The organism is Methanobacterium veterum, from assembly GCF_000745485.1.
Taxonomy (GTDB): Archaea; Methanobacteriota; Methanobacteria; order Methanobacteriales; family Methanobacteriaceae; genus Methanobacterium_D; species Methanobacterium_D veterum.
In genome coordinates this window covers 242,916-287,984 of sequence record NZ_KN050693.1, presented here as the reverse complement: position 1 = coordinate 287,984, position 45,069 = coordinate 242,916, and the positions used below count along the sequence as shown (strand labels likewise).

The window sequence follows — 45,069 nt, the reverse complement described above, 5'->3', positions numbered from 1 at the left end:
GGTTCCCCAATTGGACCTGACAAAGAAAAATCCATAAAATTACTTGGAGACGTAATTAGCGCATTCTAAATTCTCCATACTTATTTTATTTTTCATTTTTAAGTCATTAAAGCTATTTTTTAAGTTTGCTATTTTTCAACAAATTAATATTATACTTCGACATATTTAATTCAAGTACAACAAATTCAATGGTATCTACTTATTTTATGATAAGTTACACAACTTCAAAAATTTTTTAAATTTACAAGCGTGAAAATCAACCTTTTTAGAAAAAAACCATTGAAAAATCTTAGATTTTTCGGGGCGCCGAAAATCATAGATTTTCGAGCGCAGTCGAAAATTGGAAATTTTCGTGCTTACAAAATCGAAGCATGCAAAAATCTGTGATTTTTGCTGCGTCAAATCAAAGATTTGACAGATTTTGTAAAGGTTGATAAAAACATACTATAAACCAAATCAAAATATTAAAGATAAACCCGTGAAAATTATGGAAATTCAAAACTTAATGTCAGACATCAGAAAAAATGCCATTAAAAGAATGGATAAGCAATCACCATCTGATCTTGCAGTAACCTGGACCTCAGAAGACCTGCTCTACTCCGGAAAAGGAAATGCTGTTTTTATAATTATACCAACTCCAGGATGTGCCCATGCACTTTCAGGATCTGGCGGATGCACGATGTGCAGTTACATTGCAGATTCACCCTTAGAAGAGGTTTCTTCAGATGAATCAGTTCAAATATTCAAAAATCTTATGGAAAGACATGAAATAAAACCAAAAACTGCTGTTAAAATCTTTGTATCAGGAAGTTTTTTAAATGAAGAGGAATTACCTAAAGAAGCACGTGATGAAATTCTCAAAATCCTGAATAATGAAGAGAATGTAGAAGAAGTTATAGTTGAATCCCGTCCAGAGTATGTAACCGAAGAAGTAATCAGGGAGTGCTGCAGTCTCCTGCCAGATAAAATATTCGAGGTAAGTATGGGGCTTGAAAGCAGCAGCGACTATATCAAAAAATACAGGATAAACAAAGGATTTTCAAATGAAGACTTTGAACAAGCCGTTAATGTTATTAAAAAGATGAAAAATGATTACAAAGTTACATCCAAAGCCTATCTTTTTGTTAAGCCAATTTTAACATCTGAAAAAGAAGCTATTGAAGATGCAGTTGCTTCAGCACAATATGCAGAAAAAGTTGGTGTTGATAGGATATCATTCTGCCCAGCAACAATTCACAAAGGAACTCTTATGGAACTTCTATGGCGCAGAGGTTCATACCAGCCGCCGTGGATCTGGAGTGTACTTGAAATCATAAAAATGGTCAGAAGTTCATCTAAGATTCCGGTGATAATGGATACTTCTGGTTTTGGAACACGGAGAGGGCCTTTTAACTGTAAAAAATGCAATAAGAAACTCAAAAATTTAATAATTGAATCCAATCTTAACCAGAGCATTCCTGAAGAATTTGAATGTGAATGCAAAAATAGATGGGCTGCAAATGTTGAATTTTGTGATGTGACTAGATCAACATGCAATATAACAAACAGATAAATTTAGCCATCTTATTTTTTTAAATATCAACCAGTATTATCCATGCAGTATAAATTCAATTCATTCAAGATTAAATCCTTTCCCTGTATTTTAACTCCTCAAATTCAATTCTAAATTCAGTTCCAGTTTCCGAGTTAAGTTCTATATATCCATCTACTTGATTTATTAAGAGATTAACCAGCTGTAGGCCTAAAGATTCAGTATTTTTAAAACTTAAACCTTCAGGGAATCCGATACCATTATCTTTTATTATAATGCAGAATTTTCCATTATCGGAGTATAATTTTACCCAAATTTTGCTTTTTTCATTTTTTTCTGTGTCAAGAACTGTAAATCCTTCAAATCCATACGTCCTCAAAACCGGAGATTTTGACACTTCAGAAATACAATTTCCCTTTGCCTTGAAGCTGTAATCTTGTTTTTGTTGTAATTGCTGATTTTCATTCTTGGACCACGAATCAGAGATCTGCAGGCCACCATTTCCAGATTCACCTCTTTCAGTTGTTGAAACAGTAGATTCAGAACATGGCCCATAAGCTGTTGGAAATGCGTGTTTAATCGAATTAGTTACAAGTTCTGTTATAATAAGGCCGCAAGGAATGGAAGTTTCAATGTTAAGTTCTATACTATCCAGATCCAAATCATATTCAATTAAATTTTGATTTACATCGTAGGTCTGAAATAAATTAGTTACAATATTAGAAATATAACTACCAAAGTCAATTTTATCAAGATTTTTGGACTGATAAAGTTTCTCATGAACCATTGAAATAGATTTAACCCTGTTTTGGCTTTCTTTAAAAAATTCAATTGATTGTTCATCTTTGATATAAGGAATCTGGAGATTAAGAAGACTGCTTATTATTTGCAGGTTATTTTTAACACGATGATGAATTTCCCTCAGAAGCAGTTCCTTCTCTTGAAGGGTGGCTAAAAGTTCACTGGTCCGTTCCTGAACTTTAACTTCCAGTTCATCGTGTGCATTTCTTAAATATTGTTCAGCTTTTTTCTGTTCTGTAATATCAGTTGTAAGTGTTACATACAAATCACTAGCAGGTGCAAAAGCTGAAAATGAAAAATAACTATCTATAGTTGGAGAATAAGTCTCATACTTTTTAATTTTCCCAGTGGAGACTATTTCATTCACTTCCATTATCAAAGAAGAAACAGCGTTAGATCCATAGAGTTTAGTAATACTTTTACCTCTAAAATTTTTATTAATGAACACTCTACTGGTTGAAGAGGCAGGATTAGCGTACTTAATAATTAAATCAACTACATTTCCATTTCTATCATACACTATCCTGTAAACAGTTATGCCTTCCTGCATATTTTCAAATATTGTATAATAGTCTTCACTGGTAAGTGAAAATATATCTAAACCCGTATTCTTCATAAAAATCATTTTAATTTATTCATATTATTTTCTAAATATGTATTAGAAGAAGGTATAAAAAAAGTTTTCTTTAAGAAGTTTTGGAGACATAAAATATAGCTCAAAATACACTAAAATATTTAATAACAACTCAATTATTTCACTTCAAATTATTATTATAAGATAGATCCGGATTAAAAATTAGATATTTCAGCCAATCTAATTGGTAAAGTGAAATAAAACGTAGACCCCCTACCTAATTCAGATTCAACCCAAATTCTGCCCCCATGACGTTCGATAATTCTTTTACTGATTGCAAGACCTATCCCTGCCCCTTTATATTCATCCATAGTGTGCAGCCTTTTAAATACCTCAAATATTTTATCTTTATACTGAGATTCTAATCCAATCCCATTATCTGAAACTGAAAATATAAATTCCCTTTTTTTTTCGTCTTTTCTTGCAGATATATGAATTTTTGGAGTAACATCCATCTTTTTAAATTTAATGGCATTTGATATCATATTCTGGAATAGCTGAATCAACTGGTTTCTATCAGCAATGACTGTTGGAAGTTTATCATAAGTAATTTTAGCCCCACTTTCAGTAATTGCAGCATGTAGATTAGATAAAACAGTTATTAATACCTCTTCAATATCTGTAAAATTAAATTCACCTCCCCTTGTACCTATTCTAGAATAATCAAGCAACCCTTGGATCATTTCTTTCATTCGTGTTGCAGCATCAACTATAAACTCAATAAATTCATCGGCATCAGTGTCAAGTTTGTTTTTATAGCGCCGTTCTAAAAGCTGTGTGAAACTTGCAATGGTTCTAAGCGGTTCCTGTAAATCATGAGAAGTAATATAAGCAAATTGTTGTAATTCATCATTGGAACGTTTCAATTCATGTATTGTTTCTTTTAATTTTTCCTCGGATTTTTTACGCTCGCTTATATCTCTGGCCATTCCCAGAACTAACCTTTGACCCCTTATTTCTATTGGATATCCAGTTATCTCAGCTGGTACTTTTTTACCGCCTTTTCTAGTGAGAATAAATTCTTCTGGACCAGTAGCACGGCCTTTAATGTTCTTACTCAATAAATCAAATGCTTTAATTATCTGTTCTCCAGTAATTAGACCTAATTCAACAAGATTTTTGCCTATAATTTCTTCCTTTTTAAAATCTATAAGTCTTTCAGCAGCTTTATTGCCGTCCAAAAAGTTTCCTTCCATATCTGTAAGGAAGTATGGATCAGGAGCATATTCAAATAATATTTTAAGCCTCTCTTCGCTCTCTTTTAAGGCCTTTGCAGTTTGTGATGCCGCAAATGCTTCGCGTTTGGCGGCTTCTTCCGCATTTTTACGCTCCGTAATGTCCTCACATACAACATAAACTGTTATATTTCCATCAGGCCCCTTAACAGCGTGTAAAATCTCTTTTACCCACATTAAACTGCCGTCTCTGTGGATTTTACGGATTTCCCAGTAAAACACCTTCCCATAATTTTTTATACTGTACTTTAAATTACGTGCTGCATATTTCCGGTCTTTCTCATAGAATACCATTGATATCAATGATTTACCAATTAATTCATGGACAGTGTAACCAAGTCTTTCAGCTCCAAACGGATTTACAGACAGTATAATACCTTCAGTATCCACTGTAAAATACATAGAAGGGTTATCATCATATAAAGCACGGTAACGCTTTTCGCTTTCTCTTAATGCTTCCTCTGCCTTTTTACTCTCGGTAATATCTCTTGAAATTACAGATATTCCAGTAACTTTTCCCTCAACATTTTTGACAGAGAATAGATTCATAGATACATATATCTCAATACCATCTTTTCTCAGCCTTTTGGCTTCATAATGTATTATATTTTTTCCTTCTTTAAGTTCAGATATATATTCATCTACTTTTTTAAGCTGAGAAGGATCAAACAAAGGAGAATATCCTTTTCCAATCATTTCTTCGGCAGAATATCCATATACTTTTTTAGCTCCCCTATTCCAGCTTGTTATAATCCCATCAAGTGTTAAACCAATTATTGCATCATCTGAAGATTCAACAATATTTGCCAATTTCAGTATATTCTCTTCTGCTTTTTTACTTTCAGTAATATCCTCTCCAGAAATAAGTGCATTTATGAAATTACCATTATCATCTCTAAGTACAGCAATATTCCATGAAATAAGTCTTTCTTCGCCATTTTTTACTAAAATAGGACCTTCATAATGCCCAAATCCTTTTAAATCACCAGATATTATGCGGGTAGCAATATCTGTTAATTCCGCCTTAAATCTTTCTGGAATAAAGTCAATAAAACTCTTTCCAATAATTTCATCAGTACCATATCCCACAGTTTCAATACCCTTCTTATTTATTAAAGATATAGTTAAATCCCTATTTATTGCAACCAGAACAACCCCTGCAATATCAAGGTATGTCTGCGCCCTTATTTTTTCTTCATATAATGCATTTTCTGCATTTTTACGCTCTTCTATCTCCTGTTTCAATTGTTTATTAGACTTTTTAAGTTCTTTTGTTCTTTCCCGAACTTTAAGCTCCAGAGTATCGTGTGCGTCTTTTAACTCACCTTGAGCCTTTTTTTGTTCAGTTATATCCGCTGCAACTGAAAGTACTGATTTTACATTTCCATTTTTATCAAATTCAGGGATATTCCTAGAATCATAATATTTCAACCCTTTATGACCCAGTATTACAAATTCTAGATTTTCAGGCTTTCCAGTTCCAAAAATTCTTTTTAAGAGGGATTCAATGGTATTGGATAGATCTTCAGGTATTCCAATTTCTGCAGGAGTTTTACCAATATAATCTTCCTGTGGTAATCCCATTACTTCAGCCCCAGCAGGATTAATGAAAACATGCCTTAAATTCTGGTCGTACCGTGTTATACCTAAAGGTGAATTTTCAATCAGTGTTTTGAATTCTTCCCGGCTATCTTCAAGAGCTTTTTCAGTTTTTTTACGATCTGTAATATCTAAAAATGATGCTATACTCATTTTAGAGCTAGGAATCATAGATACAGTAACAAGAACATCTCTAGTATTCCCCTCTTTATTAATAGCATGAAATTCATATTCTTTTGGGGCAGATTCAGAATTCTTTCTACGAATTTGGTGGTACATTTTCATTCGTTTTAAGTCATAATCACTGGCTACAAATTCAGTCCATTTCTTTTTACCCTCTACTTCTTCCTTTAAAAAGCCGAAAGTTTTCTCAAATTCCTCATTTATCAAAGATATGGTCATATCTTCTTCAATAAGCATAAAAGCAATTCCAGTATTTTCAAAAATAGTACGATATCTGGCTTCTGACTCCTTCAAAGCCCTTTCAATATTCTTACGATCTGTATTATCTAAAAAAGATGCTATAGTCTTTTTTGTACCTGGGATCATAGAAATTGTGATGATTATATCTTTAATAAGGCCACCTTTAGTAACAGCTTGAAATTCATATTTTTTGGGTGCCGCATCAGGATCATCTCTGCGAAGCCTGTGATATTCCATCATTTTATTTAAATCATCCTTTTTAGCTATAAATTCCGTCCATTGTCTTTTTCTTTCTATTTCATCCCTGGAATATCCCATAATTTTTTCAGCTTCATCATTCATCAAAGATATTGTTGTATCCTCCTCCATCACTGCAAAGGCAATTCCAGTATTTTCAAAAATAGTACGATATTTAGATTCAGATTCCCTTAATGCATTTTCAGCAATTTTACGTTCTGTAATATCTTTGGATATGCCAAAAAGGCCCGCTACATTCCCTTTATGATCCCTGTAAACTCCTTTAGTTGATAAATAAATTGTTTTTTTACCACCAGAAATGGTAAATTCATCATAGGTTTTTGTTTGTCCAGTTTCGATAACTTCATTATCATCTTTAATAATAGCTTCAGCAGTTTCAGGTGAAAATAATGCCCGATCATCCTTACCAAGGATTTCTTCTACAGATTTATCAACAAATTTAGCTCCCGCAGAGTTGATCATCAAATATTTACCATTTAAATCCTTTAAAAAAATAGCATCGTTGGTATTCTCAATAATTGAATTAAAAATGTTATAGCTATCTTTTAATTCTTTTTCAGCTTTTTTACTTTGGGTAATGTCAGTGTTAATTTCCATAAAACCAATTGGAATATTATTTTCATCCTTTTGCAGCGCCCACCTGCTTGAGACTATGATCTTTCCACCACTGCGCTTTGTATGAATTAATTCACCTTCCCAGTAGCCATCCTTAAGGAATTTTTCATAGGTTTCATTTAATGAATCGGGAAATTCAGTTTTAAGTAAATCATGAGTAACTTCCCCTAAAGCCTCTTTTTCACGCCATCCATATCTCTTTTCAGCTCCACGATTCCAAAAAGTAATTTTATCATTCATATCACTGACAATAATTACGTCATTAGTAAGATTAAGCAAATCCGCCTGTTTTCTTAATTGCAGTTCAGCTTCTTTTTTTCGTGTAATATCCACATCTATAGTTACACACATGTTTTTATGTGGAGAAAATGCGTTTATTAAAAAATATTTATTAAATTCCGCAAAATGAAATTCATATTGTATGCTTTTTCCAGCTAAAACTACATCTTCAGCCATTTTTAAATAGGAAACTGCATTATCAATTCCACACAGCTCAGTTAAGGTTTTATTAATAATTTTTTCTCTAGAACTAAATTTATTAAATATAGAACAGAGATTTATGTATACAAAACGCAAATCTGAAATTCCACCTTCCTCGTTTAATATTACTTCAAAAATAGAAACTCCCTCACCTATATTTTCAAATATACTACAGTAATTAGTATTTAAATTACAGATAGGTGGGGCAAACAACCCTTTTTCTTTTTTTTGTTCTTTATCCCCCATGAGATGCTTCCTTTAGTTTTTAAATTCAAAGATAGAAGCTTATAAAGATCGATTATTCTAATAGTGACTATTAATTATTAATTTATTTAATTAATTTATTATAAATTTTGTTTTAAAATTAGTGGTTATTTTTTATCGAAATTTAAGCTCTCAAAAGAGAACAAATATTTAAAATTCAAATTTAAAAACCCTAAATAATTAATAAAATTAGTTATTCCGCGATTTTATAAATACATGCATCACATACTTTAATTAAATATTTCATCTCTACAACCTTTATTTTCAAACTAAAGATTTTATAAACTTACATAATGGAATAGTAAAATAAAATGTTGATCCAACACCTGGCTCTGATTCAACCCATATTCGTCCGCCGTGGCGTTCAACGATCCTTTTAACCACAGATAATCCAATACCCGTTCCTTTATACAGTTCCATTGTATGCAGTCTTTGAAATATTACAAAGATACGTTCCATATACTGCTCTTCAATTCCAATACCATTATCAGCAATAGAAAATACATATTCATTATTTTCTTTATCTTCACGTACTGAAATATCAATTACAGGGAAAATATCATGTTTTCTAAATTTAATGGCATTTCCAACCAGATTCTGGAAAATCCTTCTAAGCTGATCATAATCCCCCATTACAGCGGGAAGAGGGCCGTAATTAATCACAGCTCCATTTTCTTCAATTAAAGATCTTAAGTTTTCAATTACTTGATTTAAAACTATATCCAAATTTACGGGTTGGAATCCCTTTTGATCTGTTTTAACCTTAGAATATTCAAGAAGGCCCTCAATTTGCTTCTTCATTCTAAAAGATGCATCTATAACATAATCCATAAATTCATCTGCATCTTTATCAAATTTACCCTTATAACGACGTTCTAAAAGCTGAGTAAAGCTTGCAATAGTTCTAAGAGGTTCCTGAAGGTCATGAGAAGCCACATAAGCAAATTTTTCTAATTCTTCATTGGAACGCTTCAAATCTTTAACAAGTATTTCAAGTTCTTCTTCGTACTTCTTACGTTCAGTAATATCACGAGAAACTGCAAGAGCTACACGTTTTCCTTTTAACTTGAAGACATGATTAACAACCTCAACAGGTATTCTTTTACCTGTTCTGGTCATATGGACTATTTCAAATCTTACACAGTCATTTTCAATTAGTTTAACAGCATTTTCCGGAATTTCCATTAATTTTTCAGGTGCAACTATATCTGCAGGAGTCATATTCTTAAATTCTTCCCTTGTATAACCTAATCTTTGACTTGCAACATTATTTACCTCAATAAAGTTACCTGGAATTCCTTTTTCATTCAATTCTACCAGAGTAATCATATCATCTGCCCTGTTGAACAATTCACGGAACTTTTCTTCACTCTCAGCCAATGCCTTGTTAACCTCTTCAAGTTCTTCTGTTCTTTTTTCTACAAGTTCTTCAAGATGAGTCCTGTATCTCTCCAATTCTGCTTCATCTTTCTTAAGTTCTGTTATATCCATAAATGACACTATACTTCTATTTTTCTCTGAAATAATCCCAACGGTTAGATAAATGTCCCTTATTTCCCCTTTTTTGTTTAATAAATGTGCTTCATATTTTTTTGGAGCAGCATCTTTGTTTATCCTTCTTAAACGATGATATTCCATCATTTTATATATGTCTTCAGTACATGCCATTTTGGTCCATTTAATACCTTGCACTTCTTCTTTTGTATAGCCCGAAACTTTTTCAAATTCGCTATTTACCATGGATATAGTCATATCTTCCTCAATTATCAGGGTGGGATTTACTGTATTTTCAAAAATAGTCCGGTACTTCTCCTCACTTTCTTTTAAATCATGTTCTAATTTCTTTCTTTCACTAATATCATGGAAATAAACAGATGAACCATCTTCAAAAGGGTGGATATGCATTTCAAACCACTTTTTTGAAATAGGAGAATAAGTCTCAAATTTTATATGTTTTTTTTCCTGTTGGGCCCTGCAAAAATTATCCCAAATTGGCTTGTTTGGAGGAAATTCATTCCAAAAGACTTTTCCAATTAATTTTTCCTTTTTTTTACCAAACTCAATCTCTGCATTATGATTTAAATCTAAGATATGCCATTTATTATCCATTTCAAAATAAGATTCCATGATATTTTCAAGAATCTGCTTAATTCTTCTTTTAGACTCTTTTTCAGTTGTTATATAATACCTGAATTCATTAACTAAAGTTTCATTAACTTCTTCAAGCTTTTCAACTTCGTTAAGTAAATCTTTTTCTTTAATTTCCACCACGCCATATTCTATTTATACAGTTATATTGGCTCTAAAATTCATTAAACTGGATTTATTTCTGTTAATCAATTAGTCTTCAAATTTAACCTGTAATAAAAAATTACATTAATGCATGGGCGGGCGTTGATTTGCAATGCCTACCTTAGTTCCCCACTCTAAAAGTTCACGGCTGCAGTCCTCATGTTCAATCTGGCATTCTATAAGTACAGAGCCGCCTTTATGGGCCTTCGCCTTTTTAATTGCTTCAGCAAGTTCGCCGCCAGTACCGGCAGTTAATCCTAACCCATTGCCGTCATCAGCATTTAATACATCAATTAACCCTGCATAATCCCAATTTTTGAAATAATTGTATGGGCCCTCATGAATTTCAGATTCAACAACGTAACCACGATTATTAACTACAAAAAGAATCACATTGTCAAGTTCATAGCGGATCATATTAGCAACTTCCTGTGCAGTAAACTGGAATGAACCATCCCCAATTAAAGACAACACCTGTTGATCTGGTTCTACTGCTAAAGCATAACCAAATGTAGACGGCACAGACCATCCAATGGACCCCCACTGCATTTCAATTTCAAAGTTTGCCTTTTCTGGTAGCTCCATGAACATTCCGTTGAACCATGAATCTCCGCTTTCAACAAATAATGTTGTTTTTTGGCTGAGTAAATTCTGGATTTGCCTTATCATTTCCATACGTGTCAGAGGTTCCTTTGGATTAGCAGTTTTAATTGGTTTTTGATCACGTCGAGTTTTATTAAATTTTATTAATGAAAAATCGTTTTTCTTAACCTGTTTAGCAAGGGCATAAAGAAAATCATGTAAATTTAGTCCATTATGATCAAAATTAGGAGAACGTACCCTATTTGGTTCAATATTAATTGTTTTTCCATCCGGCGGCTGTGCAGTCCACCCAACGGTAGAGTAATCAGTGTATACTGCACCTGCAGCAATAATCAAATCTGCCCAGTCTAAAATCTCTTCGCAGCCAGGGCTGCTTACTGAACCCCAGTAGATACCAATAAATTGGGGGTGATTTTCAGGGAAAAAACTCTTTGCACTTGGTTGAACCGCAACTGCACAACCCACTGCTTCTGCTAGTTCCCTAAATGCATTGATTGCACTATATGATCTTAGATTTGGCCCCGCAAGAAGAATTGGCTTATTTGCACTATTTATTGCCTCAGCAGCAGAATTAACTGCTGCTTCAAGTACCTTTAGATCACTGGCAGGAGGTTTAAATAGTGTTTCAAATGGTGTTGGATCAGGGCACGGAGCATCTGCTATATTGCATGGGATCTCGATATATCCTGGTAAACGGCTGCTTAATGCATTCAGTATGACCCTATCTATTAAATAAGGAGCATCTTTCTCATGAGTAATTTGTACTGCATCACATGTCACTTTACTGATCATTTCACATTGATAATTCAAATCTTGAATACCTAAACTGTGATGTGGAATGTGACCTGCATTTGGATCATTTGTATTGTAGCTTCCAGAAACAAATATTACAGGTAAGCGCTCGGCATAAGCACCTGCAATACCATTAATAGCAGAAAATGCACCAACATTAAATGTAATAATTACTGCACCTGCACCCTTTGCCCTTGCATATCCTTCAGCGGCATAAGCTGCATCCAACTCATTACAACAACCTACCTGTTCTAAATTCTTATTTTTTAGAAGCTCATCCAGCAGAACAAGATTGAAATCACCCGGAACAATAAAATTATGCTCAATTCCCATTTGTTCAAAACGTTTTGCAAGATAGCTTCCTACGGTATATCCCATTTTATAAACACCTTCCGCAACTAATACATTTGATTATAAATATTGGTTTTTTAAATAATAATATTTTTATATTAAAAATTATTAAGATTGAAAATAATAATTAAACGAGTTTTTAACTGTAAAAAATAGAATTATAACAATATTTTTACTCACACATCACATATGCCAAAAAAGTGTAAACTAGATATACACGCATTAAAATATTTAATTAATGGCGATATTCAATCCGGTTTTTGAAAAATACACAAATATCCAACTGTCACCTGTTTCATTCTTATTCTCATTACTTGGGAGCATAACCAATTTAATTATAAAATTAAAAAATAATCAAATTAAGTTAAACTGAAGTATCTTCATCTTCAGTTAACAATGAACCCGTTGGAGTATTTGCAAACTGTGCTGCAAGAAATGGATCGAGATCTTTAAGTTTTTCGTAGTATTCACGGGCAGTGCCTAAATCCATTACACCAGAATAGGCAATACATAAACCAACATATGCTTTAGCTTCTTCTGGATCTTCTTCAATACATCTTTTAAAAGATTCTATAGCTGGTTGAAAGTTCTGATTTTCCACATACTCCTTACCTTTACCAAAATATTTTTCAACATCTGGATTCTTCTTATTATCCTCTTTAATTTTACCTAGCAGTTTATCTAACATTTCAACACTCCTCATAACAATCATTCATAATATGTTTTTATTACTAATTATTACTTATTAAAATTATCTCCCAATAGCCCCTGTAAATTGCAAATTATTCAAAAATACCCAATTAACATTTAAATTAAAAATAACGAAAATTTATACTCCTATTTTAAAAATAACAAAAAATATTTAATAATTATAAGTAATAGCTTAAATGGATTTAAAGTACCAATTATTTTTGAAATACAGCCTCAGTACTCTTCCCAACAAGCCTTACATTATTTATCTCAAAATCAATTTCATTTAATCCTGCTTTTACCATTAATTCTCTAATTTCAGCGGCGGGCATTCCATGATTATCTGCTAAAGGCTCCCTGATATAAACTTTTCCACCTTTTTTTAATTTCCTGCTTAAAGCCATCACAATTTCTTCTCTTAAATTAGAATCGATATCATGCAGAACATAATGGATTACAACTGCATCATAAGAATTATCCAGAATATCTAAGTCAAAGATTGTTCCTAATTTGAATTCTACATTAGGATACTTATCCATTCTTTTTTGGATAGTGCCCATCCATTTTTGAGATATATCCACACAGGTTAAACTCCCCCCACTTTTTAAGAGAATTGGAGCTATGTGCCTTGAAAGAGCACCCGATCCTGAACCATATTCTAAAATTCTTTCATTTCCATTTAAATTGAGGCTTTTAACGTAATTTTTCCAAAAGAAACTGCCAAAGGTGTGTCCTATTGCAACTGTAAAAAATACCTGGGTTGAAGTCGGTTCTTTAAAACTCATAAACAAGCATCCTCACTATTTAAATGAATTTAATGTGTATATAAACATTACATTCACTATGAATGAAAAATATTTAATTATCTTTATAATGTCGATATAATTATTTCTATTTGATTGTAATAGTAACTGATATTATCGTCCTCTTAAAAACATTTTATTTAATCTGATAAATGAAGATGAATAATTGATAATATAATTCTATCTTCTAAAATATAAGATATTTAAGGGGGGAATCAAATGTCAGATACTCCTAAAGAAGGAGATGAAAAAAAAAGATACTGGAAACGGCAAACTTTAACAGCTAAAATTTTGATAATATTTTTTAGTATCATAGTATTGGGCGTCATAGCAGTTATAGTAATTGGCACATCATTACCAACATATACAGATTTAAATGTTACCCCTAGTAATGCTAGCGGCATATACATGAATACATTAACTTTTAATGGAGTTACAGAGCCAGGAGCCACCGTTACTATTGATAATCATAGTGTTACTCCCAGTAACATGGGCAAATTTTCATATAATCTTACCAATATTGCATTGGGTACCCACAACGTCAGTATTGTAGCCAAAGTTCCAGATAAAGAACCCACAAAAGCAATTTTTGAAATAAATCGATACAAAGATAACAGCGGGTACTATATAGGAGCTAAACTTGTAAACAAAACTAATGTTAACTTAATTGGTTAATTTGAATAATTAACCTTTTTACTTATTAAGTAGTTTCAAGCAAAAACATTGAAAAAATGCTGCAGTATTGAGGTTTAATATAATATCAAAACTAAAGATAGCAATAGTTTATTTAATATGCTCATGCCCCGAAGGTTGTGCAAATAATATTGCTTTTCGTGTGTTACTGGTTAAGCTATATTTTTTAAGGTAAGTCACATTTAATCAATTAAAACTACAATTTAACATGAAGTGTAACTCATGCACAGGATCATGGACATGAGCAATTAATAATTATTTTTAACTGGATTTACATTGGATATCACTATCCAATGGGACTGGTTTCCTTCTTTATTTAGTAATTATATTTCTTATACTTGCCTTTACACCATCTTAAACCTAAAAAAGTTTAGAATTAAATTTTAATTTTGGATTATTCCCACTTTTTACTGGTTATTTTGGATTTAAGATTTATTGAAACATTGAATAACGTAACTATGTGCTAAAATCATCCTTTTAAAGTCAATTACTGTTTTATTTTTAATTAAGTTTCATAAGAAATTATAAAATTAGAGATTACAGTGCATTTTCCCATCATAATTTGAGTTATTGGAATCTAATTTTGAATCTATTAACTAAACATAAAAGTAATTAATATTATAAATCAACTACATATCTCAATATAATTATAATATAAAGTCAAGTTTTAAATCATTCAATAAAGCATTAATTATGAATAAAAAGGAAATAAAACATGATTGGAATAAGCGCTGATTTTGACCCAGTACATAACGGACACGCTAAACTCATAGAAAAAGGAAGAGACATTGCAGAGAAAACAGGAGATGAAGTTGTAATTTATTTAAATAAAGGTTACAGCGCTAACCATGCCCCATTTTTTGCAAGTTACGAAGCAAGACGCGAAATGGCACTTAAAGCAGGTGCTGATAGAGTTGTACCCATTGAAGGGCTTCACCACAGGCTGACTCTTGCATATACCGTTCCAATCAGGATAGCGATGATGATTGAAGATGGTGTTGTGGACTACGTTGATGCAGCCAATGTTTCAACCAGTAAAATCCAGAAATATGCAGCATCATTTGCAAAACGAGGTATATTCAGCGGTATTCCACGGAGCCTCCCAAACCGTAACGTAATAAGATGGTTTGCAGTGAATGATTTCCTCTACAAAAAATACAAACGGAAAATGAAGTTCCACATAATTCCTGAACTGCAGATGGACGGTAAAATATCAGGCAGAGAAATCAGGGCAAAGATAATTGAGAACAACTTCGAAATACCTGAAGATGTAAAAGAAGTCCTCCCTGACTCCACAGTAAAGATCCTTCAAAAAGAGATAAAAAAAGGAAATATTCCCGGAAAACGGGACATTGAAACCATTACAAAACGGCTTAATAAATATTCAAGGTCAAAACTGCTTAATATAGCCCATATAAATGCTGATGCAGCAGAGGCCATCATTAAAGGTAGACAATACCGAAACGAAGATCAGATTTGGGCGGCACTGAGAATGGCAGGATACGGTCCAGTTCTTACAAGGCTTGCAATAAGTTCAGTTGAGCAGGACGTGACACGTGAAGAGGTATTTGATCTTATTAAACATTATGAAGCAGAAGGAATTATTCCTCCAGATCAGACTGTAGAAAGTGTGATTGAAAGGGCATGGTTTGTATCTTCTAATGTTGAAAAAGGAGTTAAATCCTCAGATGCTCATGAAATGTTTAGAAAAGGAAAAAGAGGTCCGAAACCTCAGTATACTGTTGAGGCAGGGCTTCACCTTAGAAGTTTTGAAGTCGAGGATTTAAAAGAGGGGATTGATGCCTCCTTATTTGTTGATAAAAGGGAGAAACTGGCCTGCCAGATACGTACTGAAAACCGTAAAATAAAAAGCCCCCTGAAGTTACCTGCCCAATCTGCTACATACCTGCGGCTTCTTATTGATTCTCATTTTATTCCGCTAAGCGCAAAGTTAGTGCATAAAAAAGAAGGTTGGAGAGTCAGAATATTTATTGGACAATGAAATAATTAATTATAATTTAATTTTCCAGAAGCCAGTTAAAGAACTTCTGTACCTCATCAACTCCATTAACGTAAAAAGATGCATTTTCTTTAACAAATTCAGGGACTTCCTCCGAAACTACGACTATTCCCATACCATGGGCTTTACCATTTTCTTTGAGTTCCTTTAGTTTGTTAAATGCATCGACATCAGTTACATCATCGCCTAAGTAAATGATCTTTTCAACCTCATTTTCAAAAATAAGCTTTTCAAGTATCGTGCCCTTGTCATGACCAATTTTAGGTCTTATCTCCACGACTTTACGTCCTTCTGTAATCTTAAATTTCTCAATACCTTCCATTTCATTAATAGCTTCTAAAATTTTCCTGTGCGTTCCTTCCAGATCTTCACATTTTCTGTAGTGAACTGTAAAACAAAGTCCTTTTTCCTGGAATAAAATATTCTTAATGTTATATAATTCCTCTTCAGTCTGGATATTTTGAGCAATCTTCTGTATAATGGGCAAATACTCTTCTACTTCAGGTTCAATATGAATTTCATCATCCTTTAAATATTCGAGCCCATGGCTTCCAATATAAAGCAATCCATCTACTTCAAGCATCTCTTTAGCGTTTTTAACGTTCCTTCCAGTTATAATACCAACTAACTGGAACTTACCTACAAGTTTTTCAAGTGTAGCCCTCATGATCTGAGTTATAGTGGCTTCATAGGGATCTAAAACTATTTTACTTATAGTACCATCTATATCTGTTATAACCGCTGTTTTCTCATCTTTCTTGAAGTCCTCAAATTCATTTAAGTAATCAAAAAGGTATTTAGGCAAGTTTTTCCTCCATTAAACCTAGTTATATTGCATCCCACATATAGTATTATTATTTGATTAAAAATTATTTACAATTTTTCTTTTTTAAAAATAGAATATATCCCAAAAGATTAAACTAATTTGAAAATTATCGCTAATACGGATAATTAAAAAAATAAATAATATAAAACACGTTTATCCATCAATAAATCAAATATATACTTATTATATAAAAATGAACAATATTACACCTGACAACATAAATATAATAATTTAAAGGTTATCCAGTGCAATTTTGGCAGCGTTTTGCTGGGCTTCTTTTTTACTTCCACCAGTACCTGTTCCATAGTTCTTACCGTTGATAACGGCAGCCATACCAAATGTTTTATCATGAGGTTCCCCTTCCTCCAGTATTAACTCATAAACCACATCTACACCACTTTGATCACATAACTGCTTTAATTTGGATTTATAATCACAAAAAAAGATGTCCTTATTTTTTATATGAGGTATAACTGTTTTGGAAAGGAATTCCTTCACAGTATCCAGGCCTAAATCAAGATATAAAGCCCCTATAAATGATTCAAATACATCGCTGATAATTGAATCGACTTCACGACGGGTTAATTCTTGACCAGCCCCTAATTTTATGTACTGATCCAGGCCCAGTTCCATAGAATAAACATGAAGTGCTTTTTTACATACATAATTTGAACGTAAACTTGTTAATTCACCTTCAGTTAAATTAGAATCCATATTGTATAAAAATTCAGAAACCGCTATCTCAAGAACAGCATCACCTAAAAATTCTAGCCTCTCATAACATTCATCGATGCCGTTTTCATTTGAATAAGACTCATGAAGAAAAGCCAGCTCATAAAGGCTGGTGTTAACAGGTTCAATTGAAAATTTTTCTAGTAATTGCATATTATCTTAATTAATATTAAGACATGATAAAATTTTAGTTATCCATTTTTATAGAAAAAACATTTAGAATTTATCATATGACAATTATTAAAAGTTTTAATATGTTTATTTATAATTAAAATCTTTAAATTTATTATATTATCTTTTTGATATTTTAAATCGGCATTCATACTATTTATTATAATCAGCATCCCTGTATTGAGTAACTGGGCACTTCCAGTCTTTACAAAATGTCATAACAAGCTCATCTTTATCTGTAGTTATAAAAAGTTTCCAGCAGTCATGATCATATGTCTTAAATTTAATTTCAACAATTTTTTTACCGATAAGCTTTTCTAAAGCATTCTGACATTCCTCTACTTGTTCATCTACAACCATAACAACCCTCTTGAAAACTCAAAACATGATAGCATTCTAAGTAATGTTTTATATAAAAAGCAATTCTTTTGTTATTTATATTTAAACGAATTAATAAATTTTTTCAATGTATATTCCACATTATTGGCTGATTCAAAATTAATAAAGCCTAATTTTGTTTTAAAAGATAGCACCAAATGCATTACTTACTTTATCAAATTTAAATAATAAAAAGTAAAAAATAAGGATTTTTAAATTAAACAAGAAAAAATAATTATTAGATGTGCAATTTTCCGCCTCGAGATCCCAAAGCAATGTCCTATCTATATTCTTCCAGTATTTTTTTATAAAGATCAATAATTTCATTTATAGCTGAAGACATGAAATTATCTGAAATTCCACCTACTTCTGCATTTAACTTATCCAGAATTTCATTTGCCTGATCCAAAGATTCATCTGATGGTTTTCCAGTTTTTTTGATATCACTCTCTATTTCTTTTAAGTTACTTTCACTCGCCATTATCACATTTCCAATATTTTCCATTTAATCACCCTTACCTATAATTTAGTATTACTAACTTTTATATTTAGTCATAATAGTGCAACAGGTATGTAATAACATACACCTTTAGAATAAAAAGTACTGACAGTCCAAAAATGGTAATAAATATTATAAAAAAAATTAATAAAGTTTTTATACATTCAAAAAATGAATTCTTGAAGAATATATAGAAAATTAAATATACATAAATCAACAATTCTGAATTAGTTCAATCCTAATTCGCATATTGGGCTCTTTAAAATTTAAAATTGAGATAGGGGATAATATGAATTTATCAAATGAAATCTCAGAAAATGCTTTGATGCTGGAAACTATTTTTGACCACACACATTTTATGATAGCTTATCTGGACAAAAACTTTAATTTTATTGGGGTAAATAAAGCATATGCTAAAAAAAGCAATAAAACTCCAGATTTTTTTGTGGGAAAAAACCATTTTGACCTGTACCCACATAAAGGGAACGAAAAAATATTTAAAAACGTAGTTGAGAGTGGTAAGCCATATTTTGCATATTCCATGCCCCTCGAACACCCAGAATTAGGAATTACTTATTGGGACTGGGTAATTAAACCAGTTGAAGATGACAACGAAGTAACAGGAATATTACTTAGTTTAACAGATGTCACTGATTATAAACGAAATGAAGATACGATTAGCGAAAATCAACGAGATTTCCTGGATAAACTGGTAGAAAATCGAGCACAGGATTTATTATCCAAACAAAAAGAATCCGAAAATTCTATCTTAGAAATTGAAGATCTTACTCAACAAATTAATGAACTCAAAAAAACCAACCAGGAACTTAAAGAAATTATTTCCAAATATGAAACTTCTGAAAGTGAAGAATCTGTTGGAAAACAGGTTAATGAAATCCTGGAAAAGCAAGTAGCAGCAGAAGAGTTGTTAAATATCAAAAATTTGGAAGCTAAAAAGAAGGATCAAAAAATTGCTGAGCTTGAAAAAATCAATGATAAATTCAAAGAAATTATTTCCAAATATGAAGACTCTAAGATAGAAAATGAGAAATTTATTAAGAATTTAATTGAAACTCATGCTAAAGAGCTGGAAACTACCAAAAATGAAAATACGTCGAATCTCAATGATGAGATTATAGATAATGTCAGTGATGCAGTAATTGTGGTTGATGGCAAATTAAGAGTAAAAATGTGGAACGACGCTGCCAAGAATATATACGGCTGGAAAGAAGACGAAGTAATTGGAAAAGTTGTTTATAATGTATTTAAATCTAAAGAAAGCCCTATAGAACGGCTCAAAGATTTAGAGTACTTGAGAACTAACGAATATTTAAATTCTGAGTATATTCATTACAGTAAAGACGGCAGCCCCCTTAATATAAAGAGCACAATTATAGCTAAACGTGATAATAATGGTCCTTCCATAGAATATGTACTCATAAATCGTGATATTAGTGAACTTAAAAACGCTGCAGAAATAGTAGCTACCTCCAATTCAGAAATTGAAAACTTAAATCAAAAAGTTATTGAACTTGAAAAATCCAATGACGAGTCCAAAGAAATCCTTTTAAAGTATGAGAATTCTGAAAAATTATTTGAAAAACGCGTTAACGAAGTTCTAAGAAAGCAAAAAGAATCCAAAGAGCTATTAGATGCTAAAAAATTGAGAGTTGAAGAATTAAATCAAAAGATAATCAACTTAGAAAATACCAATGAAGAATTCAGCATATATATTTCAAAATTAGAAGATTCTGTAGAATCTCAAAAGGATATTTATGAAAAACAGTTGAAAAAACTTACCGCAGATTTAAATCGTTCAAATGAAGAATTTCAACAGTTTGCATATGTAACATCCCACGATCTACAGGAACCGCTTAGAACCATTGCAAGTTTCACACAGCTTTTAGCAAAACGATATAAAAACAAAATCGATGAAGATTCTGATGAGTTCATGGATTACATTGTTGACGCTTCAACCAGGATGCAGGAAATGATTAAGGATTTACTTCAGTATTCAAGGGTAGTATCAAGAGGAAAAGTGTTTAAGCCAACTAACACTGAAGAAATCATTGAGTATACCGCCTCCAGTTTAAAAACCTTAATTGAAGATAATGATGCAGAAATAACCTATGATAAACTTCCAAAGGTAAATGCAGATTCAGGTCAGCTTTTACGGTTATTCCAGAACCTGGTTGAAAACAGCATTAAATTTAGACAGTTTGCAGTTCAGCCCAAAATCCACATTTCATGCCAGGGAAATGAAGATGAATATGTATTTTCTGTTGCAGATAATGGTATTGGAATTGAAGAAGAGCATTTTAACCGCATTTTCACCATATTCCAGAGACTGCATACAAAAGAAGAATATGAAGGAAGCGGAATTGGATTACCTGTGGCTAAAAGGATTGTTGAACGCCACAGCGGGCGAATATGGGTCGAATCAGAGCCAGGTGTTGGATCAACATTTTATTTCACATTACCTGTTGATTCATTAAGTTCATAATTTCATATATAAAATTTATTTTTTTCTATTTTTATTATCCATAATTTCAAAAATTTCTTTATAATCCTCAGGCCGCTTGCCAATACCGTTAATCTCACCATAAATCTGTTTAAAAAACTCACCTGTTGCTTTACTCATTTTAGCATCACTGTTTTTTGAAATTAACCCAATAACTTCTTCCATCTCTTCAGCCCTTCGCCTTGAGTGTACTGCACTGCTTATGATACGAGATACTGCAGACTCCCTGAAGCCTCCACCTTCAGTTTCTGCAATGTATTCTAATGTTTCTTCATCAATTCCCATCTTATAAGCAGAATAAAGTGTTTCAAAAAGTAGTGCAGAAATTCCTTTAGTAAATGAGCTTCTAAGGAGTTTAATAGCAGAAGCATGGCCTATTTCATTACCCACAACAGTTATGTTCATTCCATATTGGTTTAATTCTAAAAATTGTTTTGCACATGGTCCCGATACAAGTATATGTGCATTTAACCCATTTTTTCGTACACTGCCTATTATTGAAGCGTCTGCTGTTTTCCCATTTTCAATGTGTGATAACGCTTCTTCAGCAGTTGAAGGCGAAATATTATTTATATCAATATAAATCCCTTTAACATATTTTCCAACTTCTTTAGATATTTTAACTGCTTGAGACGGAGTAACTGCAGAAATTAAAAAATCGCAAGATTCAGCAAGTTCTTGATTTGATTTACATAAGTTCAGTGCGGTTTCTTCGGCTATTTCCTTTGTTTTTAAACTCCTGCCTTCAACACATGTAAAGACATCAGCACCATTGCTTAAAAGTCCTTCTGCCAGAGTCGAAGCAACTTCTCCAAACCCTAAAAATCCTATTTTCATTAAATCACCCGCAGTATCTCGATAATTTACAATTAAAGTTCCAAAACGACGTTGTCGCCTACGTTAGCTCCGACGCTCTTTGCAACAGCATTACATTTGACGTTGAAAAGACAGAATACTGGTTTATCCCCTAATTCCATTTCAGTCATACCTTCATAATTTCCAAGTCCTTTGCTGATTACAAGATCTGCTTCTTCAAAAATTTTTTTGAATTCTTCAGATATATCTGCATATAAAATACCTATTGAGTCTGTCCCTGTTGATACAAGCATTGCAACTTCATCCATCCCAATTTGAACTGCATCATCAATACATGCATCGTTAAGTATAGGTTTTTCTTTAAGAGCAACTGTAACATCTACATCGTAATCTTTAAGCTTTTCTATGAGCAATTTATCAAAGACTATTTCTCCACTGTTATCTGCCAGGTAAAGGACATTTTTTGCAGATTTGAGTTCATTTTCAAGCTCATCAATTTGATTTAATGTAATTTCTTTTTCCATATTCTTGCAGATAGCTTTTTCAACATCAAAATTGACTCCAAGCGCCCCAAAATCAATTAGATTACCTGTAATAGCAGCTTTTATATATATTTCAAGCCCATCTCTCCCATTTAATATTTTCTTAATTTTTGGGAGGAATTTTAACGCTATATCATTCCCTTTCCTCTTCTCTAAAAGATAGGGGTCTTCATTTCCAGTTCTATCTTTAATAATTCTGTGTATCCTAGTTCCAACAACGTTAGAAACCGCCCCTTTATGAAAATCATTGTACACAACTCCTACCAGTTCTTCCATGATTTCCATTTTAAGTGATTGATTATCTGTTGCAAGATCAAGTGCTTCTTTGGCCTGTCTTAAAAAACAGGGCGCACATTCATAGTAAACTTTCATTTAAATTCCTCTTATTATTTTTTAATAAATATTAACATGTATATTTTGTAATTAACTTAAAATACTGAATTTTTTAATTTATGAGTTCTGTTAAAATGTTCGCGGTGCAGGTGTCAAGCAGAGAATGAAAATAGCAATTGTCAATACTGCAATTATCTTTCTATTTCTGCTGAGTTTAGAAACATTATCTAATGCACCAGGATGTGTTTTCGCCATAAATAGAATAAATACTGCCATTAATAATGCCATTGCATACCATCCAAGGAGTATTGTTACAACTATGCCTGCTATAGATACATACTGATGAATTTTCGCATTGAACATGGACCTTGAAATGTGACCTCCATCTAAAACTGCAACCGGCATTAAATTGAGCATAGTAATGATTGTCCCTACCCATGCAGCAAAAGCTACTGGACTCAATATTACACCATACCCGTTAGGTACAGCAGGAAATGCAATTGTCATCGGGATGTACAGAAGAAGAGACGGAAACATCTGCATGGTTGTACTACTCATAGGGGCCAGATAAGATAATAAAATACCAATTACAAGCACTGGGATTGTTACAATGAACCCTGCAATAGGCCCGCTGACTCCGAGGTCAAAAAGGGCATTTTTATCTGGTATCGCAGATTTTACGTTTATAGCTGCTCCAAAAGTACCTATTGGAGGGATACCTGGTATAAAATAAGGTAAAGTAGCCTTCACACCATGTTTTCTTGCTGCAAAGAAGTGTGCAGTTTCATGTGATCCAATTATGGCCAATAATGCTATTGAAAAAGTTATTCCTTCCCAAATATTCCCTCCAAGCATGTATCCTGCAGATACAGTAGTAACAATTGTTACTAAAAAAAGGAAAATATTGAGATGGACCTTTGATTCAGCAGATTCAGGCTTATTAACTATACTTATTTTATAATTCTCATTATATTCATCAATAAAAGGTAGGTATCCTATTTTATCAAGATCTTCTACCAGTTGGAGAAATTTCTCCCTGCTGTAATCATAAACTACAAAATAAAATGATTTTGGCTCTTTATAAACACTTTTTACAGTGAAATGATTTGAAACGCAGTTTTCAATGGCATCAGTTGTTTCCACATATTCACATCCAAGTTAGGATCAAAGTTTGTTATCTATATACTGGTTTTTATTATTTATAAATTCTATAAAATTTAATATTATGGGAGAAGAAACATTGAATTTAACTTAATACACTCTAAAATCATGAGAAATATTATCCCCCATATATAACACGTATAACTTCAATTACATCCCCATCTACAAGGAATTCTTCTTCTATCACAATTTCATTGTTCCTTTTAACAACAACTGTCTCAGAAGAGATATCCATTGCATCAAGTACTTCCTTAATGGTTGTTTCTTCCGGAATTACTCTGTTTTCTTCCTTTTTTCCAAAGATCACCGTTACTTCCATGTTACTGTTCTCCATTTAATGATTTAGCAAACAGGCACGCCCTGCACAATTCATGGGATGCTGGCTCGCCGCATTGTATACAATTTCCCATATTTACTTTTTTACCTGAAAATTCTTTTTTTATGGCTGGCTTTATCTTATCAAAGCCTTTAAGGGTCGAATACATTATAGTAGGGTGATTGACAGATAGTTCTTTTACAAATCTTCCAACCTCTCCCCTGAATGATTCCCTTGAATAAGGGCACTCATCAAAATGAACATCCAGCTCACGGGCAATTACATATAATGCCACTTCTTTTTCTGGAATTTCCCTAATTGGTTTTATCTTGACGGTGAATTTATCATTTTTAGGTTCTGATTTTACCCCAATTCTTGTGAGGTTATCTATGTTACCTTCAAGATAATTCATTAGTATTGCTTCAGTTTCATCATCCAAATTATGGCCTGTTGCAATTTTGGTGGCATTTTCTTCCCTTGCCACCCTGTTAATGATCCACCTTCTAAATACTCCACAATAAGTACATGCACCGTGCTGTCTTGACTCATTATGCAGAATTTCATCGAGTGTTTTTCCAAAGTAATCCTTAAATGATGCTATTCTATGATCTATGCCTAATTTTTTGGCATTTTTCGCTGCAATTTCCACCCCATGCTTTCGGTATCCTTCTATGCCTTCATCAATGGTTATGGCGAAAAGGTTTATTATGTTTCTTTCATAGAGTGAATTAACGATATCAAGAACCATTACACTATCTTTCCCTCCAGATAAAGCAACTGCAACTTTGTCTCCACGTTCTATGAGCTTATTTCTGCGAATATTTCTTAAAACTTTTTCAGTTGCTGATTCAATGAAGCAGTCTTTACACAGCATTTGCCCCGAGGCTTTTCTATGTATTATTACAGGCGTTGCGCCGCATTTAGTGCATGTTTTCATGATTATAACCTAAAATTAACTTGTAATGTACATCTTGAATTATTGCTTTAAATAATTGGAAATTAAATTAATAATCTAAATTTTTAAATAATGGAAAATCCTGAATATAATTTTTATTAAGTTTGGCTGCTATTTCTGCCTTTTGAAGCTCGGCACCAAGATATGTTGCGTGTTCAATTCTTGAAACAAGTTCCTGTTTAATTATTTCATCATAAACACTTTTTGCAGTCTTACCCTTAATGACCATATCTGGCTTCAAATGAATATAGTGCACCGCCTTTATAAAACCATTTTCGGCCATTATTTTAAAGCTCCCTTTAGGGTCCTGGGTGAATTTATAGTTTTCTGCACCTTCCAATACCGGTGCATCAACTTCTTCAATTAATGTTTCTCCCCTACGTTTATCCTTTAAAATTATAAGGTTTATACCCAGATCTTTTGCTGTAGAACCCCTATGTTTTGAGAGAAACATCATTTTTGACGAAACTGAAAGTTCATGAACACTGCCAAGTGTTTTACCGCTTTCTTCAGGCGTAAATAAAATACTTGCCCCAAGTTCCATTGCAATTCCAGAAAGTAATGCATTTACACCAACAGAATCTGTATCCAGGAGCTCAGTGACATTTCCGACTCCAAAGAATAAAGGTACCTTATTTCGTGCTTTGAAATCATGGCACGCTATTATTGACTCAACTATGCTCTTGCTGTTAATAGGGTCCAGAATTAAATCAGCTATTACGTCAATTTTTCTACATTTTTTTACGAGACTTTCCAGTGAGTTAACACGTTCTTCCACAGTATGAGGTACCCAGTTCTTTCCGAAATCTGTTGGCAGTATAACTGCAGGAATCTGTTTCTCTTCCATTAAAGGCAGCACTTCCTCACAGTTCCCATGATCAAGACTTAAAACCATGTCAACCCCTGATTCAATTCCTGCTTTAATTTCTACCGGATTCAAAGTATCAACACTTATAGGGATGTCATTTAAATTTTCCTTCAATAATTTTACCATTTCTGGAATTTTATCGGCCTTATTTTCACCTGCAATCATTCCAATATCTATCATCTGAGCCCCATTTTCTACAAAATATTTTGCCCGCTTCAGGAGTTCATCTTTACTGAGTAAAGGTGCATTTGCAATTTCAGCCAGTACCCTCATTGGGAAGTCTTCACCTACCGGCAGGTTACCTACAAGGATATTTTCAGGCTTTTTAAGAAGTTTTTTAGTGGTTTTTTCATCCTTCTCAAAGTCTTCTATAAACTTCAAGGCCCGCTTCTTCAGTTCTTCTTCAATTAATTTATCTGCAGGTATTTGAGATGAAAGTTCCAGTTCATCTATCATTTCAAGGATTATATTTAAATCTGCAGCGTCTTTAGGGCCTTTATAGGTTGGAATTCCAGTCTCTTCACCTATAGTACTTACATCTTTACGTATAAGTCCCGGAGTTATAATTACATCATAAGACTGAACATCAACATTTTCCAGGTTTTTCAGTTCCTTCAATATTTTCCGAGGAGTTAAAAATGCTGCAATTGGCGTATCTACTACATGAGTATATACTTCTTGCTTAGACTTGCTTGAAATATCTTTAACCAGCTTACCTGCAAGTTTACCTGTTACTATTAAGATTTTCATGTTAACCACTTACAAATTAATTGAGAAGTATCGATAATCGCTCGCGACCGGAGTACAGTTTAAATTCTATAAATGATTTGCTCCTTAAATCAAACAGTATAACATAACACATCAAAATGTTACGGCCATGAGCTTAACTGTAATTAATAGTGAATGACGTAACTTTTTAAACGCTTAATTTTAGAATTTAAGTATATATTTAAATCATTGGCATATTAACAAAATTCCTTATAAAATTTAGTCAAAAATATTTGGTCATTCACTATAAATTCAATAAGTAGTTTCTAATTATTAGATTTAACTACTTAAAAATAAGTTAAATTAAGGTATCAATTTTAAGCAGCTAACTGAAAAAATAATCAAAATTTATGCATTGTTTAGACTGCAGAGACTTTCTATTCCTGATTTTAAAAGAAGAATAAGTATTCCACTAGTTATAGTTGCTATTGCAGGTATCCACAGCCCACATATTCCCATTGGAATTAATATCAAAGTAATTGTACTTTTAAGCGCTTCATTGACTTTTCCATCCTTTATAAGTTTAATTATACCTTCATTTCCACATATGTAAGATTTAGTTTTCTTTTTAAAAATTTCCCAGAAGTTTTTTCCTATTTCTTCTGCACTTTCAGCAGGAATTTCGCGGGATATTGTATCTACAAATAACTTTCTGGAATTAAGAGGTTCTTTTTTAAAATCAAAAGATTCTTGAGGTTTTAATAAACACTTACTTTTAACGTCACCATCTGCTTCCAGGCCCATTGAAATTAAAGATGCGCCAATTTCCCCATAAATATTCTTTTTATCAGCATCATCATAATTTTGCACAGCTTCATTAACCAGGGCATTTAACCTATTTTTATCTATTTCTGTTGAATCCATCAATCTCTCCCCCAAGTAATGTAAGTAATTTCTATCAATTATATCCTGCCAAATTATATAAAACTACCTGAAATTAGTACTAAAACTGTATTAACTATAGTTAAAGATATTTTTAAATAATCAAACATTATTAAAAATTTATTTTACAAAGAAATAGTTATAAACATTTTTTTATACCATTAAAATGTAAAAGAGGCTAATTTTACGCATTGTATCCCCAGCATGTTATTTTTAATTGATTTAATCATTTAAACAATTTTAAAAATAAGTTAACAATTGCTATAATTTATAAAAAGATTGTATAACTATGACTAAAAATAGTAATTAGATATTTTTTATTAGGATTTCACACCTGTTTATTTTCATTTAACAGTTCTCTATTTATATTAAGAAAATATATTTAAGAATTGAATTTTTTTAGCCTCTAGTTATAATCAAATAATATTACAAAAATAAAATTTGTCATGATTAAAAATATATATATATCCTAATTTATAATGATTATACATGAGGAATGGAGGTACAGTATGATCGAAATTCGATTTCATGGACGTGGTGGACAGGGTGCAGTGACTGCTGCTGAAATTTTAGCAAAAGCAGCTTTTGAAGATGGAAAGTATTGTCAAGCGTTCCCGTTCTTCGGTGCTGAACGAAAAGGTGCACCAGTCATGGCTTTTACAAGAATAAACGATAAACCAATAAGAAGAAGATATCAAGTTTATAATCCTGATCATGTTATTGTATTGGATGAAACTCTCTTAGAAGCAGTAGATGTATTATCAGGGCTTAAAGAGGGTGGAAAAGTAGTAATAAATACCACAGATAGCGTTAATCTTGGAGAAAATGTAGACCCATATAGTATTGACGCCACAGGAATTGCTCTGGATATTTTAGGAGTTCCAATTGTCAATACAGTTATGTTAGGAGCATTCGCAGGAGTAACTAATATAGTTTCACTAGATTCCCTTATTAAAGTAACTAAAGAAACTTTCCCTGGAAAAATAGGTGAAAAGAACGCTAATGCAGCTAAAATAGCCTATGAAAAAATTAAAAAATAGGTGATTTCATGACAGCCATAGGAGCAACTGTTAAAGAACCTGGAAGCAGTGTCAAAAATAAAACAGGAAGTTGGAGAACATTTAAACCTGTTTTAGATAAAGACAAATGTATTAATTGTGAAAATTGTTTTTTATTTTGCCCAGAAGGGTGCATAACTAAAGAAACAGATATAGATTATGATTATTGTAAAGGATGCGGGATTTGTGCCCATGAGTGTCCTGTAAAAGCTATTAAAATGGAGAGAGGATAAGATGAAAGTTATTACAGCAAACAGGGCTATTGCAGAAGCAGTTAAACTTGCAAAACCAAAAGTCGTACCTGTTTATCCTATAACTCCACAAACAACCATCTCGGAATATCTGGCAACCTTTGTTGCAAATGGAGATTTAAACGCAGAATACATAAGAGTTGAATCAGAACACAGTGCAATAAGTGCTGCAGTAGGTGCATCAGGTACAGGTGTTCGAGTATTTACTGCAACATCCTCTCAGGGTTTAGCATTAATGCACGAGATCTTATTTGCAGCAGCCGGTTTAAGAAACCCAATAGTAATGGGAAATGCAAACAGGGCGCTATCAGCACCATTAAGCATATGGAATGATCAGCAAGATTCAATCTCACAAAGAGATACTGGATGGATGCAGTTCTTTGCTGAAGATGCTCAAGAAGCTCTTGACTTTGTATTACAGGCTTACAAAATCTCTGAAAACGAAAAAGTCTTACTTCCAAGTATGGTCTGTGTAGACGGATATTATCTCACCCATACAGTTGAACCTGTAGATATCCCAACACAGGAAGAAGTAGATGAATTTTTACCTCCATACAAACCAACACATTCCTATCTTGATCCTAAAGACCCTATGTCACTTGGAACATTTACAGACCCTAATTACTACATGGAAGCAAGGCATGATATGGAAGTAGCTATGGAAGGAGCTAAAGACGTAATAAGGAACGTAAACAAGGAATTCGCCGAAAAATTCGGTCGTAAGTACGACTTAGTTGAAAATTACATGTGTGATGACGCTGAAGTGATCATCATAGCCATGGGATCACTTTGTGGTACAATAAAGGCAGTTATAGACAACATGAGAAAAGAAGGGCATAAAGTCGGTCTTCTCAGAGTAATAGCATTTAGGCCATTCCCTAAAGAAGATATATACAATGCAATTAAGAACGCTGATAGAGTAGCTGTTCTGGATAAAAACATCTCACTGGGTATTGGAGGAGTCCTGTTCAACGAGATCAAAGCTAAAATGGATGTAGATGCCAGAGGCTTTATATTAGGTCTTGGAGGGCGTGACGTATCCAACGAGGATATAAGAAATATAATTAAAATTACCAAAAATTCTACTGAAAGCGATACAATTAATTGGATCGGCTTAAAAGAGGAGGAAGCATAAAATGGAAGTACCTGAAAAAGAATTTCTTGCTGCTGGGCACAGAGGTTGTGCTGGATGTGGTGCTACCATAGGCGCAAGACTTGCACTTAAAATGCTAGGTGAAAACACTGTAGCAGTATCTGCAACAGGTTGTTTAGAAGTTATTACAACTCCATACCCTGAAACATCATGGAACATCCCATGGATCCACGTAGCATTTGAAAATGCTGCAGCGGTAGCATCAGGTGTTGAAAGAGCTCTCAAAGCACAGGGAAAAGATGATGTTAATGTCGTAGTATTTGCTGGAGATGGTGGAACAGCAGATATAGGGCTTCAATCTCTTTCAGGAGCTATGGAAAGGGGACATAATTTAATTTACATATGTTACGATAACGAAGCTTACATGAACACTGGAGTCCAAAGAAGTGGTGCAACACCATACGGTGCATCAACAACCACATCACCACATGGAAAAGAGAGCTTTGGTGAAGATAAACCAAAGAAAAACATTCCAATGATAATGGCAGCCCATGGTGTTCCTTACGTTGCAACAGCATCCATTTCATACCCTGAAGACTTCATGAAAAAGGTTAAAAAAGCAACTGAAATTGATGGACCTGCTTATATCCACCTCCACCAACCATGTACAACCGGATGGGGATATGATCCATCAAAAACCATAGAACTTGGGAGATTAGCTGTTGACACTGGTTCATGGTTGCTTTATGAGATTGTAGATGGTGAATTTAAAGTAACATACAAACCACTGCAGAGAAAACCTGTAAATGAATATTTAGAAGCTCAAAAACGGTTTAGACATCTTGCTGATGAAGAAAAAGAAAAGATCCAGAATTATGTGGACAGTATATGCGCTGAACTTAAAATATAGGGGGATATATTCTTGGAAAAAGTATTGATTCAACCAGAGATTTGCGATGGATGTGGAGATTGTGAAGGAGCATGTGAAAAACTTCACGGCACATCAAGAATCATGGTAAGAGAAGTCGAAGGCGCTTATTACCCCATTATTTGTCAGCATTGTGAAGACGCCCCATGTATGAAAATCTGCCCTGTAGATGCAATTGATGAGGGATCAATTGACTCTGAAAAATGCATAGGATGTTCTCTATGTATGCTCATATGTCCATTTGGGGCAATTTCAATACATGAAAGAAAAGCGCACAAATGCAGCCAGTGCCCTGATCTTGATACTCCCGCATGTGTTAAAGCATGTTCCAAAAGAGCCATTTCCATTGTAGATACTGAGAAAATGAAGCTAGAGAAACAAGCAGAACACATTAAAAAGTTATCAGGTATCGGTAAAAAGTCTAAAAAGAAAGGACTCGTAAGTGTTTTAACACACGGTTCAAGGGCAAAGGATGCTCTTAAATAGGAGGCATGACATGAGAGAATTAATTTCACGACCAGAACTTTGCGAAGACTGCTCAAAATGTGAAAGGGAATGCCCTCAAAATGCAATAAGAGTTATAGAAGGAGTTGCAATCCACTGTTTACACTGTGCGCCAGATCGGGCACCTTGTTTAAACATATGCCCGGAAGACGCTATTGAAGAAATAGACGGTGCAATTGTAGTTGATGAAGACGCGTGTATAGGATGCGGCCTCTGTAAAACAGCCTGCCCTATTGGAGCCATCTACATAAATGAAGAAGGCATTGCAAAGAAATGTAACCTTTGTATTGACCAGGAAACGCCTCGCTGTGTACTTACATGCCCAACCGGCGGCTTGAAAGAAGATTCATCAGAAATGATATTAGATAAGCGTGAAAAAGTTGCTAAGGAACTTGAAAGGCTTCGGATGATCATGAGGTACTGAATTATTCAATAATGCTTAATCAGAATTGATTAAGCTTACTCTTTTTTATTAAAATTTATTTTGTTTTAAAATAACCTATTAGCTGCAGATTAATTAAAATCAGGCTATTTTATAAGTATAGAATTCTCAAACAATATTCAATGCCATATTTTAACATCTTACTATAATCAATAATTATATTAAAGTTAATAGCAATATTTAAGAATTGATTTTACTTTTTGGAGAAGATATGAATGAAAGACCAATTAAGGAAGTCATGTATTGAACTTATTGGAGAAGTACCATGGGGTACACATTTTTGTCAATTCTATCAAACTAAAGAAAATTTAATAGATATATTGATCCCTTATTTTCAAGCAGGGCTTGAAAACAATGAGTTCTGCATGTGGGTTACCTCACAACCCTTAACTACAGAAGAAGCTGAAGAAGCATTAAAAAATGCTGTCCCTTATGCAGATAGTTATCTCAAAAAGGGACAAATTGAAATTATTTCCTACAAAGACTGGTATCTTAAGGAAAATACCTTTGATTCAAATAGAATCTTAAATGGATGGACTGAAAAATTGAATTATGCTTTAAAAAACGGCTATGATGGTTTAAGACTAAGTGGAAATACTTTTTGGCTTGAAAAAGATGATTGGAATGAATTCGACCAGTATGAAAAAGAAATAAATGATGTATTTGGTAAATCCAATATACTTGCCATTTGTACATATTCCCTTGATAAATGCAATGCAGATGATGTAATCGACGTGGTTAACAATCACCAGTTCGCCCTAACCGAGCTTGAAGGTGAATGGGCACTTATGTAACGTGTAGCGCCTGAAATTTAAAATAAAATTAATCATCATTTAAATGTCTAAAACAGCGAATGGATCCTACAAATTAGAATTATTAATTGGCAGTAACTCATTCATTTAAAACCATTTTGAAGTTTTTTTAAGTCTCCTTGAAGTAGTTCTTCAAGTTCATCTGCCATTATAACCATTTCCAGATATTTATCAGTGTCATCAATTGTATATATAATATTTCTTATTGCGGGAATAAATTCCAACATATTTTGTGCATCTTTAACTGTTTTAGGCTTATGTTTAGGGTTTTTATGTAATTCCAGTACAAATCTAATTACTTCAGTCCAGACTTCATCGTAATTATATTCCTTCATATTATCGTACTAATTATATTAAAAGTATTACATAAGTATTTATCCAAAAAAAAGCTTTTAATTAAATATTTTAACTGGAATCTTTAAGCTTGCAATAATTTTTAAATCTCATCAGATTAATTAATAAAACAGATTAAAATTTTAAACAAAATGTTAAATTTAAAAATTTAATTATAAACTTAATAATATTCAACATAATATATTATCAAAGAGAAATTTCGAGGACTATCATGATTACTCAAAGTACTATAGAAGATACAATATTTAACTTATTCAAAGAGGCTGTAATCAAGTTGCCGGGTGATGTCAGGAAAGCGCTTGAAGAGGCATATAAAAATGAAGATGATAAGATTGCATGTCTAAATCTTAAAGCTATACTTGATAATATTGAAGCTGCTGAAGAACTTGACGTTCCAATGTGTCAAGATACAGGTCTCCCAATCATTTTTGTTAAACTTGGTAAAGTAGAAGTTGAAAACCTCTATGAAGGCATAAGAAATGGGGTCAAAAGGGCCACTAAAGAAATACCACTCCGGCCAAACGTGGTAAATCCACTAACAAGAGAAAATACAGGTACGAATACGGGCAATTTGATTCCTCAAATAGATATAGAACTTATTGATGAAGAAAAAATCGAATTTACAGTTTTTCCAAAGGGCATTGGATCAGAAAACAACAACGCCCTCAAAATGGCTTTGCCAGGAGAAGGTATTGAAGGCATTAAAAAGTTCGTTCTGGATACAGTGACTGCTGCAGGTGGAAAACCATGCCCCCCAATAATTGTGGGAGTTGGAGTTGGAGGACTATCCGATATGGCCATGAAACTTGCAAAAAAAGCACTGCTTGGAAAAGTTGGAGAGCGGAACCCAGACAAGATGATTGCAGAACTGGAAGAGGATCTTTTATGCCAGATAAACAAAACTGGAATTGGTCCAATGGGACTCGGAGGTAAAACAACAGCTCTCGATGTGAAAATTTTAACTGCAGATACCCATACTGCAGGACTTCCAATAGGAATATGTATTCAATGCTGGGCTGGAAGACATGCAAAGGCCGTTTTAAGGCCTTAATTTTTGTTTTTAGTTTAAAATATCATTCTAAAATGAGAAAGTTTAAAGTTCTAATGCACGGGCGATGCCCTTACAAAAACTACCGCAAAATAGGTGAATAATAACTGGAAAGTAGATTTTAGTTCAGTATATTTCTGGAATTCCAAAGTTCTATTAAGAATCTTCAGTAAGTTTCAAAGAATGATATACACGATGTTCCAGAAGGGCAAATAATAAACAGAAACCCATATAGACACTCAAACTGGTGCAAATTTATGGGAATTAAAATTTAGTTTAATAGTCACAAACTAAAGGATTCGCTCATGCACATGATATGTGCATGGTTATAATTCATTAACATGTGATACTGGTTAAAAAAATTCCATTTATTTAATCAAAGTTCACATAATAATCCATAGTAATATTTGCAAAATACTCCAGAGCGCGGATTTAAATGTAATAAATCAAGTATAAATAATATTTCATGACAAAACAAAAAGATATATAAGTATTATATTGAATCAGATCCGTAAGCTTCCTGCATTATATCATATATCTCTTCTACTGCTTTTTTCATCCTTAAAAAAACCATACCTGTATTGGCATTTGAATTCATAGAACATACCAAAGCTACAGATGAGAAACCCATAATAATTATCTGTATCTTATCTCCAGTTATTAAAAGACGTTTTAAATCATCATTACCCACATCTTCAAGGGTTTTTTTACCAATTTCCAGTAAAGATGCAGACATTGCAGCTATTCTCTGGTTTTTAACGTGGGGGTTACTTGAAGTAAATATCAGTCCGTCCTTTCGGATAACGTAGGACTCATTAATATCAGCACGTTCCTGCATATCCCCAAGAACTTCATAAATTTGCTCTGAAATCGGCCTCATTTCAAATCACTGATTTAATTGATTTTAAAGATAGTATAAAGAGGATTAATTATCCATATACTCTCTAACTACTTTTTTAAGAGTTACCCTGATCATTCCAATATTAGCACTGTTTTCTGTTAATACTATTATAACATGCCTGTTTCCAAATTCTTCTATAATAATCTTTCCCGAATCCGTTTCAACAATTAATTTCTCTAAATTACCATAACTAATGCTTCTAATCATTTCTCTAACTGCACCAAGTGCTGCAGCAGTTGTAGCGCTTAAAATAGAAGTATTTTCATCTAATTTACTTATAGGAATACCATCTAATCCTGCTAGAACAGAATCTTTTACTCCTGTTATTCTATTTATAGAAATTAAAGCTTTTTCGAAATTTGTTTCAAGTTTCATTGGATTTACCCAAATTATTTATTTTTTTTTCAATATTTCTTATAAGACTGCCCATTATGTTTTCGAGATCTTGATTTTCAAGTGCTGACGTGTTAACCACTGGAATTTCATCAGGTATACTAAGTTCTTCCCGAATTTGAGAGTCTTTAATTTCACAGATATCAGTTTTATTGGCAGCAATTATATAAGGTACATCATAGCCAGTTATAAAGTTTACAAGTTCATGGTCGACGGGAGATATCCCCACTGTAGAATCAATTAAAAGTATAGCTCCATCCATTCCAGTAGCAAGAGTATTCCACATAAAAGAAAACCTTCTATGTCCCGGGCTTGCAAATAGATGTATTAAGAATCCCTGCTGTTCAATCTGGACAAAATCAAAGCTTGTGGTAATGCTCTCAAAGTCACCTTTAAGAAGTAAATTTTGCCCACTTAATTTTTCGACGAATGTAGTTTTACCTGCATTAAGAGCACCAAATACAACTACTTTAAGGATAGATCCCGCTGCCATTAATTATTAACGCCCCTTTTTTTTATACATTGGCTACAATTTAAAATTTTTTAAGTATAATTTTGCTGTTCCCATCTTTAGATTCTATACTATCCACTATGAAAGGATTCCCTGTAACTTCTTCCATCATAGCCACGCAGCCTAAAGCCAGTGGACATCCAACAGAACGAGGGACATCATTTTCTTCCAGATAGTCTGTGTAATGATGAGCACGGCAGTTTTTAACCGTAATTTCTATGCTATCATCGGTTACATTATAATCCATACTATCTGCTACATTAAAACGTCCAATGAGATAACTGTCATAAAATTCCATCGCTTTCTGAGGATTGCTTGTATCTTGATCTGCTTTAAGCAGTGTTGATCCTATTTTAATAAGACGCCATATATCTTCTCCAAAAGCTCTAGTAACTCCTGCTGAACCTGCCCCTGATACTTTCCAGAGACCTTTAGTTAGTCCCATTAATGATGCTGCGTATAAAACATTTATAGGATCTGGTTGATCACGGAGTAATGCTACCACTGTATCCATCTTCATATCTTCTGTCATTTAAAATCCCTTCTTATTTCTCCATTACTTCTTTCACTTTATCTGCTGTTCTTTCTACTTCCATGAGTACTAAACCCAGATTCACATCTTTAGGTGAAAGTACAGCTAAAATACCTTTAGTACCTGCAAAAGAGAATGTGGCTTTCCCAACACTTCCTTCAATTATAATTTCACCCAAATCTCCTCTACTCAATTCATCACAAGTTCTTTGAGAAGTACCTACAATTGCTGCACCCATTGCAGCTAAACGTTTCTCATCAGTGTCTTGAGGTAAAACAGATGCTATCATTAAACCATCCGGCCTTAAAAGAGCAGCACCAGTAACATCACCAGGAGCTCTTTCCATAAGCTCATTCAAAATTCCACCTACGTCTTCACGAATACCCATATTAAATTCTCCTCAATTTTTGTTTTTGTTAGATCCACTTTTATCCATTTATTTTTAATATTTCTCATACTAATATGGATTATATCTAAAATCCATAGTCATACAGCTGTATACGTGATTATTAATTTAATCAATGGAAATAATTAATTAAAATGTGAATATGTGCATTTTTACATTAGATAAAGTGCGCATTTGCAAAAAGTATAAATATATAAAGTAAAAATTTCGCAATTTTATTTTATAAATCGTATTATTAGCAGTGTATGTAATAATATACATAACATATTAATTTAATTAAAAATATTTATACTTGATATAATTAACCATATAATTACAGTAATAATCTCAATTAAAGGAATAATTAATTAAAATATTCCAATTCAGTGGCTAAAACCTATTATTTAAAGTGATGTTATGACTGAATTTACCAATCTAAAAAGAGCAACCGTATCCATACCTCAGGACTTAGATTACAAATTCAAAAAAGTAGCCTCTCAAAAATTCAAATTTGAAAAGGGATGGTACAGTAAAGCAATGATCGAAGCTATGGGGATATGGTTAAAATATAACAATCTTATTCAATTAAAAAATGGAACTGATTCCATTGGCCGTTTCTTAGGTAAACTAATATGGGACGAATGGAAACAAAATTTTCAGGATGTAGATTTTCAAACACCTAATGAACCTACAAATCAAATTTTAAATAATTTTAGTAATAAATCAACATATGTGGAGAATATAGACTACCGTATCAACAATGATGACCTAAAAATCTATTTAAAAAGTTACACTGTAGAAGATAGACCATATATGGTGGAAAACCTGCTAACTGAATATCTTCAACCAATTACAATAATTACCCGAGCAGGAATAGAAGAAGTTACAGGTGATGACTATAAAATAAACGAGTTCAAAGTAGGAAAATCCAGCAAAATACATTTAAAAAAAGTAGATTAAATAGCAGGTCTACTATTAAAAAGTAAAAAGATGTAATGACGAATCAGTGATTCACTTTAATCAATTACATTATTCCTTCTCTTCTTTCTTCAGTTTCTCCAGATTTTTTTAAGAGTATCCTTTCGCCTACAGTTTCAATCATGCTGTAAGGAATAACTCTGTCTCTTCCCCTAAGACGTCCTCCTTCATGAAGAATAATAGAATCTATCCGGTCGGAGTCAAAATCAACGTCAATATCATCCACTTTACCAAGTTCATGGCCTTTTGAATCTAGAACTTCTTTTCCAATTAATTCATCTTTTACTTTCAATTAAATCACCTCAAACTCATAACAAAGAACTGTGAAAACAATTCCCCATGTCTTTAAAAAATTTAATGGAATAACTGAACTGTATTATTACTATATTTAAAATTAGTAATATATTTTGTTATAAATTATATTTAAACAAAATTAGATAAATTAAATTCATTTAATTTGTAAAAAAAAGTATTTTAAATGCTTATTCCTATAAAACCAGGCGTGTTAAAGTTTCCCAAATTAAGATAAAAAACAAGATGTGGAGTCTTATTATTTTGACTCATTCTTTAAATTAAAAACTGTTTCTGATTTTATAAGGCCCTTATTTTCCAAATCATGCATTAATTGAGCTATTATTGCATATTCCTGGCCAGTATAATCAGCTAACTCTTCAATAGACGCATTGTTCTTTCTGCTTAAATAATCTAATGTATTCATCATTAATTCGCGTCTTAACTCCTCATTTTTCCATTTGACCATCAAAATATCAATCCTCACATTTGGAATATATTAAATGACAGCTGGCAAAAGCTAACAGTAGCGGTTCAGGAAACCGAAGGTTTCCTTCAACATGCAAAAACCAATGGTTTTTACGGCATTCGAAATTTATAGAATTTTTAACAACTTTAACCTCTGTCATTTATTCACTTTTAGTGTTTTATTTTACACTTGAAGTGTATGTCTTACTCCACTATATAAATTTTGTTGATTAGAACATAGAGTATGAATAAAGTGTAATTATTGTATTATAATTAGTATAATAAAAATTTTTAGATCATTGCATACTCCAGTTTCAATATTAAATACTAAATCAATGAAAATCCATTATTACCACAATTATAATATTAAACTAGTTAGAATACAATAAAACAAGGATATAATCTGAATTTCAGTATTTTTATCACACATTAGGACTTAATAATTAATACATTCCACATAATTTATTCTAAATTAACAAACGGTCCTCATTTAAAATAAATAAAGTAAAATTAGATAAGAACATTGAAATTAATATTTTAGATCATTGATTTTAGAGAATAAATACATTTAGAAGCCTATTTTAAATACAAGTTGGTGTAAATTAATTTATAGAAAAAAAGAAATATGTGCCTAAAGCACATGCAGTTTAGGCAAAAAACTCTTGTCCGCCCTATTTTTTTAATTCAAGTTTTTTAGGTTTTTCGCATGTTATCATAAAGATTGTTCTGTCCCCTAAACTTACCGCACGATCAGCGATTCGTTCCAGGAATCTTGCAATGAACAGCAAATATATCATATAAGATATGGAATCCTTGTTTTGGAACATACTGCTTGTAACATTTTCAAGGGACTGATCAAATAAATCATCCACCTTATCGTCATCATGCCTCAGTTCTCTTGCCATGTCCATGTTCTGATCTATAAATGAGTATAAACCTTTACTGAGCATCATCTGCACAAGATTAGCCATGTGGTTAAGATCTTCCATAGACCTCGCTGGAATTTCTTCGCCTTTTAAATTTTTAGCGGCTTCGGCAATATTTACTGATAAGCTACCTATCCTCTTTAAATGACTTCCAACTTTAATACAAGCTTCAATAAATCTTAAATCCATTGCAACAGGTTGCTCTGAAGCAATGATGCTAATACATTTCCGTTCTAAATGGAAACTCAATTCTTCTATTTTATCACGGGCTTTAGTGACATCATCCAACAGATCCTTGTCATAGTTATTGAAAGCTTTGATTGCATTTTTATGTGCCTGGATTGCTATCTGTCCAATTTCATTTACATCTTCTTTCAGCTCTCTTAGCCTTTTTCGAAACAGTATCCTGGGATATTTTTTCCTTTCCATTTTCAATCCTCCGTCTTGGACTTATAATCTTTTATTAAATTATCCACATCAATTACAGATGGTTCATTTATCCTATACTTAGATAACAGTTCTTCACGAGAATCTGTAGTATTTAATCCAATCTTATCCCAAAACATATTAATACGTATAGGTAATGATAATTTACACTCCTCATTCAACTCAAGAATAGTTTTAAATAGTTTTTCACCAGTTTCATATATCTCAATTCTAGATTCATCGAGGATTTTAACTTTTTCCATTGCATCATTTTCATAAAGTTCATTTAAAGATTTAGCATTTAGATACCAGGCACCTACAACTAGATCATCACTTAAAAATAATATAGACTCATAATTTTCATTTAAAACTCTCATGTAACCTGATAAAGGTAGATAAGATTTATCAAGTTTGTTTCCATACAGTTTATTCTTAGGTTCATCTGATGGGAGCCACATCTAAATCATCACATATTATTTTTGTATAATTTTTAAATATAATTTTTACTTCATTAAGACATTGTAGAACACTTTATGGTGTACAACCTTCATTCCTATTATAGAGTAAGCTATCCTATCATCCATCCCCATTATATGATGCCCCATACTTAAGAGATTCCTTCCAATAAGGATTGAATACATTGCAGCAGTTGAAGAGTTGTCATCACCATATTCTAAAAACATCTGATTATAAAAGTCCTGAAGAGCAACGAAATTTTTAGTTGAACGTTTTAGAAGCTGTATATCCTCACTTAAAAGTGATCCGACTCCATCTTTCAGCATGTTTTGTACTGTCTGAGACATGAATTTAATATGGGGCGGTTTGTATGAATCTGAACTTTTTTCTGCCGCATCTATAGCGTATCTGGATATATATGCTGAGAGAGTGTTTATCCTCTCAAGTTCAGTAGATGATCTTAAAATTGCAGCCCCCAGTCTTAAATCTCTAGCAACTGGTTGATGTAATCCAAGTATTTTCAAACATTCATATTCAATATGCTCGCTCTTTTTGTTTACTTCACTGGTAGCCTCAATTGTTTCTTTTGCTAAATCAACATTTTCCTTTAAGAAACTGCCAGTAGAATTTTTAATCATATCTACTGTTTCATTGCTGTAATCTAAAAGATCACCGCTTATTTTTTTTAATTTATTCTCCAGTATCATCCCATACATTGCTTCACCTTTAGTGCATATCCCATTAAATGAGATGGGCACATTAATTAAATAAAAAATTTATTTAACCAAATCTACCAGTTATGTAATCTTCTGTACGCTTATCTTCAGGCTCTATGAATATTTTATCGGTGAGTCCGCTTTCTACGATTTCTCCATGTAAGAAAAATGCTGTGTATTTGGAAACCCTTGTAGCCTGCTGCATGTTGTGTGTAACGATAATTATGGTATAATCCTTTTTCAGTTTGTGAATTAAGTCCTCTATTTTTGTTGTTGATATAGGATCAAGTGCTGATGCAGGTTCGTCCATTAATATAACTTCAGGATTTACTGCAATGGTCCTTGCTATACATAGTCTCTGCTGCTGACCTCCAGAAAGTCCCATAGCTGATTTATCCAGCTTATCCTTGACCTCATCCCACAGTGCAGCACCTTTTAAACTTTCTTCAACTCTTTCAGCCAGTACTGATTTATCTTCGATTCCGTGTACCCTGAGACCATATGCTACATTGTCAAATATAGACTTTGGAAATGGGTTCGGCTTTTGAAATACCATTCCTACCTTTTTTCTTAACTCAACCACATCTAACTTTGGATCGTAAATATCTTGACCGTCTAAAAGAACGCTTCCATCCAATTTAAATGTGTCAATAAGGTCGTTCATACGGTTTAAAGTACGTACAAATGTTGATTTTCCGCAACCGGAAGGTCCTATAAGTGAAGTAACAGTATTTTTACGGATCTTAATGTTAATGTCCTTTAAAATATGTGCTTCGTCAAAGTAAACGTTTAAATCTTCAACTTCAATTCGATAATCCATTCTATCGCCCCATCATCTTTTTAGAGTATCTTTCAACTAATGTATTTGTAACAACGGTTATTACGAGAACTATAAGCACCAGTACAGCTGCAGTTCCATACGCATTGTCAAGGGATATACCCTCAGTTGCTAAAATATAAAGGTGCAGTGGGAGAGGCCTTGCTGGATCAAAAATGGAAATAGGAACAGATAGTGCCGCGCCTACTGCAAACATAATTGCAGCTGCCTCTGAAATAGCCCTTGCAAGTCCCAGTATCACACCAGTGGTAATTCCCGGAACTGCCGCAGGCAAAACAACATTATAAATTGTTTGCCATTTAGTAGCACCTATTGCAAGGCTTCCTTCCCTGTATGATGCAGGTACAGCTTCCAGTGAAACTTCAGCTACCTGCAATATTGTGGGGAGCGCCATAATTGCCAGTATTAGACCTCCAGATAATACACACCATCCGAGCCCAAGATAGACAACAAAAAACGCCAGTCCAAACAGCCCGTATACAATTGAAGGAATGGATGCCAATGTTTCTGCTCCAAATCTTATTAGTTTAACCAGATTATTTTCTCCAGCATATTCTGAAAGGTAAACTGCTGCCCCAACACCCAGAGGAGTTGCAACAGCAACTGCTATAAGCGTCACATATAAGCTTGACACTATCATTGGGAATATACCTCCAGATTTACCAGAATCTATAGGGTTACTGAATATGAAACTCATGTTTACAACTGGCAGCCCCTTATAAAGTATATACCCTATAATAACGAGCAATAGAATAACTGTTAATATCCCTGATGCCCAAAAAACTCCTTTCATGATTCTTTGGGACATTTTAGGAGACATAATTTTAATATTTAACATTTAAATCACCTAAATAGCTGTATAAATCCTGATTAAGCATTATAAGTACCCTCCTCCAATTACAACCTTCTTCTTGTAGTGGAAGTAGTTAGCTATTATAAGAAGGATGATTATCATGATAAACAGAACTATTCCTGTTGCAAACAGTGCACTGTAATGTAATCCTGTTGCATAACCCATTTCAAGGGCTATATTTGATGTTAACGCCCTCACCGGATCAAATATTGAGTTTGGAATCTGTGCGACGTTTCCTGCAACCATAATCACAGCAAGTGTTTCACCAATTGCTCTACCCATTCCCAGTATTATTGCAGTTATAATTCCCGGAATAGCTGCTGGGAAAATAACATTTCTTATTGTTTGCCAGTGAGTTGCACCAAGTGCAAGAGATGCTTCTTTATATTCTACAGGAACCGACTTTAATGCATCTTCAGATATACTTATTATAGTCGGAAGAACCATTACTGTAAGAATTAAAGATGCTGCGAGCATGCTGAAACCAGTCCCTCCAAAATATACCCTCATAATTGGGACAAGTACTATAAGCCCAAAGAATCCGTATACAACAGAAGGTATACCTGCAAGAGTTTCAATAACTGGCTTTAAAATCCTTCTCACTGTACGGGGTGCAAGTTCTGCCAGGAATATTGCACAACACAATGATAATGGCACTGCAAACAACAGTGAAAGGGCAGTTATACCCAATGATCCAATGATCATTGTAAAAACACCGTACTGGTCATCAGACGGCGACCAATTCATTCCAAATATAAACTTCAAGATTCCAATCTGGTCCATCGCCGGGGCCCCTTGCTGGAATATGAATCCTATGATCAGAACTATTACTATAATAGACAAAATGGCCATTATGAAAAGCCCTTTTTCCACTAGAAATTCTTCATACTTCGTCATTTCTTCAACCTTCCAATTTTTGTAGCCTTCGAAATTTATGAAATTTCAGGGTATCGAAAATCTGTGATTTTCGAAAGTTCGGAAAATACATTGTATTTTCCTCAACTCGGAACCTAACTTAAATAAATTTGACTGTGATTTCAATTGGTATTCTACAAACTTCTTATAAGTACATTCCAGATTACCGTACAAATTTACATATTAACAGGAACAATATTCTGGCTCTTTACTATAGCTTGTCCTTCAGGACTTAATGTAAAGTCAATAAAGTCTTTAACTGTTCCCTGTGGTTCCCCTTTAACCACAAAAAGGAATGCAGTTTGTAGTTTATAAGATCCATTTGCCACGGTTTGTGCTGAAGGGCCAATTCCGTTAATTTTTAAAGCTGTAACATCGCTGCTCATATGTGCTAATGAAACAAATCCTATTGCACCAGGATCCTGTTTAACTACCTGTTTAACAGATTCAGTTGAACTCTGTACCACTGCATCAGACTTGATTTTTGTATCATCCATTATTAAATTCTCAAAAGATGACCGTGTACCTGATCCTTCTTCCCTGGTTACAACATGGATCTGTGTGTTGGATCCTCCAACCTGATCCCAGTTTGTAATAGCACCGTTGAAGATACCTCTAACCTGTTCGGTACTTAATGTGGTTACATTGTTGTTGTTATTAACAGCTATGACAATACCTTCTTTTCCTATTTCATATTCTATAAGCCCTTCTTTTTCTTGTGGCGTTAAATCTCTTGAACTTGTACCTATTTCAGTTATACCTTGTGAAACACTGCTTATACCTAAACTGGATCCTCCACCCTGCACGTTTATTCTAACGTTAGGATGCTTTTCCATGTAAGCATCAGCTAATGCCTCAGCTACAGGTTGTACCGATGTAGAACCTGCAATTTGTATTCTTTCATATTGACTTGATGGGATAATTGTTAGATAAGCGATAATTATAATGATGGCAATTACTATTCCATACTTGTATTTCCGATTCATGTTCATCACCTTGAGTTACTCTTCTTCTTTGGAGTATTTAAATATGAAGTGATGAAGCAATGAATCAAATTTACATGATATACTTCTCTTTTATGCCTTTAAATTATAAATAAACAAAAAAGTAGTGGTTTTAAAAACCACTTAGCTAGAGG

At 33.1% G+C, this 45,069-nt stretch carries 46 protein-coding genes (1 of these 46 cut by a window edge); 13 read left to right on the top strand and 33 right to left on the bottom strand.

The features are described 5' to 3' along the window. The first annotated feature begins 487 nt into the window (after positions 1 to 487). Positions 488 to 1,552 carry an archaeosine biosynthesis radical SAM protein RaSEA gene (locus tag EJ01_RS11600; RefSeq protein ID WP_048082834.1) on the top strand — a complete coding sequence of 355 codons (1,065 nt, stop codon included), beginning with the start codon at positions 488 to 490 and terminating at the stop codon, positions 1,550 to 1,552. A gap of 70 nt (positions 1,553 to 1,622) precedes the next feature. Here EJ01_RS11600 and EJ01_RS16645 read toward each other — a convergent pair whose 3' ends face one another. The 6 genes from EJ01_RS16645 to EJ01_RS11570 form a co-directional block, all read right to left on the bottom strand. Continuing rightward, positions 1,623 to 2,948 (bottom strand): sensor histidine kinase, encoded by a 1,326-nt coding sequence (locus tag EJ01_RS16645; RefSeq protein WP_052376121.1) that lies wholly within the window; start codon positions 2,946 to 2,948, stop codon positions 1,623 to 1,625. 173 nt (positions 2,949 to 3,121) lie between these two features. Next, positions 3,122 to 7,822 (bottom strand): PAS domain S-box protein, encoded by a 4,701-nt coding sequence (locus tag EJ01_RS16640; RefSeq protein ID WP_052376119.1) that lies wholly within the window; start codon positions 7,820 to 7,822, stop codon positions 3,122 to 3,124. Positions 7,823 to 8,104: 282 nt separating this feature from the next. Beyond that, entirely contained in the window at positions 8,105 to 10,108 is a 2,004-nt protein-coding gene (locus tag EJ01_RS16635; RefSeq protein ID WP_052376117.1) for a PAS domain-containing sensor histidine kinase, read from the bottom strand. Positions 10,109 to 10,216: 108 nt separating this feature from the next. Continuing rightward, positions 10,217 to 11,905, bottom strand: coding sequence for an alpha-keto acid decarboxylase family protein (locus EJ01_RS11580; protein WP_048082835.1), 1,689 nt, complete (start codon positions 11,903 to 11,905; stop codon positions 10,217 to 10,219). Positions 11,906 to 12,242: 337 nt separating this feature from the next. Beyond that, the gene (locus EJ01_RS11575) at positions 12,243 to 12,566 is read right to left on the bottom strand and encodes a tetratricopeptide repeat protein (RefSeq protein ID WP_048082836.1); all 324 of its coding nucleotides are present in this window, start codon (positions 12,564 to 12,566) and stop codon (positions 12,243 to 12,245) included. Between the two features lie 217 nt (positions 12,567 to 12,783). After that, positions 12,784 to 13,353 carry a class I SAM-dependent methyltransferase gene (locus EJ01_RS11570; protein WP_048082837.1) on the bottom strand — a complete coding sequence of 190 codons (570 nt, stop codon included), beginning with the start codon at positions 13,351 to 13,353 and terminating at the stop codon, positions 12,784 to 12,786. A 237-nt stretch (positions 13,354 to 13,590) separates the two neighbouring features. On the opposite strand from EJ01_RS11570, the gene EJ01_RS11565 reads away from it, so the two are divergent. Together EJ01_RS11565 and EJ01_RS11560 are read left to right on the top strand one after the other, a co-directional pair. Then, positions 13,591 to 14,046 carry a hypothetical protein gene (locus EJ01_RS11565; RefSeq protein ID WP_048082838.1) on the top strand — a complete coding sequence of 152 codons (456 nt, stop codon included), beginning with the start codon at positions 13,591 to 13,593 and terminating at the stop codon, positions 14,044 to 14,046. 733 nt (positions 14,047 to 14,779) lie between these two features. Further along, complete coding sequence (locus tag EJ01_RS11560; protein WP_048082839.1) at positions 14,780 to 16,066, top strand: nucleotidyl transferase family protein; 1,287 nt, start codon at positions 14,780 to 14,782, stop codon at positions 16,064 to 16,066. 16 nt (positions 16,067 to 16,082) lie between these two features. On the opposite strand, the gene otsB is transcribed toward EJ01_RS11560, so the two are convergent. From otsB to EJ01_RS11540, 4 genes are all read right to left on the bottom strand, one after another. Then, complete coding sequence (otsB, locus tag EJ01_RS11555) at positions 16,083 to 16,889, bottom strand: trehalose-phosphatase (protein ID WP_048082840.1); 807 nt, start codon at positions 16,887 to 16,889, stop codon at positions 16,083 to 16,085. A 252-nt stretch (positions 16,890 to 17,141) separates the two neighbouring features. Beyond that, positions 17,142 to 17,795, bottom strand: coding sequence for a ribonuclease III (gene rnc, locus EJ01_RS11550; protein WP_048082841.1), 654 nt, complete (start codon positions 17,793 to 17,795; stop codon positions 17,142 to 17,144). Positions 17,796 to 17,966: 171 nt separating this feature from the next. Next, positions 17,967 to 18,173: a hypothetical protein gene (locus tag EJ01_RS11545; RefSeq protein WP_048082842.1), complete on the bottom strand. Its 207-nt coding sequence runs from the start codon at positions 18,171 to 18,173 to the stop codon at positions 17,967 to 17,969. A 298-nt stretch (positions 18,174 to 18,471) separates the two neighbouring features. Continuing rightward, positions 18,472 to 18,696 (bottom strand): hypothetical protein, encoded by a 225-nt coding sequence (locus tag EJ01_RS11540; protein WP_048082843.1) that lies wholly within the window; start codon positions 18,694 to 18,696, stop codon positions 18,472 to 18,474. 283 nt (positions 18,697 to 18,979) lie between these two features. Between EJ01_RS11540 and EJ01_RS16630 the strand changes: the two genes are divergently transcribed. Beyond that, positions 18,980 to 21,193, top strand: a complete 2,214-nt coding sequence (locus EJ01_RS16630) for an ATP-binding protein (RefSeq protein ID WP_052376115.1) — start codon at positions 18,980 to 18,982, stop codon at positions 21,191 to 21,193. Between the two features lie 15 nt (positions 21,194 to 21,208). Here the strand turns inward: EJ01_RS16630 and EJ01_RS11530 are convergent, their stop codons facing one another. From EJ01_RS11530 to EJ01_RS11500, 7 genes are all read right to left on the bottom strand, one after another. Beyond that, entirely contained in the window at positions 21,209 to 22,048 is an 840-nt protein-coding gene (locus EJ01_RS11530) for an NAD(P)-dependent oxidoreductase (protein WP_048082844.1), read from the bottom strand. Positions 22,049 to 22,080: 32 nt separating this feature from the next. Next, the gene (locus tag EJ01_RS11525; protein WP_048082845.1) at positions 22,081 to 22,941 is read right to left on the bottom strand and encodes a damage-control phosphatase ARMT1 family protein; all 861 of its coding nucleotides are present in this window, start codon (positions 22,939 to 22,941) and stop codon (positions 22,081 to 22,083) included. A gap of 90 nt (positions 22,942 to 23,031) precedes the next feature. After that, a complete protein-coding gene (locus EJ01_RS11520; protein WP_048082846.1) occupies positions 23,032 to 24,045 on the bottom strand; it encodes a site-2 protease family protein in 1,014 nt (337 codons plus the stop codon). 136 nt (positions 24,046 to 24,181) lie between these two features. After that, the gene (locus EJ01_RS11515) at positions 24,182 to 24,382 is read right to left on the bottom strand and encodes a MoaD/ThiS family protein (protein ID WP_048082847.1); all 201 of its coding nucleotides are present in this window, start codon (positions 24,380 to 24,382) and stop codon (positions 24,182 to 24,184) included. 1 nt (position 24,383) lies between these two features. Further along, the gene (locus EJ01_RS11510) at positions 24,384 to 25,316 is read right to left on the bottom strand and encodes a TIGR00269 family protein (RefSeq protein WP_048082848.1); all 933 of its coding nucleotides are present in this window, start codon (positions 25,314 to 25,316) and stop codon (positions 24,384 to 24,386) included. Positions 25,317 to 25,383: 67 nt separating this feature from the next. Next, positions 25,384 to 26,952: a dihydropteroate synthase-like protein gene (locus EJ01_RS11505; protein WP_048082849.1), complete on the bottom strand. Its 1,569-nt coding sequence runs from the start codon at positions 26,950 to 26,952 to the stop codon at positions 25,384 to 25,386. A gap of 366 nt (positions 26,953 to 27,318) precedes the next feature. Then, positions 27,319 to 27,834 (bottom strand): hypothetical protein, encoded by a 516-nt coding sequence (locus EJ01_RS11500; protein WP_048082850.1) that lies wholly within the window; start codon positions 27,832 to 27,834, stop codon positions 27,319 to 27,321. Between the two features lie 527 nt (positions 27,835 to 28,361). Here EJ01_RS11500 and porC point away from each other — a divergent pair. The 7 genes from porC (at position 28,362) to EJ01_RS11465 (ending at position 32,922) form a co-directional block, all read left to right on the top strand. Beyond that, positions 28,362 to 28,892: a pyruvate synthase subunit PorC gene (gene porC, locus EJ01_RS11495; protein ID WP_048082851.1), complete on the top strand. Its 531-nt coding sequence runs from the start codon at positions 28,362 to 28,364 to the stop codon at positions 28,890 to 28,892. 8 nt (positions 28,893 to 28,900) lie between these two features. Next, entirely contained in the window at positions 28,901 to 29,143 is a 243-nt protein-coding gene (gene porD, locus EJ01_RS11490) for a pyruvate synthase subunit PorD (RefSeq protein ID WP_048082852.1), read from the top strand. A gap of 1 nt (position 29,144) precedes the next feature. Beyond that, a complete protein-coding gene (porA, locus tag EJ01_RS11485; protein WP_048082853.1) occupies positions 29,145 to 30,296 on the top strand; it encodes a pyruvate synthase subunit PorA in 1,152 nt (383 codons plus the stop codon). Position 30,297: 1 nt separating this feature from the next. Continuing rightward, a complete protein-coding gene (gene porB, locus EJ01_RS11480) occupies positions 30,298 to 31,164 on the top strand; it encodes a pyruvate synthase subunit PorB (RefSeq protein WP_048082854.1) in 867 nt (288 codons plus the stop codon). A 12-nt stretch (positions 31,165 to 31,176) separates the two neighbouring features. Next, positions 31,177 to 31,668, top strand: coding sequence for a 4Fe-4S dicluster domain-containing protein (locus EJ01_RS11475; RefSeq protein ID WP_048082855.1), 492 nt, complete (start codon positions 31,177 to 31,179; stop codon positions 31,666 to 31,668). Positions 31,669 to 31,678: 10 nt separating this feature from the next. Continuing rightward, entirely contained in the window at positions 31,679 to 32,110 is a 432-nt protein-coding gene (locus EJ01_RS11470) for a 4Fe-4S dicluster domain-containing protein (RefSeq protein WP_048082856.1), read from the top strand. A gap of 233 nt (positions 32,111 to 32,343) precedes the next feature. Next, on the top strand, positions 32,344 to 32,922 hold the full coding sequence (locus EJ01_RS11465) for an MEDS domain-containing protein (protein ID WP_048083034.1): 579 nt from the start codon (positions 32,344 to 32,346) through the stop codon (positions 32,920 to 32,922). 101 nt (positions 32,923 to 33,023) lie between these two features. Here EJ01_RS11465 and EJ01_RS11460 read toward each other — a convergent pair whose 3' ends face one another. Then, on the bottom strand, positions 33,024 to 33,275 hold the full coding sequence (locus EJ01_RS11460; protein ID WP_048082857.1) for a hypothetical protein: 252 nt from the start codon (positions 33,273 to 33,275) through the stop codon (positions 33,024 to 33,026). A gap of 230 nt (positions 33,276 to 33,505) precedes the next feature. On the opposite strand from EJ01_RS11460, the gene EJ01_RS11455 reads away from it, so the two are divergent. Continuing rightward, positions 33,506 to 34,345, top strand: a complete 840-nt coding sequence (locus EJ01_RS11455) for a fumarate hydratase (protein WP_048082858.1) — start codon at positions 33,506 to 33,508, stop codon at positions 34,343 to 34,345. A gap of 490 nt (positions 34,346 to 34,835) precedes the next feature. Here the strand turns inward: EJ01_RS11455 and EJ01_RS11450 are convergent, their stop codons facing one another. From EJ01_RS11450 to EJ01_RS11430, 5 genes are read right to left on the bottom strand one after another with little or no spacing between them, the layout of a single operon-like run. After that, complete coding sequence (locus EJ01_RS11450) at positions 34,836 to 35,222, bottom strand: roadblock/LC7 domain-containing protein (RefSeq protein ID WP_048082859.1); 387 nt, start codon at positions 35,220 to 35,222, stop codon at positions 34,836 to 34,838. A 45-nt stretch (positions 35,223 to 35,267) separates the two neighbouring features. Beyond that, on the bottom strand, positions 35,268 to 35,618 hold the full coding sequence (locus EJ01_RS11445; protein WP_048082860.1) for a roadblock/LC7 domain-containing protein: 351 nt from the start codon (positions 35,616 to 35,618) through the stop codon (positions 35,268 to 35,270). Further along, positions 35,608 to 36,129, bottom strand: a complete 522-nt coding sequence (locus EJ01_RS11440) for a GTP-binding protein (RefSeq protein WP_048082861.1) — start codon at positions 36,127 to 36,129, stop codon at positions 35,608 to 35,610. Before EJ01_RS11440 ends, EJ01_RS11445 begins: the two co-directional genes overlap by 11 nt. Before the next feature lie 40 nt (positions 36,130 to 36,169). Continuing rightward, complete coding sequence (locus EJ01_RS11435; protein WP_048082862.1) at positions 36,170 to 36,679, bottom strand: hypothetical protein; 510 nt, start codon at positions 36,677 to 36,679, stop codon at positions 36,170 to 36,172. A 13-nt stretch (positions 36,680 to 36,692) separates the two neighbouring features. Next, positions 36,693 to 37,067, bottom strand: coding sequence for a roadblock/LC7 domain-containing protein (locus tag EJ01_RS11430; RefSeq protein ID WP_052376113.1), 375 nt, complete (start codon positions 37,065 to 37,067; stop codon positions 36,693 to 36,695). A gap of 414 nt (positions 37,068 to 37,481) precedes the next feature. On the opposite strand from EJ01_RS11430, the gene EJ01_RS11425 reads away from it, so the two are divergent. Then, entirely contained in the window at positions 37,482 to 38,024 is a 543-nt protein-coding gene (locus EJ01_RS11425; protein WP_048082863.1) for a hypothetical protein, read from the top strand. A gap of 64 nt (positions 38,025 to 38,088) precedes the next feature. Here the strand turns inward: EJ01_RS11425 and EJ01_RS11420 are convergent, their stop codons facing one another. The 10 genes from EJ01_RS11420 to EJ01_RS11375 form a co-directional block, all read right to left on the bottom strand. Then, positions 38,089 to 38,334, bottom strand: a complete 246-nt coding sequence (locus EJ01_RS11420) for a PRC-barrel domain-containing protein (RefSeq protein ID WP_048082864.1) — start codon at positions 38,332 to 38,334, stop codon at positions 38,089 to 38,091. Between the two features lie 258 nt (positions 38,335 to 38,592). Beyond that, a complete protein-coding gene (locus EJ01_RS11415) occupies positions 38,593 to 38,802 on the bottom strand; it encodes a MarR family transcriptional regulator (RefSeq protein WP_245611201.1) in 210 nt (69 codons plus the stop codon). 670 nt (positions 38,803 to 39,472) lie between these two features. Then, positions 39,473 to 40,156 (bottom strand): phosphate signaling complex protein PhoU, encoded by a 684-nt coding sequence (gene phoU, locus EJ01_RS11410; protein ID WP_048082866.1) that lies wholly within the window; start codon positions 40,154 to 40,156, stop codon positions 39,473 to 39,475. 2 nt (positions 40,157 to 40,158) lie between these two features. Next, entirely contained in the window at positions 40,159 to 40,611 is a 453-nt protein-coding gene (locus EJ01_RS11405) for a DUF2226 domain-containing protein (RefSeq protein ID WP_048082867.1), read from the bottom strand. A gap of 45 nt (positions 40,612 to 40,656) precedes the next feature. After that, the gene (locus EJ01_RS11400; protein WP_048082868.1) at positions 40,657 to 41,325 is read right to left on the bottom strand and encodes a phosphate signaling complex PhoU family protein; all 669 of its coding nucleotides are present in this window, start codon (positions 41,323 to 41,325) and stop codon (positions 40,657 to 40,659) included. Positions 41,326 to 41,389: 64 nt separating this feature from the next. Further along, complete coding sequence (gene pstB / locus EJ01_RS11395; RefSeq protein WP_048082869.1) at positions 41,390 to 42,145, bottom strand: phosphate ABC transporter ATP-binding protein PstB; 756 nt, start codon at positions 42,143 to 42,145, stop codon at positions 41,390 to 41,392. Position 42,146: 1 nt separating this feature from the next. Further along, positions 42,147 to 43,001 (bottom strand): phosphate ABC transporter permease PstA, encoded by an 855-nt coding sequence (gene pstA / locus EJ01_RS11390; protein WP_048082870.1) that lies wholly within the window; start codon positions 42,999 to 43,001, stop codon positions 42,147 to 42,149. 39 nt (positions 43,002 to 43,040) lie between these two features. Then, the gene (gene pstC, locus EJ01_RS11385) at positions 43,041 to 43,913 is read right to left on the bottom strand and encodes a phosphate ABC transporter permease subunit PstC (protein WP_048082871.1); all 873 of its coding nucleotides are present in this window, start codon (positions 43,911 to 43,913) and stop codon (positions 43,041 to 43,043) included. Between the two features lie 194 nt (positions 43,914 to 44,107). Next, the gene (locus tag EJ01_RS11380) at positions 44,108 to 44,923 is read right to left on the bottom strand and encodes a phosphate ABC transporter substrate-binding protein (RefSeq protein WP_394296591.1); all 816 of its coding nucleotides are present in this window, start codon (positions 44,921 to 44,923) and stop codon (positions 44,108 to 44,110) included. 135 nt (positions 44,924 to 45,058) lie between these two features. Continuing rightward, positions 45,059 to 45,069, bottom strand: partial view of a phosphate ABC transporter substrate-binding protein gene (locus tag EJ01_RS11375; RefSeq protein ID WP_048082873.1) — the final stretch only. The gene runs 814 nt beyond the window's last position; the window shows 11 of its 825 coding nt (coding positions 815-825); its start codon lies beyond the right edge, outside the window; the stop codon is at positions 45,059 to 45,061.

Bases quoted from the DNA above. Each gene is read 5' to 3' on its own strand.
- EJ01_RS11435 (WP_048082862.1), bottom strand. From the start codon at position 36,679: ATGACAGAAGATATGAAGATGGATACAGTGGTAGCATTACTCCGTGAT.
- EJ01_RS11405 (WP_048082867.1), bottom strand. From the start codon at position 40,611: ATGTGGCTCCCATCAGATGAACCTAAGAATAAACTGTATGGAAACAAA.
- pstC (WP_048082871.1), bottom strand. From the start codon at position 43,913: ATGACGAAGTATGAAGAATTTCTAGTGGAAAAAGGGCTTTTCATAATG.
- EJ01_RS11400 (WP_048082868.1), bottom strand. From the start codon at position 41,325: ATGTATGGGATGATACTGGAGAATAAATTAAAAAAAATAAGCGGTGAT.
- EJ01_RS11380 (WP_394296591.1), bottom strand. From the start codon at position 44,923: ATGAACATGAATCGGAAATACAAGTATGGAATAGTAATTGCCATCATT.
- porC (WP_048082851.1), top strand. From the start codon at position 28,362: ATGATCGAAATTCGATTTCATGGACGTGGTGGACAGGGTGCAGTGACT.
- EJ01_RS11570 (WP_048082837.1), bottom strand. From the start codon at position 13,353: ATGAGTTTTAAAGAACCGACTTCAACCCAGGTATTTTTTACAGTTGCA.
- EJ01_RS11465 (WP_048083034.1), top strand. From the start codon at position 32,344: ATGAAAGACCAATTAAGGAAGTCATGTATTGAACTTATTGGAGAAGTA.
- EJ01_RS11505 (WP_048082849.1), bottom strand. From the start codon at position 26,952: ATGAAAATCTTAATAGTAACAGGTAAACTTGCAGGTAAGCTGGTTAAA.
- EJ01_RS11575 (WP_048082836.1), bottom strand. From the start codon at position 12,566: ATGTTAGATAAACTGCTAGGTAAAATTAAAGAGGATAATAAGAAGAAT.
- EJ01_RS16645 (WP_052376121.1), bottom strand. From the start codon at position 2,948: ATGAAGAATACGGGTTTAGATATATTTTCACTTACCAGTGAAGACTAT.
- EJ01_RS11455 (WP_048082858.1), top strand. From the start codon at position 33,506: ATGATTACTCAAAGTACTATAGAAGATACAATATTTAACTTATTCAAA.
- EJ01_RS11470 (WP_048082856.1), top strand. From the start codon at position 31,679: ATGAGAGAATTAATTTCACGACCAGAACTTTGCGAAGACTGCTCAAAA.
- porA (WP_048082853.1), top strand. From the start codon at position 29,145: ATGAAAGTTATTACAGCAAACAGGGCTATTGCAGAAGCAGTTAAACTT.
- EJ01_RS11440 (WP_048082861.1), bottom strand. From the start codon at position 36,129: ATGGCAGCGGGATCTATCCTTAAAGTAGTTGTATTTGGTGCTCTTAAT.
- EJ01_RS11565 (WP_048082838.1), top strand. From the start codon at position 13,591: ATGTCAGATACTCCTAAAGAAGGAGATGAAAAAAAAAGATACTGGAAA.
- pstA (WP_048082870.1), bottom strand. From the start codon at position 43,001: ATGTTAAATATTAAAATTATGTCTCCTAAAATGTCCCAAAGAATCATG.
- EJ01_RS16640 (WP_052376119.1), bottom strand. From the start codon at position 7,822: ATGGGGGATAAAGAACAAAAAAAAGAAAAAGGGTTGTTTGCCCCACCT.
- EJ01_RS11600 (WP_048082834.1), top strand. From the start codon at position 488: ATGGAAATTCAAAACTTAATGTCAGACATCAGAAAAAATGCCATTAAA.
- rnc (WP_048082841.1), bottom strand. From the start codon at position 17,795: ATGCAATTACTAGAAAAATTTTCAATTGAACCTGTTAACACCAGCCTT.
- EJ01_RS11545 (WP_048082842.1), bottom strand. From the start codon at position 18,173: ATGGTTGTAGATGAACAAGTAGAGGAATGTCAGAATGCTTTAGAAAAG.
- EJ01_RS11580 (WP_048082835.1), bottom strand. From the start codon at position 11,905: ATGGGATATACCGTAGGAAGCTATCTTGCAAAACGTTTTGAACAAATG.
- EJ01_RS11460 (WP_048082857.1), bottom strand. From the start codon at position 33,275: ATGAAGGAATATAATTACGATGAAGTCTGGACTGAAGTAATTAGATTT.
- phoU (WP_048082866.1), bottom strand. From the start codon at position 40,156: ATGGAAAGGAAAAAATATCCCAGGATACTGTTTCGAAAAAGGCTAAGA.
- EJ01_RS11415 (WP_245611201.1), bottom strand. From the start codon at position 38,802: ATGGTCAAATGGAAAAATGAGGAGTTAAGACGCGAATTAATGATGAAT.
- porB (WP_048082854.1), top strand. From the start codon at position 30,298: ATGGAAGTACCTGAAAAAGAATTTCTTGCTGCTGGGCACAGAGGTTGT.
- pstB (WP_048082869.1), bottom strand. From the start codon at position 42,145: ATGGATTATCGAATTGAAGTTGAAGATTTAAACGTTTACTTTGACGAA.
- EJ01_RS11500 (WP_048082850.1), bottom strand. From the start codon at position 27,834: ATGGATTCAACAGAAATAGATAAAAATAGGTTAAATGCCCTGGTTAAT.
- EJ01_RS16630 (WP_052376115.1), top strand. From the start codon at position 18,980: ATGAATTTATCAAATGAAATCTCAGAAAATGCTTTGATGCTGGAAACT.
- EJ01_RS11525 (WP_048082845.1), bottom strand. From the start codon at position 22,941: ATGAAAGTTTACTATGAATGTGCGCCCTGTTTTTTAAGACAGGCCAAA.
- EJ01_RS11515 (WP_048082847.1), bottom strand. From the start codon at position 24,382: ATGGAAGTAACGGTGATCTTTGGAAAAAAGGAAGAAAACAGAGTAATT.
- EJ01_RS11510 (WP_048082848.1), bottom strand. From the start codon at position 25,316: ATGAAAACATGCACTAAATGCGGCGCAACGCCTGTAATAATACATAGA.
- EJ01_RS11430 (WP_052376113.1), bottom strand. From the start codon at position 37,067: ATGGGTATTCGTGAAGACGTAGGTGGAATTTTGAATGAGCTTATGGAA.
- EJ01_RS11530 (WP_048082844.1), bottom strand. From the start codon at position 22,048: ATGAAAATAGGATTTTTAGGGTTTGGAGAAGTTGCTTCGACTCTGGCA.
- EJ01_RS11450 (WP_048082859.1), bottom strand. From the start codon at position 35,222: ATGAGGCCGATTTCAGAGCAAATTTATGAAGTTCTTGGGGATATGCAG.
- porD (WP_048082852.1), top strand. From the start codon at position 28,901: ATGACAGCCATAGGAGCAACTGTTAAAGAACCTGGAAGCAGTGTCAAA.
- EJ01_RS11425 (WP_048082863.1), top strand. From the start codon at position 37,482: ATGACTGAATTTACCAATCTAAAAAGAGCAACCGTATCCATACCTCAG.
- EJ01_RS11445 (WP_048082860.1), bottom strand. From the start codon at position 35,618: ATGAAACTTGAAACAAATTTCGAAAAAGCTTTAATTTCTATAAATAGA.
- EJ01_RS11540 (WP_048082843.1), bottom strand. From the start codon at position 18,696: ATGGAAAATATTGGAAATGTGATAATGGCGAGTGAAAGTAACTTAAAA.
- EJ01_RS11560 (WP_048082839.1), top strand. From the start codon at position 14,780: ATGATTGGAATAAGCGCTGATTTTGACCCAGTACATAACGGACACGCT.